General features: G+C 70.1%; 57 protein-coding genes (1 of these 57 cut by a window edge). 26 read left to right on the top strand and 31 right to left on the bottom strand.

Annotated features, from left to right (window positions below):
• Positions 1 to 67, bottom strand: partial view of a type II toxin-antitoxin system HipA family toxin gene (locus tag CR162_RS12120; protein WP_099095814.1) — the start only. It extends 1202 nt beyond the left edge of the window; only the first 67 of its 1269 coding nucleotides appear in the window; it begins with the start codon at positions 65 to 67; the stop codon falls past the left edge of the window.
• The gene (locus tag CR162_RS12115; protein ID WP_099095813.1) at positions 64 to 321 is read right to left on the bottom strand and encodes a helix-turn-helix transcriptional regulator; all 258 of its coding nucleotides are present in this window, start codon (positions 319 to 321) and stop codon (positions 64 to 66) included. Before CR162_RS12115 ends, CR162_RS12120 begins: the two co-directional genes overlap by 4 nt.
• A 302-nt stretch (positions 322 to 623) precedes the next feature.
• Between CR162_RS12115 and trbB the strand changes: the two genes are divergently transcribed.
• The 11 genes from trbB to CR162_RS12060 are packed head-to-tail and all read left to right on the top strand — an operon-like array spanning position 624 to position 10187.
• Positions 624 to 1613, top strand: coding sequence for a P-type conjugative transfer ATPase TrbB (gene trbB, locus CR162_RS12110; RefSeq protein WP_099095812.1), 990 nt, complete (start codon positions 624 to 626; stop codon positions 1611 to 1613).
• Complete coding sequence (locus CR162_RS12105) at positions 1610 to 1942, top strand: TrbC/VirB2 family protein (protein ID WP_035599872.1); 333 nt, start codon at positions 1610 to 1612, stop codon at positions 1940 to 1942. The genes trbB and CR162_RS12105 overlap by 4 nt, the downstream gene beginning before the upstream one ends.
• Positions 1942 to 2223 carry a VirB3 family type IV secretion system protein gene (locus CR162_RS12100; protein WP_099095811.1) on the top strand — a complete coding sequence of 94 codons (282 nt, stop codon included), beginning with the start codon at positions 1942 to 1944 and terminating at the stop codon, positions 2221 to 2223. The genes CR162_RS12105 and CR162_RS12100 overlap by 1 nt, the downstream gene beginning before the upstream one ends.
• A 9-nt stretch (positions 2224 to 2232) precedes the next feature.
• Complete coding sequence (trbE, locus tag CR162_RS12095) at positions 2233 to 4671, top strand: conjugal transfer protein TrbE (RefSeq protein WP_099095810.1); 2439 nt, start codon at positions 2233 to 2235, stop codon at positions 4669 to 4671.
• Complete coding sequence (trbJ, locus tag CR162_RS12090; protein WP_456316213.1) at positions 4671 to 5429, top strand: P-type conjugative transfer protein TrbJ; 759 nt, start codon at positions 4671 to 4673, stop codon at positions 5427 to 5429. Before trbE ends, trbJ begins: the two co-directional genes overlap by 1 nt.
• Before the next feature lie 10 nt (positions 5430 to 5439).
• The gene (gene trbK-alt, locus CR162_RS12085; protein ID WP_099095808.1) at positions 5440 to 5721 is read left to right on the top strand and encodes a putative entry exclusion protein TrbK-alt; all 282 of its coding nucleotides are present in this window, start codon (positions 5440 to 5442) and stop codon (positions 5719 to 5721) included.
• A 3-nt stretch (positions 5722 to 5724) separates the two neighbouring features.
• Complete coding sequence (gene trbL, locus CR162_RS12080; RefSeq protein WP_099095807.1) at positions 5725 to 7074, top strand: P-type conjugative transfer protein TrbL; 1350 nt, start codon at positions 5725 to 5727, stop codon at positions 7072 to 7074.
• The gene (trbF, locus tag CR162_RS12075; RefSeq protein WP_066662412.1) at positions 7071 to 7760 is read left to right on the top strand and encodes a conjugal transfer protein TrbF; all 690 of its coding nucleotides are present in this window, start codon (positions 7071 to 7073) and stop codon (positions 7758 to 7760) included. Before trbL ends, trbF begins: the two co-directional genes overlap by 4 nt.
• On the top strand, positions 7757 to 8737 hold the full coding sequence (trbG, locus tag CR162_RS12070) for a P-type conjugative transfer protein TrbG (RefSeq protein ID WP_099095806.1): 981 nt from the start codon (positions 7757 to 7759) through the stop codon (positions 8735 to 8737). The genes trbF and trbG overlap by 4 nt, the downstream gene beginning before the upstream one ends.
• Complete coding sequence (locus CR162_RS12065) at positions 8734 to 9933, top strand: TrbI/VirB10 family protein (protein WP_099095805.1); 1200 nt, start codon at positions 8734 to 8736, stop codon at positions 9931 to 9933. The genes trbG and CR162_RS12065 overlap by 4 nt, the downstream gene beginning before the upstream one ends.
• Positions 9933 to 10187 carry a DUF2274 domain-containing protein gene (locus CR162_RS12060; protein WP_011579845.1) on the top strand — a complete coding sequence of 85 codons (255 nt, stop codon included), beginning with the start codon at positions 9933 to 9935 and terminating at the stop codon, positions 10185 to 10187. The genes CR162_RS12065 and CR162_RS12060 overlap by 1 nt, the downstream gene beginning before the upstream one ends.
• On the opposite strand, the gene CR162_RS12055 is transcribed toward CR162_RS12060, so the two are convergent.
• A complete protein-coding gene (locus tag CR162_RS12055; RefSeq protein WP_099095804.1) occupies positions 10105 to 11103 on the bottom strand; it encodes a LysR family transcriptional regulator in 999 nt (332 codons plus the stop codon). The genes CR162_RS12060 and CR162_RS12055 overlap by 83 nt on opposite strands.
• Before the next feature lie 412 nt (positions 11104 to 11515).
• On the opposite strand from CR162_RS12055, the gene CR162_RS12050 reads away from it, so the two are divergent.
• Positions 11516 to 11791, top strand: a complete 276-nt coding sequence (locus tag CR162_RS12050) for a helix-turn-helix transcriptional regulator (RefSeq protein ID WP_099095803.1) — start codon at positions 11516 to 11518, stop codon at positions 11789 to 11791.
• A 104-nt stretch (positions 11792 to 11895) separates the two neighbouring features.
• On the opposite strand, the gene CR162_RS12045 is transcribed toward CR162_RS12050, so the two are convergent.
• The 7 genes from CR162_RS12045 to guaA all read right to left on the bottom strand — a co-directional run bounded on the left by CR162_RS12045 (position 11896) and on the right by guaA (position 18952).
• Positions 11896 to 12048, bottom strand: coding sequence for a hypothetical protein (locus CR162_RS12045; RefSeq protein ID WP_218014888.1), 153 nt, complete (start codon positions 12046 to 12048; stop codon positions 11896 to 11898).
• Positions 12045 to 14582: a heavy metal translocating P-type ATPase gene (locus CR162_RS12040; protein ID WP_099095802.1), complete on the bottom strand. Its 2538-nt coding sequence runs from the start codon at positions 14580 to 14582 to the stop codon at positions 12045 to 12047. Before CR162_RS12040 ends, CR162_RS12045 begins: the two co-directional genes overlap by 4 nt.
• A complete protein-coding gene (locus CR162_RS22035; RefSeq protein WP_141563143.1) occupies positions 14582 to 14803 on the bottom strand; it encodes a hypothetical protein in 222 nt (73 codons plus the stop codon). Before CR162_RS22035 ends, CR162_RS12040 begins: the two co-directional genes overlap by 1 nt.
• Positions 14800 to 14946 carry a hypothetical protein gene (locus CR162_RS22830; protein ID WP_245870310.1) on the bottom strand — a complete coding sequence of 49 codons (147 nt, stop codon included), beginning with the start codon at positions 14944 to 14946 and terminating at the stop codon, positions 14800 to 14802. Before CR162_RS22830 ends, CR162_RS22035 begins: the two co-directional genes overlap by 4 nt.
• A complete protein-coding gene (locus CR162_RS12035) occupies positions 14943 to 15482 on the bottom strand; it encodes a ZIP family metal transporter (RefSeq protein WP_245870308.1) in 540 nt (179 codons plus the stop codon). Before CR162_RS12035 ends, CR162_RS22830 begins: the two co-directional genes overlap by 4 nt.
• 356 nt (positions 15483 to 15838) lie before the next feature.
• A complete protein-coding gene (locus CR162_RS12025) occupies positions 15839 to 17095 on the bottom strand; it encodes a tyrosine-type recombinase/integrase (protein ID WP_099095801.1) in 1257 nt (418 codons plus the stop codon).
• A 294-nt stretch (positions 17096 to 17389) separates the two neighbouring features.
• The gene (gene guaA / locus CR162_RS12020) at positions 17390 to 18952 is read right to left on the bottom strand and encodes a glutamine-hydrolyzing GMP synthase (RefSeq protein WP_099095800.1); all 1563 of its coding nucleotides are present in this window, start codon (positions 18950 to 18952) and stop codon (positions 17390 to 17392) included.
• 157 nt (positions 18953 to 19109) lie between these two features.
• On the opposite strand from guaA, the gene CR162_RS12015 reads away from it, so the two are divergent.
• Positions 19110 to 19832: a DUF1028 domain-containing protein gene (locus CR162_RS12015; RefSeq protein WP_099095799.1), complete on the top strand. Its 723-nt coding sequence runs from the start codon at positions 19110 to 19112 to the stop codon at positions 19830 to 19832.
• Between the two features lie 156 nt (positions 19833 to 19988).
• Here the strand turns inward: CR162_RS12015 and infC are convergent, their stop codons facing one another.
• The 11 genes from infC to ccoN form a co-directional block, all read right to left on the bottom strand.
• Positions 19989 to 20501, bottom strand: coding sequence for a translation initiation factor IF-3 (infC, locus tag CR162_RS12010; protein WP_099095798.1), 513 nt, complete (start codon positions 20499 to 20501; stop codon positions 19989 to 19991).
• An 80-nt stretch (positions 20502 to 20581) separates the two neighbouring features.
• Entirely contained in the window at positions 20582 to 22537 is a 1956-nt protein-coding gene (gene thrS / locus CR162_RS12005; RefSeq protein ID WP_099095797.1) for a threonine--tRNA ligase, read from the bottom strand.
• A gap of 143 nt (positions 22538 to 22680) precedes the next feature.
• Positions 22681 to 22866 (bottom strand): hypothetical protein, encoded by a 186-nt coding sequence (locus CR162_RS12000; protein WP_099095796.1) that lies wholly within the window; start codon positions 22864 to 22866, stop codon positions 22681 to 22683.
• Positions 22863 to 23027 (bottom strand): cbb3-type cytochrome oxidase assembly protein CcoS, encoded by a 165-nt coding sequence (gene ccoS / locus CR162_RS11995; RefSeq protein WP_099095795.1) that lies wholly within the window; start codon positions 23025 to 23027, stop codon positions 22863 to 22865. Before ccoS ends, CR162_RS12000 begins: the two co-directional genes overlap by 4 nt.
• Positions 23024 to 25414 (bottom strand): heavy metal translocating P-type ATPase, encoded by a 2391-nt coding sequence (locus tag CR162_RS11990; protein ID WP_099095794.1) that lies wholly within the window; start codon positions 25412 to 25414, stop codon positions 23024 to 23026. Before CR162_RS11990 ends, ccoS begins: the two co-directional genes overlap by 4 nt.
• Entirely contained in the window at positions 25411 to 25953 is a 543-nt protein-coding gene (locus CR162_RS11985; RefSeq protein ID WP_099095793.1) for a FixH family protein, read from the bottom strand. The genes CR162_RS11990 and CR162_RS11985 overlap by 4 nt, the downstream gene beginning before the upstream one ends.
• 13 nt (positions 25954 to 25966) lie before the next feature.
• Positions 25967 to 27448 (bottom strand): cytochrome c oxidase accessory protein CcoG, encoded by a 1482-nt coding sequence (ccoG, locus tag CR162_RS11980; RefSeq protein WP_099095792.1) that lies wholly within the window; start codon positions 27446 to 27448, stop codon positions 25967 to 25969.
• Positions 27449 to 27454: 6 nt separating this feature from the next.
• A complete protein-coding gene (ccoP, locus tag CR162_RS11975; RefSeq protein ID WP_099095791.1) occupies positions 27455 to 28330 on the bottom strand; it encodes a cytochrome-c oxidase, cbb3-type subunit III in 876 nt (291 codons plus the stop codon).
• A 2-nt stretch (positions 28331 to 28332) separates the two neighbouring features.
• Entirely contained in the window at positions 28333 to 28509 is a 177-nt protein-coding gene (locus CR162_RS11970) for a cbb3-type cytochrome c oxidase subunit 3 (RefSeq protein WP_099095790.1), read from the bottom strand.
• A gap of 14 nt (positions 28510 to 28523) precedes the next feature.
• On the bottom strand, positions 28524 to 29255 hold the full coding sequence (gene ccoO / locus CR162_RS11965) for a cytochrome-c oxidase, cbb3-type subunit II (protein ID WP_099095789.1): 732 nt from the start codon (positions 29253 to 29255) through the stop codon (positions 28524 to 28526).
• Positions 29256 to 29268: 13 nt separating this feature from the next.
• Entirely contained in the window at positions 29269 to 30750 is a 1482-nt protein-coding gene (gene ccoN / locus CR162_RS11960) for a cytochrome-c oxidase, cbb3-type subunit I (protein WP_099095788.1), read from the bottom strand.
• Positions 30751 to 31032: 282 nt separating this feature from the next.
• Between ccoN and CR162_RS11955 the strand changes: the two genes are divergently transcribed.
• Both CR162_RS11955 and CR162_RS23110 read left to right on the top strand, forming a co-directional pair.
• Positions 31033 to 31782: a DUF2189 domain-containing protein gene (locus CR162_RS11955; RefSeq protein ID WP_245870306.1), complete on the top strand. Its 750-nt coding sequence runs from the start codon at positions 31033 to 31035 to the stop codon at positions 31780 to 31782.
• Positions 31783 to 31874: 92 nt separating this feature from the next.
• Positions 31875 to 32789 carry a tellurite resistance TerB family protein gene (locus CR162_RS23110; RefSeq protein WP_099095862.1) on the top strand — a complete coding sequence of 305 codons (915 nt, stop codon included), beginning with the start codon at positions 31875 to 31877 and terminating at the stop codon, positions 32787 to 32789.
• A 58-nt stretch (positions 32790 to 32847) separates the two neighbouring features.
• On the opposite strand, the gene CR162_RS11945 is transcribed toward CR162_RS23110, so the two are convergent.
• Complete coding sequence (locus CR162_RS11945) at positions 32848 to 33339, bottom strand: GNAT family N-acetyltransferase (RefSeq protein WP_099095786.1); 492 nt, start codon at positions 33337 to 33339, stop codon at positions 32848 to 32850.
• Positions 33340 to 33496: 157 nt separating this feature from the next.
• On the opposite strand from CR162_RS11945, the gene CR162_RS11940 reads away from it, so the two are divergent.
• The 4 genes from CR162_RS11940 (at position 33497) to CR162_RS11925 (ending at position 38596) form a co-directional block, all read left to right on the top strand.
• Positions 33497 to 34714 carry an amidohydrolase gene (locus CR162_RS11940; protein ID WP_099095785.1) on the top strand — a complete coding sequence of 406 codons (1218 nt, stop codon included), beginning with the start codon at positions 33497 to 33499 and terminating at the stop codon, positions 34712 to 34714.
• Positions 34711 to 36297: an ABC transporter substrate-binding protein gene (locus CR162_RS11935; protein ID WP_099095784.1), complete on the top strand. Its 1587-nt coding sequence runs from the start codon at positions 34711 to 34713 to the stop codon at positions 36295 to 36297. Before CR162_RS11940 ends, CR162_RS11935 begins: the two co-directional genes overlap by 4 nt.
• Before the next feature lie 126 nt (positions 36298 to 36423).
• Positions 36424 to 37440 (top strand): Bug family tripartite tricarboxylate transporter substrate binding protein, encoded by a 1017-nt coding sequence (locus CR162_RS11930; protein WP_099095783.1) that lies wholly within the window; start codon positions 36424 to 36426, stop codon positions 37438 to 37440.
• A 184-nt stretch (positions 37441 to 37624) separates the two neighbouring features.
• Positions 37625 to 38596, top strand: coding sequence for a Bug family tripartite tricarboxylate transporter substrate binding protein (locus CR162_RS11925; RefSeq protein WP_099095782.1), 972 nt, complete (start codon positions 37625 to 37627; stop codon positions 38594 to 38596).
• A 107-nt stretch (positions 38597 to 38703) separates the two neighbouring features.
• On the opposite strand, the gene CR162_RS11920 is transcribed toward CR162_RS11925, so the two are convergent.
• Together CR162_RS11920 and CR162_RS11915 are read right to left on the bottom strand one after the other, a co-directional pair.
• Complete coding sequence (locus tag CR162_RS11920) at positions 38704 to 39480, bottom strand: protein phosphatase CheZ (protein ID WP_245870305.1); 777 nt, start codon at positions 39478 to 39480, stop codon at positions 38704 to 38706.
• Positions 39481 to 39567: 87 nt separating this feature from the next.
• Complete coding sequence (locus CR162_RS11915; protein ID WP_099095781.1) at positions 39568 to 40485, bottom strand: Fe(II)-2OG oxygenase family protein; 918 nt, start codon at positions 40483 to 40485, stop codon at positions 39568 to 39570.
• Between the two features lie 158 nt (positions 40486 to 40643).
• On the opposite strand from CR162_RS11915, the gene CR162_RS11910 reads away from it, so the two are divergent.
• Positions 40644 to 41813 (top strand): M20/M25/M40 family metallo-hydrolase, encoded by a 1170-nt coding sequence (locus CR162_RS11910; protein WP_099095780.1) that lies wholly within the window; start codon positions 40644 to 40646, stop codon positions 41811 to 41813.
• A 108-nt stretch (positions 41814 to 41921) separates the two neighbouring features.
• On the opposite strand, the gene CR162_RS11905 is transcribed toward CR162_RS11910, so the two are convergent.
• From CR162_RS11905 to CR162_RS11895, 3 genes are all read right to left on the bottom strand, one after another.
• Complete coding sequence (locus tag CR162_RS11905) at positions 41922 to 43343, bottom strand: hypothetical protein (protein ID WP_099095779.1); 1422 nt, start codon at positions 43341 to 43343, stop codon at positions 41922 to 41924.
• A gap of 194 nt (positions 43344 to 43537) precedes the next feature.
• Positions 43538 to 44293, bottom strand: a complete 756-nt coding sequence (locus CR162_RS11900; RefSeq protein ID WP_099095778.1) for an SDR family NAD(P)-dependent oxidoreductase — start codon at positions 44291 to 44293, stop codon at positions 43538 to 43540.
• Positions 44290 to 45357: a ketopantoate reductase family protein gene (locus CR162_RS11895; RefSeq protein ID WP_245870303.1), complete on the bottom strand. Its 1068-nt coding sequence runs from the start codon at positions 45355 to 45357 to the stop codon at positions 44290 to 44292. Before CR162_RS11895 ends, CR162_RS11900 begins: the two co-directional genes overlap by 4 nt.
• Before the next feature lie 178 nt (positions 45358 to 45535).
• Between CR162_RS11895 and CR162_RS11890 the strand changes: the two genes are divergently transcribed.
• The 4 genes from CR162_RS11890 to CR162_RS11875 all read left to right on the top strand — a co-directional run bounded on the left by CR162_RS11890 (position 45536) and on the right by CR162_RS11875 (position 48199).
• Positions 45536 to 46408 carry a DMT family transporter gene (locus tag CR162_RS11890; RefSeq protein ID WP_099095777.1) on the top strand — a complete coding sequence of 291 codons (873 nt, stop codon included), beginning with the start codon at positions 45536 to 45538 and terminating at the stop codon, positions 46406 to 46408.
• The gene (locus CR162_RS11885) at positions 46405 to 47277 is read left to right on the top strand and encodes a DMT family transporter (RefSeq protein ID WP_245870301.1); all 873 of its coding nucleotides are present in this window, start codon (positions 46405 to 46407) and stop codon (positions 47275 to 47277) included. Before CR162_RS11890 ends, CR162_RS11885 begins: the two co-directional genes overlap by 4 nt.
• A gap of 107 nt (positions 47278 to 47384) precedes the next feature.
• Positions 47385 to 47918: a glutathione peroxidase gene (locus CR162_RS11880; protein ID WP_099095858.1), complete on the top strand. Its 534-nt coding sequence runs from the start codon at positions 47385 to 47387 to the stop codon at positions 47916 to 47918.
• A 29-nt stretch (positions 47919 to 47947) separates the two neighbouring features.
• Entirely contained in the window at positions 47948 to 48199 is a 252-nt protein-coding gene (locus CR162_RS11875) for a hypothetical protein (protein ID WP_099095776.1), read from the top strand.
• 66 nt (positions 48200 to 48265) lie between these two features.
• Here the strand turns inward: CR162_RS11875 and CR162_RS11870 are convergent, their stop codons facing one another.
• Both CR162_RS11870 and CR162_RS11865 read right to left on the bottom strand, forming a co-directional pair.
• On the bottom strand, positions 48266 to 49075 hold the full coding sequence (locus CR162_RS11870; protein WP_099095775.1) for a class I SAM-dependent methyltransferase: 810 nt from the start codon (positions 49073 to 49075) through the stop codon (positions 48266 to 48268).
• 148 nt (positions 49076 to 49223) lie between these two features.
• Entirely contained in the window at positions 49224 to 50849 is a 1626-nt protein-coding gene (locus CR162_RS11865) for a peptide chain release factor 3 (protein WP_099095774.1), read from the bottom strand.
• A 241-nt stretch (positions 50850 to 51090) separates the two neighbouring features.
• Here CR162_RS11865 and CR162_RS11860 point away from each other — a divergent pair, with 241 nt between their 5' ends.
• Positions 51091 to 51732 carry a PRC-barrel domain-containing protein gene (locus CR162_RS11860; protein ID WP_099095773.1) on the top strand — a complete coding sequence of 214 codons (642 nt, stop codon included), beginning with the start codon at positions 51091 to 51093 and terminating at the stop codon, positions 51730 to 51732.
• Here the strand turns inward: CR162_RS11860 and CR162_RS11855 are convergent, their stop codons facing one another.
• Positions 51733 to 52347 carry a deoxycytidylate deaminase gene (locus CR162_RS11855; RefSeq protein WP_099095772.1) on the bottom strand — a complete coding sequence of 205 codons (615 nt, stop codon included), beginning with the start codon at positions 52345 to 52347 and terminating at the stop codon, positions 51733 to 51735.
• 183 nt (positions 52348 to 52530) lie between these two features.
• Here CR162_RS11855 and CR162_RS11850 point away from each other — a divergent pair, with 183 nt between their 5' ends.
• Complete coding sequence (locus tag CR162_RS11850) at positions 52531 to 54141, top strand: ABC transporter substrate-binding protein (protein ID WP_099095771.1); 1611 nt, start codon at positions 52531 to 52533, stop codon at positions 54139 to 54141.
• A gap of 54 nt (positions 54142 to 54195) precedes the next feature.
• Here CR162_RS11850 and CR162_RS22030 read toward each other — a convergent pair.
• Positions 54196 to 54790: P-loop ATPase, Sll1717 family (locus tag CR162_RS22030; protein WP_218014887.1), on the bottom strand; the 595-nt coding region annotated here is incomplete at its 5' end.

Genomic DNA, 54790 nt, shown 5'->3' with positions numbered 1-54790 from the left:
CATGCTTGTCTTGCGTCAGCTGGCCCACCAGGCGCCCGTCCCACCAGATATCGAGGGTGCGCGTCATGGCTTCTGAGGATCTTTTGGCCGCGCTCCTTTGGTGTCGGGCGGCGGTGTGATATCGAGCGAGCAGCCCAACGCTGCCAGGACCTGAAGTGTCTTGCCTATCTGCGCGGTCGGCTTGCCCGCTTCGAGATCGACGATGAAGCGCAGGCCGACGCCAGCTGCGCCGGCAAGCTCGTCCTGCCGCAGGCCAGCGGCCTTGCGGGTGGTTCGCACGATGTCGCCGATCTCGGCGGTGGTGAGGTTGCGTCTGACCATGATATTTACCGAACGGGAAAGTATCATGGATTTCTGAAGAATGTCTATAAGAATTTCCCGCTCGGGAAATCCTGCGCCTCGGGGTAGCTCCCGGGCCTGAATTATTCCCGCTCGGGAAAACGAGCCGATCGGCAGCCTCAGACGCTGCCGTGGCTCGACGCCGGTCCGCCGATTACCTGTCTTTCTTCGCCACAGTACGACGACCCCCTGAGCGTTGTTGCAACGCCCCAATTCCTGCCTTTCTTACTCATCCCCGATCCAGGGCCGCGCGTCGCGCGGGCCCGCAAGCGAACGGGGACGACGTGGCGGTCAACCATCAGCGATCGGAAGCAGCTTCACGCGGCGCACGCATGCTGCGCACCGCGCTGGGTCCTGCTGTCGCCCGATTCCTGGAAGACCCCGCGATCGTCGAGGTCATGCTCAACCCCGATGGGCGGCTCTGGGTCGACCGGCACTCTGACGGCCTGTCCGATACGGGGGAACGGCTTTCGGCGGCCGATGGCGAACGCATCGTCCGCCTCGTCGCCCATCATGTCGGCGCCGAGGTGCATGACCGTCGCCCGCGCGTCTCGGCCGAGCTTCCCGAAACCGGCGAGCGCTTCGAAGGCCTGCTGCCGCCGGTCGTGACGGCTCCGGTCTTTGCGATTCGCAAGCCTGCCGTCGCCGTCTTCACGCTCGACGACTATGTCGCCGCGGGCATCATGACGGCCGACCAGGCTGCCATCCTCCGGCAGGCGGTCGCAGCGCGCGCCAACATCCTCGTCGCCGGCGGAACCAGCACCGGCAAGACCACGCTGACCAATGCCCTGCTGGCCGAGGTCGCGAAGACAACCGACCGCGTCATCGTCATCGAAGACACCCGCGAGCTGCAATGCCGGGCGCAGAACATCATCGCCATGCGCACCAAGGACGGCGTCGCGACCCTGTCCGACCTGGTGCGTTCCTCGCTGCGGCTGCGGCCGGATCGGATCCCGATCGGCGAGGTGCGTGGGGCTGAGGCGCTCGATCTCCTGAAGGCCTGGGGCACCGGCCATCCCGGCGGGATCGGCACGATCCACGCGGGCAGCGCGCTCGGCGCGCTGCGCCGCCTCGAGCAGCTCATCCAGGAAGCTGTCGTCACCGTCCCGCGGGCGCTGATCGCCGAGACCATCGATCTGGTGGCCGTGCTCTCCGGCCGCGGCGCTGCGCGGCGTCTCGCCGAACTCGCCCGCGTCGAAGGGCTCGGGACGGACACCGACTACCACCTTTCCCCCGCAACCCAGCCTCCCGACCCACAAGGAGAACCCGCATGATCCGACACATTGCGCGCGGCCATCAGCGCCTCGCAACCGCCGCCACGGCGCTGACCCTGAGCTTTCTTCTGGCGCCCGCCGCCCACGCATCCGGCTCCTCGATGCCCTGGGAAGCGCCGCTGCAGTCCATCCTCCAGTCGATCGAGGGGCCGGTCGCCAAGATCATCGCGGTGATCATCATCATCGTCACCGGCCTGACGCTGGCGTTCGGCGACACGAGCGGAGGATTTCGGCGCCTCATCCAGATCGTCTTCGGCCTGTCGATCGCCTTCGCGGCGTCCAGCTTCTTCCTGTCGTTCTTCTCGTTCGGCGGCGGGGCGCTCGTCTGATGACGGGCCTCCTGCATCATCCCGATGAGGTCGCGGGCTTCTCGGTTCCGGTCCACCGCGCGCTGACCGAGCATATTCTGCTGGGCGGCGCACCGCGCAGCATCGCCATCATGAACGGCACACTCGCCGGCGCTGTCGGTCTCGGATTGCGGCTATGGCTGGTCGGTCTCCTCATCTGGGCGATCGGCCATTTCGCCGCCGTTTGGGCAGCAAAGCGCGATCCGCTTTTTGTCGAAGTGGGCCGCCGGCATCTGCGCATTCCGGGCCATCTCTCGGTCTGAGGCGCGGCCATGATGAACCTCGCCGAATATCGCCGAACCGCGACCCGCCTTGCAGATTTCCTGCCCTGGGCGGCGCTGGTCGGCGAAGGGGTCGTGCTCAACAAGGATGGCAGCTTCCAGCGCACCGCGCGCTTTCGTGGTCCCGATCTCGACTCAGCTGTGGCCGCTGAACTGGTGGCCGTCGCCAGTCGCCTCAACAACGCCTTCCGGCGTCTGGGCTCGGGCTGGGCGATCTTCGTCGAAGCGCAGCGCCACGAAGCCGCCTCCTATCCGGCAAGCCGCTTCGCGGACGCCGCCTCCGCCCTCGTTGATGCGGAGCGCAAGGCCGACTTCGAGGAAGCGGACGCGCATTACGAGTCGAGCTACTTCTTGACCTTTCTCTATCTCCCGCCTGCCGAGGACGCCGCGCGGGCGGAAACCTGGCTCTACGAGGGTCGCCAACAGTCCGGCGTTGATCCCCATGAAGCCCTCGCGGCCTTCATTGACCGCACAAACCGCGTCCTCCAGCTCGTCGACGGGTTCATGCCGGAATGCCGGTGGCTCGATGACGGCGAGACCCTGACCTACCTGCACTCGACTGTCTCGACGAAGCGCCACCGCGTCCGCGTGCCCGAAACACCGATCTACCTCGATGCGCTGCTCGCCGATGAGCCGCTGACCGGCGGCCTCGAGCCGCGGCTCGGCGCCGCTCATCTGCGCGTGCTGACGATCAACGGCTTTCCAACCGCGACGACGCCAGGGATTCTCGACGATCTCAACCGGCTCGCCTTTCCCTACCGCTGGTCCACGCGGGCGATCCTCCTCGACAAGACGGACGCCACGAAGTTGCTGACGCGCATCCGGCGGCAGTGGTTCGCCAAGCGCAAGTCGATCGCCGCGATCCTGAAGGAGGTGATGACCAACGAGGCATCCGCGCTCGTCGATACTGACGCTGCGAACAAGGCCGCCGATGCCGATATGGCCCTGCAGGAGCTTGGGGCCGACTATGCCGGTCAGGCCTATGTGACCGCCACGGTCACCGTTTGGGATGCCGATCCGCGCACCGCCGACGAGAAGTTGCGCCTCGTGGAAAAGGTGATCCAGGGCCGCGACTTCACCGCGATGTCCGAGACCATCAATGCCGTCGATGCCTGGCTCGGTTCGCTGCCCGGCCATGTCTACGCCAACGTCCGCCAGCCACCGATCTCCACCCTGAACCTCGCCCACATGATTCCGCTCTCCGCAGTCTGGGCCGGGCCGGAAGGGGACGAGCATTTTGGTGCGCCGCCCCTGCTTTATGGCAAGACGGAGGGCAGCACGCCGTTTCGCTTTTCGCTGCATGTCGGCGACGTCGGCCACACACTGGTCGTCGGACCGACCGGCGCGGGCAAGTCCGTCCTGCTCGCGCTTATCGCGCTTCAGTTCCGGCGCTATCCGGGTGCCCAAGTCTTCGCCTTCGACTTTGGCGGCTCGATCCGCGCAGCCGCGCTCGCCATGGGAGGCGATTGGCACGACCTCGGCGGCAGCCTGACGGAAGGCGCCGCGTCGTCGGTCTCCCTCCAGCCACTCGCACGCGTTCACGAAACCCATGAGCGTGGCTGGGCAGCCGACTGGATTGCCGCCATCCTTGCCCGCGAGGGCGTCACGATCACGCCGGAGGTGAAAGAACATCTCTGGACGGCGCTGACCTCGCTGGCGTCCGCGCCGGTCCCTGAGCGCACGCTGACGGGCCTCGCCGTCCTCCTCCAGTCGAATGATCTCAAACAGGCGCTGCGACCCTTTTGCGTGGGCGGTGCATACGGACGGCTGCTGGACGCCGAAGGCGAGCAGCTAGGGGAAGCTGCGGTCCAGGCCTTTGAAACCGAGGGGCTGATCGGCGGCGGCGCGGCGCCGGCGGTCCTCGCCTATCTCTTCCATCGGATCGGCGACCGTCTGGATGGACGGCCCACGCTCCTGATCGTCGACGAAGGCTGGCTCGCGCTCGACGATGAAGGCTTCTCGGCGCAACTGCGCGAATGGCTGAAGACGCTGCGCAAGAAGAACGCGTCCGTCGTCTTCGCCACGCAATCGCTGGCTGACATCGATGGGAGCGCGATCGCTCCGGCCATCATCGAAAGCTGCCAGACGCGCCTTTTGCTGCCGAACGAACGCGCGATCGAACCGCAGATCACCGCCATCTACCGGCGCTTCGGCTTGAACGACCGCCAGATCGAGATCCTCAGCCGGGCCACACCCAAGCGCGACTATTACTGCCAGTCGCGGCGCGGCAACCGGCTGTTCGAGCTGGGGCTCTCCGAAGTCGCCCTCGCGCTCTGCGCGGCATCCTCGAAAACTGATCAGGCCGCCATCGAGGCGATCCTCGCCGAGCATGGCCGCGACGGCTTCCTGTCCGCCTGGCTGCGCGCCCGCGATGTCGGATGGGCCGCCGACCTCATTCCCGATCTCGCCAACCTGGAGCCCAAGCCATGATGATCCGACGCTCTCGCGCGGCGCTGTTCGCCGCAACCATCCTGTCGCTGCCCGTCGCCTTATCGCCCGTGTTCGTCACCCCGGCAGCGGCGCAGTGGGTCGTTTATGATCCGACCAACTACGTCCAGAATGTCCTATCGGCCGCGCGGGCGCTCGAGCAGATCAACAACCAGATCCAGAGCCTCCAGAACGAAGCGCAGATGCTGATCAACCAGGCCCGCAATCTCGCGAGCCTGCCCTACTCCTCGCTTCAGCAGCTCCAGCAATCGGTGCAGCGCACGCAAGCGCTTCTGGGTCAGGCACAGCGCATCGCCTTCGACGTGCAGCAGATCGACCAAGCCTTTCAGAGCCAGTACAGCAACATCTCGCTGTCCACTTCGGATCAGCGTCTCGTCTCCGATGCACGATCGCGCTGGCAGAACACGGTCGGCGGCCTTCAGGACGCGCTGCGCGTGCAGGCCGGTGTCGTCGGCAACATCGACACCAACCGCGCCGAGATGGCGGCTCTGGTCGGGCAGAGCCAGGGTGCGACCGGCGCGCTTCAGGCAACCCAGGCCGGCAACCAGTTGCTCGCATTGCAGGCGCAGCAACTCGCAGACCTGGTCGCTGTGGTCGCTGCGAACGGCCGAGCGCAGGCGCTTGTCGATGCCGAGCGCGCCGCAGCCGCCGAACAAGGCCGTGAACAGCGCCGCCGGTTCCTGACGCCCGGCTCCGGCTATCAGCCCGGCAACGCCCGGATGTTCCCGAACGGCAACTGAGGACAGCAGGATGGACGGCAAGACGCTGGCCCGCGTGGGCGCAATCATCTTCGTCTCCGTCGCAATCACGGCAACGGCGATCGAGATGACCCGGAAAGAGGAAAGGCCAGCGGCTCGGCCGACGCCCGTGCTTGAGGAGGCGCCGGACCCGCTGCGCGAGGGCCAGCGTCGGTGCCAGCAGATGGGGGAAGCCGCCGCAAGGGACGGCGAGTGTCTGCGCATCTGGGCCGAAACCCGCGACCGTTTCCTTGGCACCCGCACCGCGCCGCGACGCGCCGACGAAGGGCGGTGAGCCATGGGCGGCAGCGGCGTCATCGACAATTTCCTCGGGGTCTTCACCTCCTACATCGACAGCGGATTCGGCCTGCTCGGCGGCGAGGTGGCGTTCATCGCGACGACGCTGATCGTCATCGACGTCACGCTGGCCGCCCTGTTCTGGAGCTGGGGCGCGGACGACGACATCATCGCACGCCTTGTGAAGAAGACGCTGTTTGTGGGCGTCTTTGCCTACATCATCGGCAACTGGAACAACCTCGCGCGGATCGTCTTCGAAAGCTTCGCCGGCCTCGGACTTCAGGCGTCCGGCACCGGGTTTTCCATCCAGGACCTGATGCGCCCGGGCCGGGTCGCGCAGACGGGTCTCGATGCGGCGAGGCCGCTGCTCGAATCCATCTCAAACCTGATGGGCTGGATCGCCTTCTTCGAAAACTTCATCCAGATCGCCTGCCTGCTCTTCGCCTGGGCGCTGGTGCTGCTCGCCTTCTTCATCCTGGCCATCCAGCTCTTCATCACGCTGATCGAATTCAAGCTGACCACCCTGGCCGGCTTTGTCCTGATCCCGTTCGGCCTGTTCGGGAAGACCGCCTTCATGGCCGAGCGCGTGCTGGGAAACGTCATCTCGTCAGGGATCAAGGTACTGGTGCTCGCCGTCATCATCGGCATCGGCTCGACTCTGTTCAGTCAGTTCACGGCAGGATTCGGCGGTCAGCCACCGACCATCGACGACGCGATGGCCGTCGTGTTGGCGGCGCTGTCGCTTCTCGGTCTCGGCATCTTTGGTCCGGGTATCGCCAACGGCATCGTTTCCGGCGGCCCGCAACTCGGCGCAGGCTCCGCCATCGGCACCGGCCTCGTCGCGGGCGGCGCAGCCATGGCTGCCGGCGGCGCGGCCGGGCTCGCCTTGCGCGGTGGCGCGAGCGCCATTTCCGGCGGCGCCGCCGCCGTGCGCGGTGGAGCCACCGCGGCGGGAGCCGCCTCTGCTGCCTACAGTCTCGGTTCCCTCGGCCAGTCGGGCGCCGCCGGCGTCGCGTCGGGCCTCGGCGGCGTCGCACGAGCGGCCGGCGGCGCGGCAGCCTCTCCGCTGCGCCGGGCCGCGCAAAGCGTTCGCTCGAGCTTCGCCGACGGCGTCAAAAGCGGCTTCGGAGCCACCGGCGGTTCCTCGAGCATGGGAACGGTCGCGAATGATGCCGGTTCGGCCGCACCGGCGGCCACAGGCTCTGCCGCCAGCCCGCCGGCTTGGGCGCAGCGCATGCGACGTGGGCAGACCATGAGCCACGGCGTCACGCTCGCGGCACACGCGATCCGATCGGGCGACAGCCACGGCGGCGGCTCTTCCATCAATCTCTCCGGAGGCGACCGCACATGAGCTTCTTCAAGCGACCCGCAACCCACTATGGAAAGACGCCCGAGCCCGAGACGCCATATCAGCGCGCGGCGCAGATCTGGGATGATCGAATCGGCTCAGCGCGTGTCCAGGCCCGAAACTGGCGGCTCATGGCCTTCGGCTGCCTGATCCTCTCCGCCGGCTTCGCTGCCGCGCTGGTCTGGCAGTCGGCGCGCGGGACCATCGTCCCGTGGGTGGTGCAGGTCGACAATCTCGGCCAGGCGCAGGCGGTCGCGCCAGCGCAGGCCGACTACCGCCCCACCGACCCGCAGGTGGCCTGGCATCTGGCGCGGTTCATCGAGCAGGTCCGCTCGATCCCGGCCGACGCCATCGTCGTGCGGCAGAATTGGCTGCGCGCCTACGAGTTCACGACCGATCGCGGCGCGGCGGCCCTCAATGACTTCGCCCGCGCCAACGATCCGTTCACCCGCGTCGGGAAGCAGCAGGTGTCGGTCGAAGTGTCGAGCGTGATCCGCGCGTCGCCTGACAGCTTCCGCGTGGCCTGGACCGAACGCCAGTACGAGAACGGCCAGCTCTCCACGACACAGCGCTGGACAGCCATCTTGACCATCGTGATCCAACCCCCGCGCGACGCAGAGCGGCTGCGGGCCAATCCGCTTGGGATCTACGTCAACGCCATCAACTGGTCGCGGGAAATGGGGCAATGAGAAATCATCTCCGCCGACCCGCGAGCCGTGGCTTCCGCCTATCCGGCTCTGCGCTTTTGCTGATCTCGGGATTGGCGCTGGCCGGCTGCGCGACCAACCGACCGCCACAGATCAGCTATGACGCCGATGTGCCGCCACTTCCCCCTGTGCCGGCTGCCGTCACGGAGGCGCCACCTAGGCCGCTTCACACACCGCCCGCCTGGACACCCGCGCGCGGTGGCGCTGCCGCGGGGACGCCGGCGGGCCGCGTGGAGAATGCCAATGCCGCCGCGCGCGTCGAACCGCGCCGCGAGGGGTATTACAACTCGATACAGATCTATCCCTGGAGCGAGGGCGCGCTCTATCAAGTCTATGCCGCTCCCGGGCAGATCACCAACATCGCGTTGGAACCAGGCGAAAGCCTGACCGGCGCCGGCCCGATCGCTGCGGGCGATACGGCGCGCTGGATCATCGGCGACACAGAGAGCGGCTCGGGCATCACCCGGCGCGTCCATGTCCTCGTGAAGCCGACACGGCCAGACATCACGACCAATCTGGTCATCACCACCGACCGTCGCATCTACATGATCGAGCTGCGCTCGGGCGAACGCCCCTATATGCCGGCCGTCGCCTGGGCCTATCCGCAGCCGCCCGCCTCGCAGAGACAGGCAGTGCCCGCTACACCAGTGATCCCGGCCGTTGCGGCACGGAACTATCGCTACGGTCTTACAGGCAACACGCCGCCGTGGCGGCCAATCTCGGTCTACGACGACGGGCGCCGCGTCTATGTCGAGTTCCCGCGCGGGATCGTTCAGGGCGAGATGCCCCCGCTCTTCGTCATCGGCGCAGATGGCGAACCGCAAATCGCCAACAGCCGGATCCACCAGAACATCCTGATCGTCGACCGTTTGTTCGGCGCCGCCGAGCTCCGTCTCGGCAGTGGCGAGCGCCAGCAGACGGTCCGGATCGTTCGCACCGATGGGAGGCCCGCGTCATGAGCGAGCGCGACACGCCCAACGAAGCCGACGCACAGCTGGTCGGCACACAACCCGGCGACGCCGCTGCGCCAATGCGGCTGCGCGCCGAACCGCCCCGGGTCACCCGACTGTCGCGAAAGGTGCTGGGCGGCATCAGTCTCGTCGCCGCCCTCGGGGTTGGTGGCGCGCTCATCTATGCGCTTCAGACGCGCAGTATCGGCCCTGGCAGTGAGGAGCTTTACTCCACGCAAAATCGGCGAACTGCGGACGGGCTCGCCGGCCTGCCACGCGACTACACCGGTCCGGTGCTTGGGCCTCCGCTGCCCGGGGATCTGGGGCGCCCCATCCTCGATGCGCAGAACCGTGGCCAGCCCGTCACGCCGCCGATGGCAGCAGCGCCCACCGTCGATCCGGTCGAGCAACGCAGGCGCGCGGAAGAAGAAGCTGCCCGAACGAGCCGCGTCTTCTTCCAGACGGAGGCGCGCGTCGCAGCTCCGATTGCGACAGTTGGTGGACCAGGCAGCCCGAGCCTCTCTGGGCTAGGTCTTCCGGGCCAGCCAGGTGCAGCGACGGCGCAGGATCGCCAGCTCGCGTTCCTGAATGCGGGCGTGGACCGCCGCACGGTCTCGCCAGATCGCGTGATGGGTCCGGCATCGCCCTATGTGCTTCAGACCGGCGCCGTCATCGCCGCGGCCCTCATCACCGGCATCCGATCCGACTTGCCCGGCCAGATCACCGCGCAGGTCACGGAGCATGTCTACGACAGCCCGACCGGGCGCATCCTGCTCGTCCCGCAGGGCACGCGGCTGATCGGCGAGTACAGCAACGATGTCGGCTTCGGTCAGCGCCGGGTGCTGCTCGTCTGGAAGCGGCTCATCCTCCCGAATGGCCGTTCGATCGTCTTGGAACGTCAACCCGGAGCCGACGCGCAAGGCTATGCGGGTCTCCAGGATGGCGTCGACTATCACTGGTGGGATCTCGCCAAGGCTGCCGGCCTGTCGACACTGCTGTCGGTCGGCGCCGAACTCGCCGTTGACGATCAGGATCGGCTGCTCCGGGCGATCCGCAACGGCGGGCAGGACACCATCAACGACGCAGGGCAGCAGATCATCCGTCGGCAACTCAATGTCGCGCCGACCCTGACGATCAGACCGGGGTTCCCCGTGCGCGTCATCGTCACCCGCGACCTCGTGCTCGAACCTTATGGAGGGTTGTGATGACCAAGCTGAAGCTCGGCCCGATCATCGACGACAAGCCGGTCAAGGTGACGATTGAACTCCCTGCGCCGCTGCATCGGGACCTCGTCGCCTACGCCGCAGCACTCGGCCGCGAACAAGGCCAGACCATCGGCGACCCGACGAAGCTGATTGTGCCCATGCTCGAGCGCTTCATTGCAACCGATCGGGGGTTCGCCCGCGCGCGCCGCGATGGCAGTCAACGTGCGGCACGCGCCGATGCTCAGGGCGCATGAGCCGTTGCCGGGCGAACCAAGCGTCATCTCGCTCCGAGAAAGACTTTGCCAGCGCCAGCAGGCGCTCGAGGTTCCGATGGAGCGCCCCTCGCGGGTGGACAGCACCATAGCGGAGAACAGCATCCTCGATCAGGCGAAAAGCAATGCCTGGCAGACCGTGACGGACATGCGCGCTGCCTGCGATGGTGACGCCGTCCCCATGCGCGACGATCTGCATCAGAGATTCCCGAGTGACGGACAATTGCTCGATCTGGAGGTCTCCGGGCGAAGTCTGGAGGTTTCGCATCAGGTAACCCTTCGCGAAATCGCCGGTCGGTAAATCAGTCACCACAAAGTGCCGATCACGCAGGTCATCCCACCGGAGCGCCTTCTGATCGGCGAGTGGGTCGCCGTCCGGCAATGCCGCGTACACGGGCTCGGCCCACAAATGCGTCACGTCAAAGCCCTTCCCGGGCGATGCTTCGGCGACGACACCGACATCAAGCTGCCCCCGCCGCACGGCCGCGATAAGTTCGGGACAACTGCCCTCGCTGAACCGCAGCTTGACCCCCGGGCGGTCACCCCGAAAGGCCCCGAAGAGCTCAGACAGAAAGCCCATGGTCAGAGGCCCGAACACGCCGATCCGAAGATGCCGTCCTCTGTTCGCCACCGTTCTTGCGCCGTCGAGCGCCGATCCGATCTGGCGAGCCCCAGGGGCGGCCTGATTCAGGAATTGTTTGCCGATGTCCGTCAGGTCGACGCCGGCAGGATGACGGCGGAACAGCTGTGCGCCGATCTCATCCTCGACATCGCGGATGCGGCGGCTGATCGCCGACTGCTCGACGCCGAGATCTTGCGCCGCGCGCCGGAAGCTGCCGCTTTCCGCGGCAGCGATGATGTAGCGCACATGGCGCAGCTCGATCTTCGATCTCGGCACGATGGTTCCCCATGATGCAAAGGTCTTTGCAAACGTAGCCCCGTCAGCCCCCGAGAACTGTTCCGATCAGATTATGGGTCTTCTCCGTCTCCTCGCTACCGCCGCCCACGAAATCCTTAAGTGTCACACATTCGACTGTTGCTACGTCGCTAGCGGACTTCCGGATCGCATCTCGCCGGTGCAAGCAGTAAATGGTGCGTGATCTGAACAGCGCAATTACGGCGCGGAACGCGTGCGGCGAGTCGTGCAGATTCTGTGGGCTGACGGATGTCCGGCCGCGCTGTCAGGACTGAAAATGACCCGCCGATTTCTACGCCAGAGCCCGAAATTGCCGCACGCCACTCGGGAGGGACTTCCGGCATCGGCACCTATCGTTCTCAATCGCCAGCGACAGCCGCTAAGGAGATTGGGTATGGGTCAGAGCGAGCCTTTGGAGATCAGGAAGACCATCCGGCGGCACCAACTGCGCGAGATGGTGCCCCTGGCCGACAGCACAATCTACGAGATGGAGCAGCGCGGCGAATTTCCACGCCGCTTCGCGCTGTCACCGCGCTGCATCGTCTGGGATCTCGCCGAGGTCCACGCCTGGTTGCTGGCGCGGCGCGCGAAGCCGATCCATCGCGCGCAGCATCCCGACGTCACCAAGCGCAAGTCCCGCCCGGTCAAAGGGCAGGATCGAGCGCGATAGACGGCATGACTGTCGGCAGCAGCGTTGGAACATACTTCCGCCCCTCGACCCAGGCATCGACGGTGTCGGCCCATTCCTGCATCATATGACGACTCCGAAACGACTTAGCGGGCGAACTGCGGCCAGTTGCCACCCGAGATCACCGCGACATCGATCTCGGCCAGCAGGGATGCGAGCGTCGCCGCCATCTCGGCCGACACGGGCTGCTCGCTCTCACCCAGCGTCCCGTCGAGGTCAAATACGGTCAGCCATTTCACGCCGCGCCGGTCCGATCCTTGAAAGCGAGCAGGCGAAGCGCGTTGAAGACAACGAGCAGCGTCGAACCTTCGTGCATCGCCACCGCCGGGCCGATGCCGAGTCCGAGAATGGTGGCCGGCACGAGGAACGCCACGACGCCAAGGCTGACGAACACATTCTGCCGGATGATGCCGCGGGTGTGGCGGCTCAAGCCCACAGCGAACGGCAGATGCGCGAGATCGTCGGCCATCAACGCGACGTCTGCTGTCTCCAGGGCCACATCCGAGCCAGCGGCACCCATTGCAATACCGACCGTTGCCGACGCCATCGCAGGGGCGTCGTTGACGCCGTCGCCGACCATCGCGACCTTGTCCTCGCCGGCGAGTTTCTTGATCGCGGCGACCTTGTCTTCCGGCATCAGATCGCCCCATGCCTCGTCGAGACCGACCTCGCGGGCGATGGCGTCGGCGACCTTCTGGTTATCGCCGGAGATCATGATCATGCGAGTTATGCCCATGTCGCGCAGGCGCCTGAGGGCGACCTTGGCTGCCTCGCGGGGCGTGTCCATCAGGCCGATCGCGCCGATGTCGCGGTCGCCCTTGCGGACAACCATTGTCGTGCGGCCGCCTTCGCGAAGCTGGGCGATGGCATCGGTTGCGGCGGCGTTCAGCGACGGGATGCCCTCCACGCCGAACATCTCTGCCTTGCCGATCCACACCGTTTCGCCGTCGACAGTCGCGGTGACGCCGCGTCCGGTAAGGCTCTTGACGTCGATTGCGACAGGCAGTTCTCGTCCACCCAGGCGTTCGCGACCGTCCTTGACGATGGCCTGCGCCAGCGGGTGATCGCTCAGGGCTTCGACGGCGACGGCGAGCGTCAACAAATCCGCCTCGCTCGCGCCGTCGACCGGGACGACATCAGTGATGCGTGGACGCCCTTCCGTCAGCGTACCGGTCTTGTCGAACGCGATCGCCTTCAGAGAGCCAAGATTCTCGAGCGGCGCGCCGCCTTTGACCAGTACCCCGCCGCGTGCGGCCCGCGCGACCCCTGATAGAACCGCGCTGGGGGTGGCGATGGCCAGTGCACAAGGGCTGGCGGCAACCAGCACCGCCATCGCCCGGTAGAAGCTGTCGCGGAACGGCTCGTCGACGACGACCCAGGCAAACAGCAGGATAAACGACAGCGCCAGCACCACCGGCACGAAGATGCGCTCGAACCGATCGGTGAACCGCTGGGTCGGGGATTTCTGCGTCTCCGCTTCGCTCACCATCTTCACGACCTTGGCGAGCGCGCTTTCGTTGGAGCGCCGTGTCACTTCGATTTCAATCGCGCCGCCGCCGTTGATCGTCCCAGCAAAAATCCGTGACGCGGCGTCAACGGCATCGGGCTTCGCGCGCGCCGTCTCGACATCTGCGACGGGTTCCTTGTCGACCGGGATGCTCTCGCCGGTGACTGGGGCCTGGTTGATCGCGCTCGACCCCTTGATGAGGAAGCCGTCAGCGGGCAGGCGCTCGTTCGGTCGCACGATCACGACGTCGCCGACCACCAGCTCTTCGACGGGGATTTCCGAGGTCTGCCCTCCACGGCGCACCGTCGCCTTGTCGGGCGCGAGCTCGGCCAGCGCCTCGATCGCGCGCTTGGCGCGACCCATCGCATAATGCTCGAGCGCATGGCCGAGGCTGAACAGAAACAGCAGTAGCGCGCCTTCCGCAAAGGCGCCGAGCGCCGCGGCACCGGCGGCCGCGACGAGCATCAGCGTGTCGATCTCGAATTTCTTGAGCTTCAGATTGTCGATCGCCTCGCGCAGCGTGAAGAAGCCACCGAACACATAGGCACCCACATAGAAGGCGGTCGGCAGCCAGTCGGGGGCACCCGCAACCAGCTTTTCGATCGCGAAGCCGATCGCCAGCAGCGCGCCGCAGGCGAGCGCGAAGATCAGCTCCGTATTGGGGCCAAGGAAATTGGCATGGGCGTGATCGTGGCCATCGCCCAGTCCGTGCTTTTCCGCGCCTTCGGCATGGCCGCCAGGCCCGTGATCGTGGCCGGCATGGTCGCCGGCGCCGTGATCGTGTCCAGCATGACCACCGGCCTGATTGGAGCCCGTCCGCTTGCCCGGTTTGACCTTGAGCTTGCCCAGCGCCGCGACGATCGCTGCCTCGTCGACTAGTTCCTTGTCATATTCGACGCGAACGCTGCCCGAGGCGCTGGCATCGGCCTGCAGCACGCCGGGCATCTGGCACAGGGTCTCGCCGACGGTGCGGGCGCGGCGTTCGTGGCCGATTCCTTCGACCTGCCATGTCGCATGACCGTATCGCCCGCTAATCTCGGCGCCTGCCGCCCGCACCATGTCGCGCACGCGTGACAGCGGCAGCGCTTCGCCGTCGAAATGGATGCACAGCTTTGCCGGCGTATCGCCATCGGCGGCCAGAACGTGCGCGCGCTCAACGCCGGGCTTGGCGCTCAATGTCGAAACGAGGCGGCCGACACAGGCGTCGGCCGCGTCGGGAACCTCGGGCAGCAAGACGGGAATATCCAGTTCGAACTTGTCGGTCATCACGCTGTCTCCGCCCTAGAGGGCGTCGCGTTCTGATTGCACCAGAACGGACGCTCTATGTACTTGTCTTTCCGCATAGTTTTCGAGTCTGGTGGTTCCACCAGGTCGAAACATGCTCCGATCTTGGTTTCAGCCCGCGCATCGACCAAGACGCTGTTGCTGCCCGCGATCCGGAGCGTACGCCGCTCGGCGGCAACCTTTGCCTCCGGCTGAGCCGTCATGCCATGATTTCCTCAAGCAGGAGAATCGCCAGGAAGCCGACGAAGAACATCGCGGAGATAAGCGGCGAGTCCGGCTTCTCGTGCGCCTCGACCAGCAGTTCTTCGGTGACAAGGTAGAGCAACGCCATCAGGCCGAAGCTCAAGAACCCGGTGATCCATATGGCGGCAGTAATGCCACCGGCTGCGCGATCAGCGCACCCATCGGCACCAGCAGCGCCAACGCGCAAGTCAGGCCGATCGCCTTCGCCTTGGGATACCGGCCCGCCAGATCGATGGTAAGGGTCAGGGCCAGGAACAACACTTCCAAGGTCAGCGCGACGGCCAACAATATTCCCGCCCTCTCGCCGGCGATGAAGGCAAGGCCGAGGACCAGGCCGTCAATCGCCAGATCGAGACCGATCGCAGCAAGCAGCGCCACCGGACCCTGCCATCGGCTTTCCGCCGCCTTCAGGCCGAGCATCACTGCAACGCCCAGCGCCCCGCCGATCACCGTCGCCATCGGAGAACCGCCGTGCATCACTTGGGGCAGGATCTCCGTCGCAGCGGCAGCGAACACCACGCCCGCCGCCAGATGCTGCACGACCGCGACCTGTTTCTCGCCGGGCGTGCGCCACGCCGCGAGAAGCGCACCAATCATGATCGCAAACATGGGGATCAAGGAGAACTTGAGCGCGGCCACCGTCAGAGCCCTTTCATTCCGAGGCATTCGATCATCATTTCGCTTCCTTCCGGTACAGGAGCGGCGCCTTGACCGCCTCCCCGATTTTGATTTCGTCGATAGTGAAAGTCGCGCTCATCGCGTCGCCGACAAGTTACAGCCCAAGTGCGGGCGCCGCTTGGACAATCGGCACCGCCCTTCATAGCAGAGTCATCTATCAAATAGAGCAGCGCGGCGAATTCCACGCCGCTTCGCGCTGTCACCGCGCTGCATCGTCTGGGATCTCGCCGAAGTCCACGCCTGGTTGCTGGCGCGGCGCGCGAAGCCGATCCATCGCGCACAGCATCCCGACGTCACCAAGCGCAAGCCCCACCCGGTCAAAGGGCAGGATCGAGCGCGATAGACGGCATGACTGTCGGCAGCAGCGTCGGAACATACTTCCGCCCCTCGACCCAGGCATCGACGGTGTCGGCCCATTCCTGCATCATGTGGCGACGCTGAACCTCGTATTCGGCCTTGTTGTAGACGCCGCGTGATGAACGCCCGTCCTCGTGCGCCAGGCACTTTTCGATCCAGTCGCGGTTGAAGCCCAACTCATTGAGCAGCGTCGAACCAGTGCGACGCAGGTCATGCACGGTGAACGGCTCCAGCGGCAGCCCCTCCTTCTTGGCCTGTTCGACGACCGCGTAGGTGACCCGGTTGAAGGTCGCCCGCGACATCGGCGCATCCGCATCGTAGCGGGACGGCAGCAGATACCGGGAATTACCGGCGCAGGTCTTGAGCGCGATCATGATGTCGAGGGTCTGCCGGCACAGGTAGACATTGTGCGGCTTCGATCGCTTCATGCGCTCCTTCGGGATCGTCCAGACGGCGTTTTCGAAATCGACCTCATCCCAGACCGCGTCCTGCAGTTCGCTCTTCCGGACCATGGTGAGGAGGTAGAGCTTCATGCCGAGGCGAATCGTCGGCAGCGTCGCGACATGCTCGAGCTGCTTGAGCATGATGCGGATCTCAGTCGGCGAAAGCGCCCGGTCCTTGGGCGTGAATGTGGCGATCGACGCCGGGCCGACGTCATCGGCCGGGTTTGCGACCTTCTCGCCGTGGAGAATGGCGAAGCCGTAGATCTGCTTCAGGATGTCCCGCACATGGATGGCCGTCGCGGGCGCGCCCCGTTCCACGATCTTGGCGCAGTGGGCGCGCAGGTCATCAGGCGTGATCTCGGTCAGCAAACGGTTCCGCCAGACGGGCATGAGTTCACGCTCGAATATGGCGCGGCGCATAGCGCGCGTGCTGTCCGCCATGGGCGCGCGCGTCAGCCACTTCTCGCCGAACTCGCCGAAGCTCTTGGCCTCCTTGATCCGGCGCTTCTCCCGCTGCTTCTCGATGGCGGGGGACCGCCCCTCGGCAATCATGCGTTTCGCGTCCAGGCACAATTCGCGAGCTCGGGCGAGCGAGATCCCATCTCGGGCGTACTTGCCAAGATGGACGGTCTCCCGCCTGCCGTTCAGCCGGTAGTCGAGCCTGAACGAGATGCCGCCTGTCGGCGCGACACGCACATACATGCCGTCACGATCGGTCACCTTGTACATTTTGGCTTTTGGTTTCAGGCACTTGAGTGCCGCATCCGTCAACATTCTGGGCCTCCTCGCGGAAAAGTACCGTCACGCGGTATTTGGAGGCTTTTGACGGGAATATCTGTTTATGGTCAGCGTGTTAGGCTGAAAAAAGTACCGTCATTAGCCTCAATCGCTATGACGGTACTTTCGATTTTCCCGATGATCAACGGGGGCAGGGTCCGTCAGCGGGCACGACAGACGCGTTTGATGCCCACCGATAGCTCTCGATAGGTCTCGGATGAAATATTTTTGTTTTTCAGGTGGTTACGTCGTATTCTGGCGTAGTTTCGGATAGCCTCGGATGGGCAAAAATTATTCCCACTCGATCGTGCCGGGGGGCTTGGAGGTGATGTCGTAGGTCACGCGGTTGATGCCGCGCACCTCGTTGACGATGCGCCCCGCCACCCGCGTCAGGAATTCCATGGTGAAGGGATACACATCGGCCGTCATGCCGTCGGTCGAGGTCACGGCGCGCAGCGCGCAGACGCTGTCATAGGTGCGGCCGTCGCCCATCACGCCCACGGTCTTGACCGGCAGCAGCACGGCGAAGGCCTGCCAGATGGCGTCGTAGAGGCCCGCCGCGCGGATCTCCTCCAGATAGATCGTGTCCGCCTTCTGCAGGATCTGCACGCGCTCGCGCGTCACCTCGCCGGGGATGCGGATGGCCAGCCCCGGGCCGGGGAAGGGGTGGCGGCCGACGATCTCCTCCGGCAGGCCCAGCTCGCGGCCCAGCGCCCGCACCTCGTCCTTGAACAGGTCGCGCAGCGGCTCGACGAGCTTCATGCGCATGTCCTCGGGCAGGCCGCCGACATTGTGGTGCGACTTGATGGTGACCGACGGCCCGCCGGTGGCCGAGACGCTCTCGATCACGTCCGGGTAGAGCGTGCCCTGGGCCAGGAAGTCGGCACCGCCGATCTTCTCCTGCTCCTCCTCGAACACCTCGATGAACAGCCGGCCGATGGTCTTGCGCTTCACCTCCGGGTCGGTGACGCCTTCCAGGGCGCCGAGGAACAGGTCGGAGGCGTCGCGGTGGACCAGCTTGATGTTGAAGCGGTCGCGGAAGGTCTGCACCACCTGCTCGGTCTCGCCCGCCCGCATCACGCCGTGATCGACATAGATGCAGGTGAGCTGGTCGCCGATCGCCTCGTGGATCAGCACCGCCGCCACGGAGGAATCGACGCCGCCCGAAAGGCCGCAGATCACGCGGCCGCCGCCCACCTGCTCGCGGATGCGGGCGATGGCCTCGGCGCGGAAGGCGGCCATGGTCCAGTCGCCCTGGCAGCCGCAGACCTCGTGGGTGAAGTTGCGCAGCAGCTGCGCGCCATGCGGCGTGTGCACCACCTCGGGGTGGAACTGGATGCCGTAGAAGTGGCGGCTGTCATCGGCCACCATGGCGAAGGGGGCGCCGGGGCTGGTGGCGACGACGCGGAAGCCCTCCGGCAGCCGCGCCACGCGGTCGCCATGGCTCATCCACACCTGCTCGCGCGCGCCGGGGGACCAGAGGCCCTTGGTCAGCGCGCAATCCTCCTGCACCTCGACATAGGCGCGGCCGTATTCCTGGTGGTCGCTCTTCTCCACCAGCCCGCCGAGCTGCATGCACATGGTCTGCTGGCCGTAGCAGATGCCGAGCACGGGGATGTCCATCTCGAACACCACCTGGGCGGCGCGCGGGCTGCCCTCGTCCACGGTGCTGGCGGGGCCGCCGGAGAGGATGATCCCCTTTGGCGCGAAGCCCTGGATGCGCGCGGGCTCGGCCGTGAACGGCCAGATCTCGCAATAGACGCCCGATTCCCGCAGGCGCCGCGCAATCAGCTGCGTCACCTGGCTGCCGAAATCGAGGATGAGGATGCGGTCGTGGGAGGACAGGTCGGCCATGGGGGCTTCCACCACAACCGCAAGGCCGAGGCAAGGCTCTTGCGCGGCGCGGCGGGGTTGCGGCACCGGCATGCGCGGCGGGGCGGACGCCCCCCTTGATCGCCACCGGACCAGCCGGCACGCTGGGCGCGAACTTCGCAACGGGACGACAACTCCGATGACATGGTCGATCGTGGCGCACGATCCCGCAACCGGCGCCTTCGCGGTGGCCGTCGCCACCTGCGCCTTCGCGGTCGGCGCCTCCTGTCCCTTTGTCCGGGCGGGCGTGGGCGCGGTCTCGACCCAGTCCTTCACCAACCGCTATCTCGGCCCCGCCGTGCTGGACGGGCTGGCGCGCGGCCTGTCCCCCGCCGCCGCCATCGAGGGGGCGCTGGCCGGCGACGAGGGCCGCGCGCTGCGGCAGATCCACGCCGTGGACCGCCATGGCCGCAGCGCCGCCTGGACGGGCGAGAGCTGCGTGGAATGGGCCGGCTCGCAATCCGGCCCTGGCTTCAGCGTGGCCGGCAACATGCTGGCCAACCCCGCCGTGGTGGGGGAGACCACCGCCACCTTCCGCGCCGGCACCGGCCTGCCCCTGGCGGAGCGGCTGGTGCTGGCGCTCGACGCGGGGGAGGCGGCGGGGGGCGACCGGCGCGGCCGCCAGTCCGCCGCCATGAAGCTGGTGACCACGGAGGACTTCCCCGACCTCGACCTGCGGGTGGACGACCACCCGACGCCGCTGGTGGAGCTGCGCCGGCTGCTCGGCATCTGGCGGCGCGAGCGCGCCCCCTCCCTCGCCACGGCGCCGCGCAAGGCGGACCCCTCGGGGCTGATCGACAAGGCGATGATCGAGGCCGGCTGGCGCGCCCGGGGCCTCGACCTGCGCTTCCCGCGTCGCTGATTCCAGGGCGCTGATCCCACGGCGCTGATTCCGCCGCGCTGATTCCACGGCACCGAGAAACGCGAAAAGGCCCAGGGGCGGCAGCCCCCGGGCCTTTCAGGCCGGCACGGTGCCGGAACGGCCGGCCCGGAGGCCGCCCTTCCCGGCGGAAGCCGCTCAACGCGGCGCCAGCACCATGATCATCTGGCGGTTCTCGAGGCGCGGCATCTGCTCCACCTTGGCCATCTCGGCCAGCTCGGTGCGGATGCGCTCCAGAACCTTCACGCCGAGGTCCTGGTGGGCCATCTCGCGGCCGCGGAAGCGGAGCGTGACCTTCACCTTGTCGCCTTCCTCGATGAAGGACTTGGCCGCCCGCATCTTCACTTCGTAATCATGGTCGTCAATGTTCGGGCGAACCTTGATTTCCTTGATCTCGACGATCTTCTGCTTCTTGCGGGCCTCGTTGGCCTTCTTCTGCTGCTCGTACTTGTACTTGCCGTAGTCGAGGATCTTGCAGACCGGCGGCACGGCGTTGGGGCTGATCTCCAGGAGATCCATGCCAACCTCATAGGCGCGCAGCAGGGCTTCGCGCGCGCTCATCACGCCGAGCATCTCGCCGTCCTGGTCGATCAGGCGAACCTGAGGGACGCGGATATCCTCGTTCACACGCGGTCCGTCGCGGGCGGGCAATTGGTTCGGAATAGGGCCTCGGGCCAGAGTCGGCTCCTGTCGCTGTTGAAACGTCTCGAATGAGTCTTATGGTGCAGCGGTCACGCCGCCGCAACCGTTGCCTGCGGTTTCAGATCGGGAGGCGTCGCCTCCGCCGCAAGGGTGGCCACCGCTTCCGCCAGGGTCACGGTCACCTGCTCGCGGCCGGGCAGGCGGCGCAGCACCACCTTGCCCTCCTCCGCCTCGCGCCGGCCGATCACGGCCAGCACGGGCACGCGCTGGTCGATATGGTCCACCACCTTGCGGTTGATCTTCTCGTTGCGCAGGTCGAGCTCGACCGACAGCCCGGCCTTCTGCAGCGCGGCTGCCACCTCGCGGGCAAACGGCGCCGCCTCGTCCACGATGGTGGCGACCGCCACCTGGACCGGGGCCAGCCAGAGCGGGAAGCGCCCCGCATGCTCCTCGATCAGGATGCCGAGGAAGCGCTCGAAGGAGCCCAGGATGGCGCGGTGCAGCATGACGGGGCGGTGGCGGTTGCCGTCCTCGCCCACATATTGCGCGTCGAGCCGCTCGGGCAGCACGAAGTCCACCTGCAGCGTGCCGCACTGCCAGTCGCGGCCGATGGCGTCGCGCAGCACGAACTCCAGCTTCGGGCCGTAGAAGGCGCCCTCGCCCGGGTTCAGCTCGTATTCCACGCCGGCGATGCGGCAGGCCTCCTTCAGCGCGCCCTCCGAGCGGTCCCAGGTCTCGTCCGTGCCCGCGCGCTTGGCCGGCCGGTCGGAGAACTTCACGCGGAAGCTCTCGAAGCCGAAGTCGCGGTAGACGGAGGAGAGCAGCGCCACGAACTCCACCGTCTCGGCGGCGATCTGGTCCTCCAAGCAGAAGATGTGCGCGTCGTCCTGCGTGAAGGCGCGCACGCGCATGATGCCGTGCAGCGCGCCGGAGGGCTCGTAGCGGTGGCAGGCGCCGAACTCGGCCATGCGCAGCGGCAGCTCGCGGTAGGAGCGGAGGCCCTGGTTGAAGATCTGCACGTGGCAGGGGCAGTTCATCGGCTTCAGGGCCAGCACGCGGTCCTTCTCGGACTCGTCGTCCACCGAGGCCAGGAACATGTTCTCGCGGAACTTCTCCCAGTGGCCCGAGGCCTCCCACAGCCTGCGGTCCACGAGCTGCGGGGTCTTGACCTCCTGGTAGAGGGCGGCGTCCAGCCGGCGGCGCATGTAGTCCTGCACGCGGCTGTAGAGGCGCCAGCCCTTGGGGTGCCAGAAGATGGAGCCCACCGCCTCCTCCTGGAGGTGGAACAGGCCCATCTCGCGGCCGATCTTGCGGTGGTCGCGGCGCTCGGCCTCCTCCAGCTGGTGGAGATGGGCGTCCAGCTCCTTCTGGTCCCGCCAGGCGGTGGCGTAGATGCGGGAGAGCATGGCGTTGCGGTGGTCGCCCCGCCAATAGGCGCCGGCCACCTTCATCAGCTTGAAGGCGGAGCCGATGTCGCCGGTGGAGCGCATGTGCGGGCCGCGGCAAAGGTCGAGCCACTCGCCCTGGCGGTAGATGCTGATCGGCACGTCGGCCGGCAGGTCGCGGATCAGCTCGGCCTTGTAGCGCTCGCCCTTGCCCTCGAAGAAGGCGATGGCCTCCTCGGGCGGCCATTCCTCGCGCACGAAGGCGGCGTTGCGGGCGATGATCTCCCGCATCTTGGCCTCGATCGCCGGGAAGTCCTCGGGCGTGAAGGGCTCGTTGCGGGCGAAGTCGTAGTAGAAGCCGCCCTCGATGGCCGGCCCGATGGTCACCTGGGTGCCGGGGAACAGCTCCTGCACGGCTTCCGCCAGCACATGCGCCGCGTCGTGCCGGATCATCTCCAGCGCCTCGGGGTCGCGGCGCGTGATGAAGCGCACGGCGGCGTCCGCCTCGATCCGGTGGGACAGGTCGCGGAGCACCCCATCGACCTGCATGGCCAGCGCCGCCTTGGCGAGGCCCGGTCCGATGGCGGCGGCCACGGTGGTGCCCGTCACCGCCTCGTCGAAGACGCGGACGGACTGGTCGGGCAGCGTGATCGCAGGCATCGGAAGTACATTCCCAAGGTTTGGCGGAAAAACGGCGCCGGACCATGAGCGCGCGGGCGCAGCGCGTCAACGGCTAATGGGTTGACAGGCGGTGAAAGGGCGCGGGCGTGGCCCCGGCCCCTGGGGCCACCGCCCTCTGGCGCTCAGGCCTCTCCGTCCGCCTCGTCATAGGTGCGCTTGACCAGGAACAGCGCGAAGAACACGCCGAACAGGAACAGGCCGAGGCCGAACAGCGTCAGCGGCCCGTCCACCGAGGCGCCGGCGGCCAGCAGGCCGGCCAGCGCGATCAGGGCGGAGAACAGCAGGAAGAAGATGCGCGTCGGGCTCATGCGGGGTCTCGCGGCTGGGAGGGGAGGTCGTCGTAGAGGATGCGCGCGGCGGCGCCGTCCAGGTCGTCATACTGGCGGCTCCGCAGCGTCCAGAGGAACAGCAGCAGGGCCAGCCCGCCCAGGAACAGCGCCAGCGGCACCAGAAGCAGCAGGGCACTCATGTCTTCACCTGTGTCTTCACCTGGCCGGCCCGCAGCGCGTTGAGGATGACGATGATGGAGGAGGAGGCCATCACCAGCGCCGCGATCAGCGGCGTGGCGTATCCCAGCACCGCGCAGGGCACCGCGACCATGTTGTAGATCAAGGCGAAGGCGATATTTTGCCGCGCCAGCCGCTGCGCCCGCCGCGCCACGCGGATGGCATAGGGCAGCGCCCCCAGCCCCTCGCCGCGCAGCACCAGGTCGGCCGCCGTCTGCGCCAGGTCGGTGGCGCCCTCGGGCGTGGCCGAGACATGCGCCAGCGCCAGGGCGGCGGCGTCGTTGATGCCGTCCCCCACCATCAGCGGCCGGTGCCCGTCCACGCTGAGCGCGGCGATCCGCTCCGCCTTGCCCTCCGGCGTTGCGCGCGCCTGCCAGGGCCCGATGCCGGCGGCCCGCGCGGCCGCCTCCACCGCCGGCGGCGCGTCGCCCGAAAGCAGCTCCGCCTCCAGCCCCAGCCCCCGCAGCGCCGCCACGGTGGGCGCGGCATCCCCGCGCAGCCGGTCGGCGAAGCGGAAGGGCACGGGCGAAAGGCCGGGGCGGGCCAGCCACATCGTCAGCCCCTCATCCTCCTGCGCCAGCCCGATGAAGGGGGCGCTGCCCAGGCGGATCTCGCCTTCGGCGGCGGCCAGGCGCAGCCCCTGCCCCGGCACCTCCACCACGCCCTCCGGCGCCGGCGGCGCGTCGGGGCAGGCGGCCACCAGGGCGCGCGCCAGCGGGTGGCGCGAGGCCCGCGCCAGGGAGGCCGCCCGCCGCAGCGCGGAGGCCGGGCGGCCCGGCTCCTCCAGCAGCGCGGGCCGGCCTTCCGTCAGCGTGCCGGTCTTGTCCAGCACCACATGGCCGGCGCTGGCCAGCCGCTCCAGCGCGGTGGCCGAGGCCACCAGCACGCCGCGGCGGAACAGCGCGCCGCTGGCCGCCACCTGCACCGCCGGCACGGCGATGGCGAGGCCGCAGGGGCAGGTGATGATCAGCGCCGCCACCGCCGGCACCAGCGCCGCCTGCCAGGACACGCCCACCCACAGCCACCAGCCGAGGAAGGTGGCCAGCGCCACCGCATGCGCGGCCGGCACATAGAAGCGCGCCGCCTTGTCGGCGATCGAGACGAAGCGGCCGCGCGCCTGCTCCGCCCGCTCCAGCAGCCGCGCCATGGCGGCGAGCGAGCCGTCGGCCGCGGCGGCGGTGACGCGCAGGGTGAAGGGGTCGCCGAGATTCACCGCGCCGGCGGCCAGCGCCTCCCCCTGATGGACCAGGCGCGGCAGGCTCTCGCCGGAGGTGGCGGCGGTGTCCACCAGCGCCTCGGCGCTTTCCAGCACGCCGTCCAGCCGCAGCCGCTCGCCATGCGCCAGCAGGATGCGGTCGCCGGCGCGGATGGCGGCGGCGGGGCAGGCTTCCGCCCCGCCCTCCGGGCGCAGGCGCTGCACCGTGCCCTCCTGCAGCGCCAGCAGCTCGGCCACCGCCTGGCGGGCGCGGCGGCGCGCGGCGCGGTCCAGCACGCGGCCGGCCAGCAGCAGCGCCAGCAGGGCGGTGGCGCCGTCGAACCAGGTGTATTCGCCGTTGCGCAGCGTCTCGGACAGGCTCATCGCCGTGGTGGCGACGATGCCGAGCGAGACGGCGAGGTCCATGTTGGGCCGCCCCGCCCGCACCGAGCGCCAGGCGGAGCGGTAGAAGGGCATGCCCGCCACCAGCACCACGGGCAGGCCGATCAGCGCCGCCAGCCAGTGCATCAGGTGGCGCGTGGCCTCGCCCATGTCGCCGCCCGCCCACACCGCCACCGAGACCAGCATGACGTTCATCATGCCGAAGGCGGCGATGCCGAGCGCGCGCAGCAGCGCCCGCCCCTCGGCGTCCTCCGTGGCGCGCAGGCAGGCGGGGGACCAGGGCGCGGCGCGGAAGCCGAGCCGCGCGACCAGCGCCGCCAGGGCGTTGGCCCGCGCCGCCTCGCCCCGCCATTCCACGGTGAGCCGGCGGGCGGACAGGCTCGCCCGCGCCCGCAGCACGTCCGGCTCCCGCGCCAGCGCCTGCTCCAGCAGCCACACGCAGGCGCCGCAGGTGAGGCCCGAGACCATCAGCTCCAGCCGGTGGGTGCCGCCCTTGCCGGGTGCCGCCAGGGCGGCGAAGTCGGTCTCCGGCGCCCCCTCGGCCGGGCGCAGCGTGCCGGCGGCGGTTTCCTGCCGGCGGTAGAAGGCATCGAGCCCGAGGCCGGCCACCAGCGCGTGCGCGCCCGCGCAGCCGGTGCAGCAGAAGCGCGCCTCGCCCCGCGGCAGCGGCGCCCCGCAATGGGCGCAGCCGGCCGGCGCCGCGTGGGGGGATTCGGCGGCGGGGGCGGCGGCCTCGGCCAGCAGCGCGCTCATCTCGCGCTCCCCCCCGCCACCAGCCGCTGGCGGATGTCGAGCGCCCGCCCGCCCGGGCCGGTCAGCACCAGCCGCGCCTCCCACTGGCCCGGATGCGGCGGATTGGCCTCGGCGATGAAGCGGCCCGGCGCGGTGGCGACGAAGCGCAGCGCCACCGTCTCGCCCGTCAGCGGGCGCATCAGCACGCCCTGCACGCCGCCAGGCAGGGGGCGGCCTTCGGCGTCCTCGGCGGACAGGGCGAGCACCCCCTCCTCCAGCCGCAACGTGGCGCGCCAGCCGAGCGCCCGCTGCCGCGCGCTCTCGGCCAGGACGTCGTTGTAGGCGAGGCCGCGGTCATAGGCGCGGCCCACGGTGACGCCGGTGAAGCTGGACAGCGCGGCCCAGATCAGCACGCCGTTCACCGCGATCACCAGCGCCATGCCGCCCACGAACACCCAGGGGATCCAGCCGCTGCGGCGGGGCCGGGGGCCGGCGTTGGGAAGCGGGGCGTTGGGAAGCGGGGCGGCGGGAAGCGGGGCGGCGGCGGTCATGCCATCCATGGCGGGAACTCCCTTACTTCGGGCCGAGAAAGACGCTGCGCTCGGACAGCACCGTGCGGCCGGCGGCGTCCAGCAGGCGGAAGCGCACGGGCGTGCTCTCCTGCAGCCGCAGGCCGGGCGGCGCGGTGACCAGGGCGCGCCACTGCGTCACGGCATCGGGCCGCAGCGTCAGCAGCGGGCGCCCATCGGCATCGGCGTCGCTGTCCTGCACCACGAGGCGGAAGCCCTGCGGCGCGTCCAGCGCGAGCGCCAGGGCCGGCTCGCCGCGCAGGCGGTTCTCCAGCTTCAGCGTGTAGGCGTTGCGGGTGCCGCCGTCGGACAGGCGGACATAGAGCGGCGCGCGGTCGCGCAGCACGGTGAGCGTCGCCGTGTCGCGCAGCAGGAAGGCGCCCAGCATGAGCAGCGCCACCGCCCCCAGCACGCCGGCATAGAGCCAGATGCGCGGGCGCGAGAAGCGCACCGGCTGGCGGGCCTTCATGCCGCAGACCTGCCGCACGGGGCCGGGCGCCAGATGCGCCGCGGCGGCCTCGCTGGCGGCGAGGTTGGCCAGCGTCTCGAAGGCGACCAGGCCCTTGGGGCGGCCGATCCGGCCCATCACATCGTCGCAGGCGTCGATGCACAGGCCGCAGCCGATGCATTCGAGCTGCTGGCCGTCGCGGATGTCGATGCCGGTGGGGCAGACATGCACGCAGGCGCGGCAGTCGATGCAGTCGCCGATGCCCTCGGCCTTGGCCTTGCCGCGCGGCTCGCCGCGCCAGGCGCGGTAGGTGACGACGAGCGAGTTCTCGTCGAGCATCGCCGCCTGGAAGCGCGGCCAGGGGCACATGTAGGTGCAGACCTGCTCGCGCGCCCAGCCGGCGAGGCCGTAGGTGGTGAGGGTGAACAGGCCGAAGAAGAAGTAGGTCTCCAGGCTGGCGCGGCCGGTGAACAGCTCGCCCAGCAGCGTCGGCGCGTCCTGGAAGTACATGATCCAGGCACCGCCCGTGGCGGCGGCGATGAGCAGCCACGCCGCGTGCTTGGCCGCCTTGCGCAGCAGCTTGCCGCGGCTCCAGGGCAGGGCGTCGAGCCTCATGCGGGCGTTGCGGTCGCCCTCGATGCGGCGCTCCACCCACATGAACAGGTCGGTCCACACCGTCTGCGGGCAGGCGAAGCCGCACCAGACGCGGCCGAACAGCGAGGTGGCGGCGAACAGCCCGATCGCGCCCAGCACCAGCAGGCCGGTGATGAAGTAGATCTCCTGCGGCCAGATCTCGATGCCGAACAGGAAGATGCGGGCATTGGCCACATCCACCAGCACCGCCTGGCCGGGCATCCCCGGCCCGCGGTCCCAGCGCAGCCAGGGCACCAGGTAGTAGAGGGCGAGGCACAGCGCCAGGATCGCCCACTTGGCCTGCCGCACCCGCCCACGCACGGCGCGCGGATAGACCTTCTGCCGGGTGGCATAGAGCGAGGCCTGGGGCTGCGGGGCGGCGCCCGGCGGGTCGATCCGGCTCATGGCGCGCTACTCCGCCTCGCCGCCGCCGAGGGCATGGACATAGACGGTGAGCATGTTCACCACCGCCGGGTCCAGCCGGGTGTTCCAGGAGGGCATCACGCCGGCGCGGGAATAGGCGATGCTGTGCACCACCGCCGCCTTGTCGCCGCCATAGAGCCAGACCTGGTCGCCGAGGTCGGGCGCGCCCATCTCGCGGTTGCCGCGGCCCGCCTCGCCATGGCAGCTCGCGCAGTTCTCGGCGAAGACCGCGGCGCCGCGCGCGGCGGCCGCCTGGTCGGCGGCGCGGCCGGAGAGCGAGAGCACGTGCTCGGCCACGTCGTTCACCTGCGCCGGCTTCAGCAGCCCGTCGGCCAGGAAGCGCGGCATCATGGTGGCGCGCGCCGCCTCGTCCTCGGTGTTGCGGATGCCGTGGCGGATGGTGTGGCGGATCTCCTCCAGCTTGCCGCCCCACACCCAGTCGTCGTCGGCCAGGCTGGGGAAGCCGCCCGGCGCGCCCTGCCCGCCCGCGCCATGGCAGCCGGCGCAGTTGTTGGCGAAGGCCATGCGCCCGCCGGCGAGGGCGAAGCCGCGCAGGTTGGCGTCGGCCAGGATCTGCTGCGGCGTCGCGGCGCGCAGCGCGTCCAGCATCGGCGCCTGCTGGTTGGCGCGCTCGGCCATCTCGCCCACGATCGCGCCGCGCGCCGTCCAGCCCGTCAGGCCGGTGGCGCCGCGGATGGGCAGCGCGGGGTAGAGCACCACCCAGACCAGCGCGAAGACGATGGTGGCGTAGAAGGTGTAGAGCCACCACCGCGGCAGCGGCGTGTTGAGTTCCTTGATGCCGTCCCATTCATGGCCGGTGGTGTCCCGGCCGCTGACGGCATCCTTCTCGATCTTGGTCGGCATCGTCAGATGCTCCGGTTCGCGCGCGGCGCGCGCGGAAGCTCGTCACGCAGGGGAATGTCGGCCAGCGCCTCGTAGGACCGGCGCCGGCCCGGCCGCAGCACCCAGGCGATGATGAAGCCGAACATCAGGAAGAACCACACCACCCAGGCGGCCTTCAGCATCGGGTAGATCGCGAGCATCGCCCCCTCCCCGCTCACTGCTGCCGCACGCGGTCGGGGGTGACGTCGCTGAACGTCACCAGCGTGCCGAGCATCTGCAGATAGGCCACCACGGCGTCCATCTCGGTGATGTCGCGGCCATTGCCGTCGAAGGCGCCCTGGCGCGCGCGGGCATAGCGGCCCTGGAAGCCGGAGGGGTCCTCGTCGGGCCGGGCCTGCGCCTCGAGGTCGGCGCGGGCGTTGGCGATCATCGCGTCGGTGTAGGGCACGCCCACCGCGCGCTGGCCGCGCAGGTGGTCGGCGATGTCGCGGTAGTCGAGCCTGCGGTCGAGGAAGGCGTAGGGCGGCATCACGCTCTCCGGCACCACCTCGCGCGGGCTGCGCAGATGGGCTGCGTGCCAGTCATCCGAGTAGCGGCCGCCGACGCGGGCGAGATCGGGGCCCGTGCGCTTGCTGCCCCACTGGAAGGGATGGTCGTAGAGGCTCTCGGCGGCGAGGCTGTAGTGGCCATAACGCTCCAGCTCGTCGCGGAACGGGCGGATCATCTGGCTGTGGCAGGTGTAGCAGCCCTCGCGCACATAGATGTCGCGCCCCATCAGCTCGAGCGGCGTGTAGGGGCGGATGCCGTCCACGCGCTCGATCGTGGTCTCGACCGCGAAGAGCGGGATGATCTGCACCAGGCCGCCGATCGAGACCGTGATGAGGGTGAGCACCCCCATCAGGATCAGGTTCTTCTCGACCAGCGCGTGGCTGAGACGACGGAACATTTCTCTCAGTTCCTTATTCGGCGGGCGCGGACAGGGGAAGGATGGCGGGGCGCGCCTCCGGCACGTCGCGCACGGTGCGCCAGAGGTTGTAGGCCATCAGGATGGCGCCGGTGAGGTAGAGCACGCCGCCCAGCATGCGGATGACGTAGTAGGGGTGCATCGCCGCCACCGTCTCCACGAAGGAGTACTGGAGGAAGCCGAGCTCGTCATAGGAGCGCCACATCAGCCCCTGCATGATGCCCGACACCCACATGGCGGTGATGTAGAGGACGATGCCCAGCGTCGCGATCCAGAAGTGCCACTCGGCCAGCTTCTTGGAGTACAGCTCGGTCTTGCCCCACAGGCGCGGCACCAGCCAGTAGAGCGCGCCGAAGGTGATGAAGCCGTTCCAGCCCAGCGCGCCGGAATGCACATGGCCGATGGTCCAGTCGGTGTAGTGCGACAGCGCGTTCACCGCCTTGATCGACATCACCGGCCCCTCGAAGGTGGCCATGGCGTAGAAGCCCACGGCGGCGACGGAGAAGCGCAGGCCCGGATCGGTGCGCAGCTTGTCCCAGGCGCCGGAGAGCGTCATCAGCCCGTTGATCATGCCGCCCCAGGAGGGCATCCACAGCATGATCGAGAACACCATGCCGAGCGTCTGCGCCCAGTCCGGCAGCGCGGTGTAGTGCAGGTGGTGCGGGCCTGCCCAGATGTAGAGGAAGATCAGCGACCAGAAGTGGATGATCGACAGCCGGTAGGAATAGACCGGACGCTCGGCCTGCTTCGGGATGAAGTAGTACATGATGCCGAGGAAGCCCGCGGTCAGGAAGAAGCCCACCGCGTTGTGGCCGTACCACCACTGGATCATCGCGTCCTGCACGCCGGAGGCGGCGCCATAGGACTTGGCGTGGCCGAGGGTCAGCGGCAGCGCGATGTTGTTGCCGATGTGCAGCATCGCCACCGTGATGATGAAGGCGAGGAAGAACCAGTTGGCGACATAGATGTGCGGCTCCTCGCGCTTCACGATGGTGCCGCCGAAGGCGACCAGGTAGGCCACCCACACCACCGTCAGCCACAGGTCCACATACCATTCGGGCTCGGCGTATTCCTTGCCCTGGGTCACGCCCAGCACATAGCCCAGCGCCGCCATGACGATGAAGAACTGGTAGCCGGCGAACAGGAACCAGCCCATCTCCTCGCCGCCGAAGAGGCGCGCGCGGCAGGTGCGCTGCACGACGTAGAGGCTGGTGCAGAGCAGCGCGTTGCCGCCGAAGGCGAAGATGACGGCGCTGGTGTGCACCGGCCGCAGCCGGCCGAAGGTGGTCCACTCCAGATCGAGGTTCAGCAGCGGGAAGGCGAGCTGGGCCGCGATGACCACGCCGGCCAGGAAGCCCACGATGCCCCAGAACAGCGTGGCCACCGCCATGGCCCGGATGGGGCCGTCCACATAGCTCTCCTGCCGCCACGTGCCGCTGAGTGCGGCGAGGCGCGCGGCGTGGCCTCCTTCGGGCATGGTCGAGATCTCCGGTCGTCTGCGGGGGAGGCCGCCCCCGGTGCGGCCGCGCCGGCCTGCCAGGGCCCGCGCGGGTTCGGAGTGCAGGTAGCGCCCGCCCCCTCGCGAGTCCTTGATCCGCATCAACTCCGCACGCGCCCCCCGCCGCTATGGTGCGCCGGCAACACAGGGAGCACGCCGATGCCGCGGCCGCACGCCATCGACCCCCAACACGGCCCCCAGCATAGCCCCAGGCAGGACCCCCAGCCGGCCGCGCAGCCCGCCATCCCGGCGCCGTGCGCCGTGCCGCATGACCGCCCCTGGGCCTGGCTGGCGGCGGGCTGGAACGATCTCTGGGCCTCGCCGGTGCTGGGGCTCTCCTATGGCGCGGCGCTCGCGCTGGGCGGCTGGGTGCTGGCCCTGCTGGCGCAGCGGACGCAGACGCTCTGGGCCATCCTGCCCGCCACGGCCGGCTTCTTCCTGGTGGCGCCGCTGCTGGCGGCCGGGCTCTACGAGGTCTCGCGCCGCCGCGCCGTCGGGCTCGGCAGCTCCTGGCCGCAGGCGCTGGACGGCTTCCGCCGCAATGGCGGGCAGCTGGCGATGATGGGCGGCGTGCTGCTGCTGCTGCACCTGTTCTGGGTGCGGCTGGCCGGGCTGCTCTTCGCCCTCTGCTTCGGCGCCGGCGCCACCCCCTCGCTGGAGCGGCTGCCGCTGGACATGCTGGCCTCCGAGCGGCTGCTGCCCTTCCTCATCGCCGGCACGGGGGCGGGCTTCCTGCTGGCGGCGCTGGCCTTCGGCATCTCCGCCCTGTCCATCCCGATGCTGGTGGCGCGCGACGTCTCCGCCATCGAGGCGGTGATCGCCTCCTGGCGCGGGGTGATGGAGAACTGGCGCGCCATGACGCTGTGGGCCGGGCTGATCGTGCTGTTCACCGGGCTCGCGCTGGTGCCGTTCTTCCTGGGCCTGGTCGTGGCGCTGCCGCTGATCGGCCATGCCACCTGGCACGCCTATCGCGACATCTATCCCGACCAGCCCTGGGGGCCGGCGCCATAGGGCGCCAGGCCCCGCGCGCCGCGTCCCGCACACCGTTTCATGAACGCCGCGTCACCTTGCGCGCCACCCCGCGCCTTCCGACATGCACCGGCATGATCGACGCCAAAGCCCTCCTCGACCGCTTCCTCGGTGCCGGCGGAGCGGGCCTGCCCGGCCAGCCTGGCGCCCCTCCCTCCTCCAGCCCGGCCTCCCCCCCGGCCTCTCCCCCGGCCTCTCCCCCGGCCTCTCCCTGGGGCGTGCCGCAGCAACCCGGCGGCGCCTTTCCGGGCGGCAGCCCGACGGGCGGGAATCCGCTGGGAGGCAACCTGCTGGGCGGCGGCTCGCTGGCCGGCGGCCTGGCCCAGGCCGCGCAGCAGGTGCTCGGCCGTGGCGGCAGCGGCGGCCTGGGCGGCCTCGGCGGGCTGGCGGGCATCACCGCCGCCGGCGGCCTGCTCGGCACCATGATGGGCAAGAAGGCGGGCAAGCGCGGCGGCGGCGGGCTGATGAGCCATGGCGGCGCGGCGCTGCTCGGCGCCCTGGCCCACCGGGCGTGGCAGAACTGGCAGGCCGGGCAGGCGCCCCAGGCCGCGCCCGTCGCCACGGCGCGCGACGTGGAGGCGGTGGAGCCCCGCTTCCTGCCCGGTGCCACGCCGGCGGCGGGGGGCGAGGCCTTCGAGCTGTCCCTGATCCGCGCCATGATCGGCGCCGCCCGGGCCGACGGGCATATCGACGCGGAAGAGCGGGCGCGCATCTTCGGGCAGGTGGAGAAGGCGGGGCTGGACGCCGAGGCCAAGGCCTTCGTCTTCGACACGCTGGACGCGCCGATCGGGGTCAGCGAGGTCGCCGCCGCGGCGCGGACGCCGGAGCAGGCGGCCGAGATCTACCTCGTCTCCTGCCTCGCGGCGGACCCGGACGAGCCGGCCGAGCGCGCCTATCTCGAGGCGCTGGCGCACCGGCTGAAGCTGCCCGAGGGGCTGGCCGCGCATCTGGAGCGGCAGGCCGGCGCCGCCGCCGCGCCGCAGGGCTGAACGCCGCCCCGGGCCGGGTGCCCCCCGGCCTGGGCGTCCTGCCGCAGGGCGCGCCGCCCTACAGCCGGCGCGTCATGAACAGCAGGTCCAGCCAGCGGTCGAACTTGCGGCCCACCTCGCGCAGCAGCCCCGCCTCCTCGAACCCGGCCTTGCGGTGCAGGGCCACGGAGGCGGCGTTGCCCGCCTCGATGGCGCCCACCATCACATGCAGCCCGGCCGCCCGGCCACGGGCCACCAGCGCCTCCAGCAGCGCCAGCCCCACGCCCCGCCCCTGCGCCGCCGGGTCCACATAGACCGAATGCTCCGCCGTCGCCGCGAAGCCGGCGAAGGGGCGGAAGTCGCCATAGCTGGCGAAGCCGCGCACCACCCCGCCATCCACCGCCACCAGCACCGGCAGCCCGCGCCCCTGCCGCTCGCGCAGCCAGGCCTGCCGCGCCTCCAGCGTCGCCTCGGCGGTGTGCCAGATGGCGGTGGTCTCGCGGATGGCCTGGTTCAGGATGGCCAGGAGGGCGGGCAGGTCGGCCTCGGTGGCGTCGCGGATCTCGGGCATGGTCGGGTGGGTCCTGCTGCGGAAGCGGGGGCATTCTTCCACCATGCTGGACAATCGTCCACGGAAGGCGCCTCTATCCGCGCAGCCCCGGTTGACCGCGCGGGGGGCTCGGCCCAGTTTGCCGGCCTTTCGAGCGCAGCCAGGGAAGGCAGGCACCATGCGGCAGGACATCCTCGACGAGATCAAGGCCTATGAGCCGGAGCTGACGGAGATCCGCCGCGACATCCACCGCCACCCCGAGACCCGCTTCGAGGAGCACCGCACCGCCGCCCTGGTGGCCGCCAAGCTGCGCGAATGGGGGCTGGAGGTGGCGGAGGGCATCGGCGGCACCGGTGTCGTCGGCACGCTGCGCGGCACGGCGGGGGCGGGCAGCAACCAGCCCCGCGCCATCGGCCTGCGCGCCGACATGGACGCGCTGTTCATCCAGGAGGAGAACAGCTTCGCCCACGCCTCCACCGTACCCGGCAAGATGCATGCCTGCGGCCATGACGGCCACACCGCCATGCTGCTCGGCGCCGCCAAGTACCTCGCCCGCAAGCCGGACTTCGCCGGCACCGTCCACTTCATCTTCCAGCCCGCCGAGGAGGCCGGCACCGGCGCCCCGGCGATGATCCGGGACGGGCTGTTCGAGCGCTTCCCCGTCGATGCCGTCTATGGCATGCACAACACGCCGGGCATGGCCGTGGGCGAGTTCGCCACCCGCCCCGGCCCGATCCTGGCCGGCGCCGATTTCTGGGGCGTCAGCTTCCACGGCACGGGCGGGCATGGCGGTGCCGCCCCCCACCTCGCCACCGACGTGACGGTGGTGCTGGGCCACTTCCTGCTGGCCGTCCACACCATCCTGCCGCGCAACCTCAAGCCCACCGAGAGCGCCGCGCTCTCCGTCGGCCACGTCAATGGCGGCACCTTCGGCTCGCCCAACGTGATGCCGGCCAAGGTGACGGTGCGCGGCACGGCGCGCTACTTCCGCCCCGAGGCGCAGGCGGTGATCCAGCGGCGCCTGAAGGAGCTGGCCGAGACGCTGGCCGCGGCGCATGGCTGCACGGCCGAGTTCACCTACGAGGCGCTCTGCCCGCCCACCGTCAACGCGCCGGAGAAGGTGCCGGTGGCCAATGCCGCAGCCGCCGCGCTGGTGGGCGAGGCCAATGTGGGCGAGTTCCCGATGAGCACGGGCGGCGAGGACTTCGCCTTCATGCTGCAGGAGAAGCCCGGCGTGTTCATGCGCATCGGCAACGGCGTGAACGCCGATGGCAGCTTCCACAACGTCCACACGCCGCAATATGACTTCAATGACGGGATCCTGGCCCTCGGCGCCGCCTACTGGGCGAGCCTGGTGCGGCAGGAGCTCGGCGCCAACGCGGAGGACCGCGCATGACCACCCTTCCTTCCCGCTTCCGGGCCGCGCTGCTGGGCGCGGCGGCGCTGCTCGGCCTCGGCGCCGCGCCGCTCGGCGCGCAGACGCTGAGCATGGGCGTCTCGGCGCCCCCCGCCAGCATCGACCCGCAATACTACACGCTGACGCCGAGCATCATGCTCTCGGCGCACATGTTCGAGGGGCTGACCCGGCGCGACGAGAATGCGCGCATCCGCCCCGCCCTGGCCGAATCCTGGCGGCTGGTGGACGACACGACCTGGGAGTTCACGCTCCGCCAGGGGGTGCGGTTCCACAATGGCGAGGCGCTCACCGCGGAGGACGTGGCCTATTCCATCCGCCGCGTGCCCACGGTGCAGAGCCCGAGCTCCTTCGCCGTCTACACCCGCGCCATCACCGGCATGGAGGTGGTGGACGACCGCACCATCCGCCTCAAGACCGCCAGCCCCTACCCGCTGCTGCCCAACGACCTGTCGCAGATCTTCATCATCCCGCGCAGCCTGGGCGAGAACGTCGCCTCGGCCGCCTTCAACAGCGACCAGGTGGCGATCGGCACGGGCCCGTTCCGCTTCGTCCGCTACGCGCCGAACGACCGGGTGGAGATGGTGCGCAACGACGCCTACTGGGGCGACAAGCCCGAATGGGAGAAGGTCGACTACCGCATCATCACCAACAACGGCCCCCGCGTCGCCGCCCTGCTGTCGGGGGACGTCGCGATGATCGACAACGTGCCCACCCCCGACATCGCCAAGCTGCGCTCGGACAACCGCGTGACGCTGGTGGAGGGCACCAGCCTGCGGCTGATCTTCCTCGGCCTCGACGTGTTCCGCGACGGCGCCACCCCCGACATCACCGGCCCCGACGGCGAGGCGCTGGCCAGGAACCCGCTGCAGGACCGGCGGGTGCGCGAGGCGCTCTCCATCGCCATCAACCGCCCCGCCATCGCGCAGCGGGTGATGGAGGGGGCCGCCGTGCCGGCCGGGCAGTTCATGCCCGAGGGCGCCTTCGGCTACGAGCCCGCCATCCCCGTGCCCGCCTATGACGTGAACCGCGCCCGCGCCCTGCTGGCCGAGGCCGGCTACCCGAAGGGCTTCACCGTCACCCTGCGCGGCCCGAACGACCGCTACGTCAACGACGCGCAGATCCTGCAGGTGGTGGCGCAGATGTGGACCCGCATCGGCGTGCGCACGCAGGTGGACGCGCAGCCGCTGGCCACGCTGATCGGCCGGCTGAGCCGCAACGAAGCCTCCGCCTACCTGCTCGGCTGGAGCAACAGCCTGGGCGAGCCCTCCACCTCGCTGCGCGCCATCCTCGGCACCCGCGCGCCGGAGAAGGGCCTCGGCCTTTCCAACTATGGCCGCTACTCCAACCCGGAGATGGACCGGCTGACGGCGCAGGGCCTCGCCACGCTCGACGAGGGCGAGCGCGAGCGGCTGCACCGCCAGGCGATGAAGCTGGCCATGGAGGACGTGGCGATCGTCCCGCTGCACACCCAGAAGAGCGTGTGGGGCCTGCGCCGCGGCCTGACCTACACCCCGCGCGTGGACGAGCAGACCGTGGCCACCGAGGTGCGCAGCGCGCGCTGAGCCGCGCGCCGGGACAATCCGGCCGGGGCGTGGCCTTAAGGGCTTGCCCCGGCCGATCGGAATGCGACATGAACCGAGGCGGACAAGGCCGGCGCACGGGATGCCGGCCACCGCGAGGAGACGATCATGCCGCACCTGCACCGCCGCGCCCTGATGGGCGCCGCCGCCAGCCTGCCCATCGCCGCCCCCCTTCTGGGCCGCGCCGCCCGCGCGCAGGATGCCGGCGACTGGCCGAACCGCTCCGTGCGGCTGGTCGTGCCCTTCGTGCCCGCCGGCACCACCGACATCGCCGCGCGCATCCTGGCCGCCCGCCTCCAGCAGCGCCTGGGCCAGCCCTTTCCCGTGGAGAACCGCGCGGGCGCCGGCGGCAACATCGGCTCGGACGTCGTCGCCAAGGCGGATCCGGACGGCTACACCCTGCTGATGCAGACGGTCTCCTCCGGCGCCATCAACTACGCGCTGTATGAGGGGCAGATCCCCTACAAGCCGTCCGACCTCGCCAATGTCGGGCTGCTGATCCGCGTGCCCAACGTCATCTTCGTCACCAACTCGCTGCCGGTGAAGACGCTGGCGGAGCTGGTGGCGCTCGCCAAGTCGAAGCCCGGCGAGCTCAACCACGGCTCCTCCGGCGCCGGCACCTCGCTGCACATGACGGGCGAGCTGCTGAAGCTGGAGGCCGGCATCCAGATGACGCACGTCCCCTTCCGCGGCGCGGGGCCCATGCTGGCCGAGATCATGGCCGGCCGCATCGAGGTGGGCGTGGACAACCTCCCCTCCGCCATCGGCCACATCCGCGAGGGGCGGCTGCGGGCGCTGGCCGTCACCACCGCCACCCGCTCCGAGGCCCTGCCCGACGTGCCGACCACCGCCGAGGCGGGCTATCCCGGCGTGGAGGCCACCGGCTGGTTCGGCGTGCAGGCGCCGGCCCGCACGCCCAGGCCCATCGTCCAGAAGCTCGGCGCCGAGATCAACGCCATCGTGGGCGAGCCGGAAACCTGGGCCAAGCTTGCCGATCTCGGTGGAATGAAGCCCAACCTGATCCCCGGCGGCGGCACCAGCCCCGAGGCCTACGAGGCCTTCGTGGCGGCCGAGGTGAAGAAATGGGCCGAGGTGGTGCGCCGCTCCGGCGCCAAGGTGGACTGAGGGCGGCCGGCGGCGGGAACGGGGCGGCGGGAACGGGGCGGCGGGAACGGGGCGGCGCCCCCGAGGGACGGGAGGCGAGGGGAGAGGCGGGGCGCATCTTCCCGCCGCCTTTCTCCCAGCCCCAGCTTGCCACTGCGCCTCCGCTGGTCTAGCTGGCCCCGGAAACGTTCTCGGAGGAAGCGCCATGACGCTGTCTCGCCGCCTCGTGCTGGCTGGTGCCGGGCTGATCGCCGCGCCCGCGCTGCTGCGCGCCCAGCCCGCCTTTCCCAACCGCCCCGTGCGCCTCGTGGTGCCCTTCCCCGGCGGCGGCGCCACCGACGTGACGGCCCGGCTGGTGGCCGAGCGCCTCTCGGCCATGCTGGGCCAGCCGGTGGTGGTGGACAACCGCCCCGGCGCCGGCGGCATGCTGGGCTCCGACATGGTGGCCAAGGCCGAGCCGGACGGCCACACGCTGCTGATGTGCACCATCGGCACCGCCAGCATCAACCAGTACCTCTACTCCAACATGCCCTACCAGGTCTCGGCGCTGACCGAGCTGGCGCTGGTGAACTCGCTCGCCAACGTCATCGCCGTGCCGGCCAGCAGCCCGCTCAAGACCTTCAAGGACCTGCTGGAGAAGGCGAAGGCCGAGAAGGGCACCCTCACCTACGGCACGCCGGGCAACGGCACCTCCGGCCACATGTGCGGCGAGCTGATCAAGCACCGCACCGGCACCGACATCATCCACGTGCCCTATCGCGGCAGCGCGGCGGTGATCCCCGACCTGCTGGCCGGCCGCCTCGACATGGCGATCGACAACCTCCCCCCCTACCTGCCGCACATCAACGAGGGCCGGCTGCGGGCGCTGGCGGTGACCAGCAAGGCGCGCTGGTTCGCCCTGCCGGACGTGCCGACCGTGGCGGAGCTGGGCGTGGAGGGCTTCGAGGCCGAGGCCTGGTTCGGCCTGCAGGCCCCGGCCCGCACGCCGCGCCCGGTCCTGGAGCGGGTTTCCGGCCATGTGGCCGAGATCCTCAAGGAGCCCGAGGTGCTGGCCAAGCTGCGCGACCTGGGCAGCGAGCCGCGCCCGATGGGCCCGCAGGAATTCTCCGCCTTCATCCAGGCGGAGAACGTCAAGTGGAAGGAAGTGGTCCGCGTCTCCGGCGCGCGGCTGGACTGAGGCGAAGCGGCGCCGGCCTCCAGGCCGCGCGCCGCACCCCCGCCGCCACAGGGCGGCGGGATGGCGCCCCTGCCTCCCTCCCCTTGCCACGGCGCGCTGCGCCGGGCTCAGCCGTTCAGCAGCGCGTCGATCTCCGCCTGCGACATCGGCGCGGCGGCCGGCGCGGGCGCGGCGCCTGCCAGCAGCGCGTCGATGGCCTCCTGGGACAGGTCCGGCCCCGCCTGGGCGGCAGCGCTGGTGGTGCAGATCCGCGTCGGCACCGCGACCTGCTCCACCGCCGCGCCGGCGGCGCCCACCCCCGGCACGATCTGCTCCAGCATCGTCTCCACCTGCTGCAGGTGCTGGATGGCGCGGCGGATGCGCTGGCCGGTGATGTCCTGGAAGCTGCAGGCCTCGAAGATCGAGTTCACCCTGGCCGACAGCGCCTCGATCGAGGCCTGGTCCTTCTGCCCGCCGCTGATCCAGGCCTGGATCGCCTCGGTGGCCTCCATGATGGTGTTGGCCGCCGCCTCGGTCGCCTGCACCACCGCCTCCAGCTCCAGCCCGCTGTTGCGGGTGCTGGCGGCGGGAATGGCGACGAGCTTGGCGATCTGCTCGTGCACCAGGGCGAGCCTGCGCGAGATCTTCTCCTCCGCCATGTCGGCCATGTCGGAGGTGGCGGCGAGCTCGGCGCTCAGCTCGGCGATGCGGCGGTCGACAAAGGCGCGCAGCTCCCGGAGCGGCGCTCCCATCTCCTCGCGCAGGGCCGCGCGCAACGCCGCGCGCAGGTCAGGGTCCGAACCGCCGGCGGGAATTTCCGGCATGGGGCCTTCCGGCACGGGGCTTTCCGGCGCGGCTCTGCCGGAGGCGGGATGGGCCTGGGCGTTCATCAGGGGCTCCGGCACGACGGTGGTGCGTTCCTTGTGCCGTGGCGGCGGTGAACAAAGCCCTAAGGCGGCCCACCGCCCGCCACGCCGCGCCGCGCGGGCGCCTCACGCCTCCGCGTCGCGCAGCGCCATGAAGGGGCCGTCCGACAGGCGCGAGCTCGGCATCACCAGGGGCAGCGCCGAAAGGCCGGGCATGCGGGACGCCCAGACCAGGAAGGGGTTGACGCAAAGCAGGTCGCCCGGCCGCAGCGGCAGCCGCAGCGCCAGGCCGGGCGTCGCCGCCGCATCGTCGAGCGCCGCGAGCGCGCCGCCACAGGCCCGCTCGTCCAGCGCCGCGCGGTCGCAGCGGGCGGCGAACACGCCGCCCGTCACGGCAAAGACCGGCAGGCTCCCCTCCGCGACCCCGGGCGACAGGTCGGCCTCCTCCGGCGCTTCCTCCCCGCGGTCTTCCCGCTCCCCTCCCTGCTCTCCCGGGGGCACCGCACCCTGCGCCCCGCCAGGCTCCGGCCCCGCGGGCGGCGCGCCAGGCCGCGCGGAGGGCAGCGCGTGAGGAAGGGGGCGGTAGAGCACCTCCAGCGCGGCGCGGTCGTTCTTCAGCAGCGCGTTGTGCAGGGCGGCGGCGGAAAGCAGCGTCACCTCCACCGCCTCGCGGCACAGCAGCAGCAGCGCGTCGCAGGGCTCGGTGTGCCAAGGGCCGGCGGCGGGGCCGGCGGGCAGCGGGGCGTGCACGGCGCGGCCCATGCGGCTGCCCAGCAGGCCAAGCAGCGCCGCCGGCCCGGCCGGCAGCGGCAGCCCGCGCAGCAGCGCGAAGCCCAGCCCATGCGCCAGCCGCTCGGCCAGCTGCGCCAGCAGCGGGTCCAGCCGCGTCAGGGGCGTGCCCGGAATGGCGAGCGCCGCCTCGATCTCGGCCGCGATGCCGCCGCCGAGCGGCAGCATCCAGTCGGCCGGGCTCAGGCTGCTGCCGAGCCACAGATGCGGGCCGGTCTGCGGGGCGATCCGGCGGGGGGGAGAAGGTTCGGTCATCGGCGGCCATGTTTAGCAGGGACGGCGCGGGATGCATCATGGCGCGGTGGAGGCGGCGGGGGCGCCGCGCCCGGCCGTCTCCCCCCTTGCCACCTTTCCCACCCCACCGCACCCTGCCCGGCCCTTCATGCCCCACGCAGCCGGGAGAGATCCGCCCCATGGACGCCACCGAGACCCACGCCGACCAGCCCGAGGCGCAGCGCGCCCTGGCGCTGCCCTTCGAGGCCGCGTCCCTGCTGGAGGGGCTGCGCCCCTGGGTGGAGTGCGAAAGCCCGACCTTCGACGCCGCTGCCGTCAACCGCATGATGTCGCTGGCGGCGCGCGACCTCGCCGTGCTCGGCGCGCGGGTCGAGCGCATTCCCGGCCGGATGGGCCTCGGCGACTGCGTGCGCGCCCGCTTCCCGCACCCCGATGGCGAGATGGAGGGCGGCATCCTGGTGCTGGCGCATCTCGACACCGTCCACCCCGTCGGCACGCTGGGCGCCCTGCCCTTCCGCGTCGAGGGCGACCGCGCCTTCGGCCCCGGCATCTGCGACATGAAGGGCGGCACCTTCATCGCCCTGCAGGCCGTGGCGGCGATGATGCAGGCCGGCATCGCGACGCGCCGGCCCGTCACCTTCCTGCTGACCAGCGACGAGGAGATCGGCAGCCCCTCGACGCGCGACCTGATCGAGGCCGAGGCGGCACGGCACGAGGTGGTGCTGGTGCCCGAGCCCGCCCGCCCCGATGGCGGGGTGGTGACGGGGCGCTACGCCATCGCCCGCTTCAACCTCCGCACCACGGGCCGCCCGAGCCACGCGGGCTCCGCCCTGTCCGACGGGCGCAGCGCGATCCGCGAGATGTGCCGCCAGGTGCTGGCCATCGAGGCGATGACCACCGAGGCCTGCACCTTCTCGGTGGGCGTGCTGCATGGCGGGCAATGGGTCAACTGCGTCGCCACCCATTGCGACGCCGAGGCGCTGACCATGGCCAAGCGGCAGGAGGACCTCGACCATGCGGTGGAGCGGATGCTGGCCCTGTCCGCCAGCGCCGACGACGTGCGGCTCGAGGTGCGCCGCGGCGTCACCCGGCCGGTCTGGGAGCCGGATGCCAGCACCATGGGCCTCTATCGCACCGCCCAGGGGCTGGCGGCGAAGCTCGGCTTCGCGATCAGCCACCAGAGCGCCGGCGGCGGCTCGGACGGCAACTTCACCGGCGCCATGGGCATCCCCACGCTGGACGGGCTCGGCGTTCGGGGGGCGGGCATCCACACCCTGCAGGAGCACCTGCTGATCGACAGCCTGGTGCCGCGCGCGCGGCTCTTCGCCGGGCTGCTGGCCAGCGTCTGAGGCAGCCCCTTCCCCGGAGGGCGGGCTTCCGGGGGAGCCCTTCGGGGAGATCCGGAAGCGCCGCGCGGCTCTGGAGCCCCGATCCGGAGCCCGGATCAGGAGCGCCGATCAGGAGCCCTGGCGGGCCACCAGCAGCGACCCTTCCGGCCGGCGGCGGGCCCGCGCCGCCAGGATCGGTGCCTTGCCCAGCCGCAGCAGCAGCCAGGCCGTGATCATGCCGAGCTGGAACCCGCCGCCCAGACCGGCAAGGGGGGCGCTGCTGAGCAGCAGCACGACGCCGATGCCGAACAGCACCAGCCGCAGGCTTTCCTTGCGGATCTTGGTGTGGTCGCCGCCATGGCGGTAGGTGATGTAGACAGCCCACATCGTCATCACCTGGCTGAGGGCCAGCACCACGCCCAGCTTGGTGGGCGGCATCAGCACGAAGACCGGCGCGAACTTCAGCATGTTGAGCACCGGATAGAGCAGCATCCGGGATTTCGGCGTGCGGCGGTTGTAGAGGTAGAAGACCGCGCGCTGCGCCAGCAGCATGGCGGCCCAGCACGCCCCGCCGAGGCCGAGGCCGAGCGGCCCGAGCAGCCCCATCCCATGCGCCATGGCCAGCCCCGCCGCGCCGCTCGCCGCCGCCCAGATCCAGGCATTGGGCTCGATCGGGAAGTCGCGGAAGTTCGCCGCCTCGCACCGCAGCGTCGGCGACTTCTCCTTTCGCGCGGCCACCATGTCGTTCTCGTAGTAGCCGATCTCGTAGACGCACATCAGCGACAGGGTCAGGAAGGGCACGCAGCACAGCGCCGCCAGCAGCGCATCCGGGCTGGTGCCGAGGCTGAGCGCCAGCAGCAGGATGTCCACCAGCAGGATCTGGTCGAGCACATAGGAGCGCGTGTACTTGGCCGCGGCGGTGTAGCGCAGCGGCAGGTAGAGCCGCTCCGAGGCGCGGAAGGGCTCGCCCTGGGGGGTGATCAGCTCCCCCTCCCCCACCGCCGCCAGCAGGTCGCCGTCATCGCGGGAATCGGTGATGAACCAGGCGCGGGCGATCTCGGCCGCGCTGAAATGCGGCGCCACCAGGTGCAGCTTGCCGCTGCGGAAGTGGCGCCACCCCGGCAGCCATGGCGTGGCGATCAGCCGGCAATCCTGCCAGGGGCTGCCGCGCAGCAGGTGGCGGATCACGAAGGTCATGCCGAAGGAGACGATGACGACGTCGCGCGGGTCGGCCCGGCGCAGCCGCTCCGCCACCGCGGCGCTTTCCAGCCGCGCATACAGCCCGGGCGCGGCGCGCCGCCAGATCAGCAGGTTCCAGGGCATCAGCAGCAGGATGCAGAAGCAGCAGGCGAAGTCCCGCAGCCGGAACCACTGCTGGAGCCCGACCAGCTGCCAGGGCACGCAGCGGCGGATGAGCAGGTCCAGCACGGCCACCAGCAGGACCGGCTTGCAGGAGGCGATGAACAGCTCGGTGCTGTTGCAGGCAAACAGGGTATGGTCGAAATCCGCGAAGCGGATCCCCCTGGCCGCGCCGTTCCTCGCCGATCTCATCAGGTTCGCCGCTCCTTTCCATGATGCTTGCCGGGCGCCTTTCGCCGCCCGGAACCAGGGGACAGGCCAGGAGGAGAGATGCCCCTGGCGCCGGCCGCCGGGCAGCATCAGCTTCTATATCGGTCATTAACGCGGCTTAATGCCAAGTTTTCGTGACAGGCCTCATTAAATGCGAGGCGCGGCGGCGCTCCGGCCTATTTTCCGCCATCCACGCTGAGGATCTGGCCGCTGATCCACTTGGCGCGGTCGCTGGCCAGGAAGGTCACGGCGTCGGCGATGTCCTGCGCCTCGCCGAGCCGGCGCAGCGCGATGCCCTCCACCAGCCGCCGCTGCCCCTCGGCGCCATAGCTCTCGAACTGGGCGATGGAGGCGGGGTTGGAGGGGATGAAGCCCGGCGCCACCGAGTTGACCCGGATGCCGTGCGGCCCGAGCTCATGCGCCAGCTGCCGCGTCAGCCCCACCAGCCCGTGCTTGGCGGCGCAATAGGCCTGGATGCCGGTCAGGCTGCGCTGCAGCCCGGCGCCCGAGGAGATGGTGACGATGGCGCCCCGCCCGGCCTGCTTCATCCCCGGCGCGGCGGCGGCGCAGAGGTTGAAGCAGGCATGCAGGTTGATGTCGAAGATGGCGTGCCAGTCGGCTTCCGGCACCTCGTCCACAGGGCGCATCACCTGGCCGCGCACGCCGCCCGCATTGGCCACCAGCACGCCCACGGGGGCACCCGCCGCCGCCGAGACGCGGCCGATCCAGTCGCGCGCGGCGCCGGGGGCGGTGAGGTCGAAGGCCTCGGTCGCGATGCCGCGCGCGCCGGCGGTCTCGGCCAGCTCCCCGGCCGAGAGGTCGCAGGCGAAGACGCGCGCGCCCATCGCCGCGAAGTCCCGCGCGATGACGCGGCCGAAGCCGTGGCCGGCGCCGGTGACGGCGACCACCACATTGTCGAAGCGGATGTTCATGCGGGCAGCATCTCCAGCAGGTTGGCGTCGCTCATGGCGCGGGTGCCGCGCTCGCATTCGTGGACCTGGCCGATCAGCCGGTCCAGCGCGGGGGTGGGGATGCCGTGGCGGCGCCCCGCCTCGGCCACGGGGGCGAGCTGCGCGTCCACCTCGGTGGTGCGGCGGCGCACCCACAGGTCGCGCCAGATGCCGGAATGGGTCTTGGCGTTGGGGCGGTTGAAGGCGACCATCGCCGCCACGCTGGCCCGCGCCGCCGCCTCCGTCCCGCCGGGGGCGAAGGCCGCGGGGTCGAAGCCGTTGAAGCCGCGCGGCACCACGCCCTCGGCCGCCGCCACGCGCATCACCTCGCCGCCGAGCGCCCGCCACAGCGGCAGCAGCTCCGCGCGCTCCAGGCAGTCGGCGATGCCCTTCTCCCCCACCGCCTGGGCGAAGAGCAGCGCGCCATAGCCGAGCTTGCCCCAGAGATAGCCCGCGAGGTTGGGGGTGGTGATGGCGTCGGGCTCGAACACCCGCAGCAGCCGGTGCAGCGCCTCCAGCCGCGGCGTTTCCGTGCCGTCCAGCTCGCCCAGCACCACGGCGCCGCGCCCGCCATACAGCACCCGCCCCGGCCCCAGCCAGTCCGCGCTGAAGTTGACGAAGGCGCCGACGGTGCGCGCCTCCCCCACCACGTGGGCGATGATCGGCTCGCACAGCCCGTTCTGCAGGGACACCACGAAGCCGTCCTCGGCCAGGTGCGGCAGCAGGGCGCGCGCCGCGGCCTCGGTGTGCTGCGCCTTGACGCAGAGCAGCACGCGGCGGAAGCGGCCGCGCAGCGCCTCGGGCGTGAAGGCGGGCGCGTGGACCGTGTAGTTCTCCAGCGGCCCCTCGATCGCCAGGCCGCGCGCCGGGTCGCGGATGGCGGCCACATGTTCCGCCTCGATGTCCACGAACACCACGGCATGGCCGGCGCGCACCAGCGCCGCCCCCACCGTGCCGCCGATGGCGCCCGCCCCCCACACCAGGACCGGCCCCGCCATCCCGTCCGCCGCCGCGCTGTCCTGCTTGAGGGCCTGCTTGAGGGCCATGACCGATTCCCCTTCTTCCGCCCGCCGGGCTGCCAGCCGGGCAAGCTGGGCGCGGCGCCGGGAGGCGTCAACCCGCCCCCCGCCCCCGCTTCCCGGCGCGCGGCAGGCGCCGCCCTGGCGGATTCCCGCGCCCCGCCCCTTTTGGCGCCCGCCACTTGCGGCCATTGTGGCCCGCGTCATGACCCTGCCCGGCAATTTGCGCGGCGCCGCCCTGATGGCCGGCGCGGCGCTGCTCTTCGCCTATGAGGCATTGATGATCCGCTGGCTCACCGCCCGCGGCATCCCCCTCTCCACGCAATTGCTGTTCCGCTGCCTGGGGCAGGTCGTCTGGGTGGCGCCGGCGCTGCTGGCCGCCGGCCCCGGCGTGCTGCGCACGGCGCGGCCCGCGCTGCACGCGCTGCGCGGCGTCTGCTCGCTGCTCACCTGGGGCCTCTACTATGTCTCGCTGACGCTGCTCGACCTCGCCACCGCCACGGTGCTGTCCTTCACCAACGTCATGTTCACCACCCTGCTGGCCGGCCCCGTGCTGCGCGAGCGGGTGGGCGCCGCGCGCTGGGCGGGCACGCTGGTGGGGCTGGCCGGCATCGCGGCGATGCTGCGGCCGTGGGAAGGGACGGGGGCGGGAACCTCCCTCCCCGGTGTCGCGGTGGCGCTGGGGGCGGCGGCCACCTGGTGCGGCATCACCCTCTCCTCGCGCGTGCTGACGCGCTCCGAGGGCACGCTCACCATCATCGGCTGGGTCGGCATCATCACCTCGATCGGCACCCTGCCGCTGGCGCTGTGGCAGTGGCGGCCGCTCGGCGGCGTGGACCTGGCGGGGCTGGCGCTGCTGGGGCTGGTGACGCCCGGCATCCTGTGGCTGACCACCGAGGCCTTCCGCGCCGGCGAGGCCTCGGCCGTCGCGCCCTTCCAGTACCTGCGGCTGCCGGTGCTGGCGGGCGCCGGCTGGCTGCTCTACGCCGAGGCGCCGGACGGCATGGCCTGGGCGGGCGCCGCCGTGGTGCTGGCCGGCGCCGTGCTGGTGAGCGTGGCCGAGGCGCGCCGCCGGTGAGCCCGCCGCCCCTGGCCGCGGCACCGCCCTCCCCGCTGCTGCGCGCCGCGCTGCTCGCCACCATCGCCGCCTTCGTCTTCAACCTGGAGACGGTGCTGGTGAAGCTCATGACGGAGGTGCCCGTCGCCACCATCCTGCTGGCGCGCACGCTGGGGCAGGTCGCCTGGGTGCTGCCCGCCTGGAGCCGCGAGGGGATGGGGCTGCTGCGCACCCGCCAGCCGCTGATGCAGGGGCTGCGCGGCGTGCTCAGCTTCGTCAGCTGGGGGCTCTACTATGTGGGCTTCGCGCGGCTGCCGCTGGCCACCGCCACGGTGCTGTCCTTCACCTCCGTGCTGTTCGTCACCGCCCTGGCCGGCCCGCTGCTGCGCGAGCGCGTGGGCCGCCGGCGCTGGATGGCCACGCTGGCGGGCTTCCTCGGCGTGCTGCTGGTGGTGCGGCCGGGCGTGCTGCCCATCGGCTGGCCGCTGGCCGCCTCGCTCGGCTCGGCGCTGTTCGGCGCCGGCATCGTGCTGACCACCAAGGCCCTGGCCCGCACCGAGCGCACCGAGACGATCATGCTCTATATCGGCCTGATCGCCACGGCCGGCACGCTGCCCCTGGCGCTGCCGGGCCTCGCCTGGCCGGGCTGGACCAACTTCCTCCTCCTGGTGGGGGCGGGGCTGCTCGGCCCGGCGGGGATGCACCTCTGGATCAACGCGCTGCGCCTGGCCGATGCCTCGGCGGTGGCGCCCATCTCCTATGTGCGGCTGATCTTCGCCGCCGCGGCCGGCGCGCTGCTCTTCGCCGAGGCGGTCGATGGCTGGCTGCTGGCGGGGGCCGCGCTGATCGTGGGCAGCGCCATCTACATCACCCGGCAGGGAGGGAAGTAGGCCACGGGGAAGCAGAAGGCCTGGGGAAGCGGAAGGCCGGGATGCGCGCCGGCGCCGGCGCCATATATGAGCGCCCGACGATCATCCCGCTCCAGGAGACACCGCGCATGGCCGCACCGCCCCTTTCCGCCTTTTCCGCGCGCCGGGCCGATGGGCGCGAAACGCCGCTCGCCGAGTTCGCGGGCCAGGTGCTGCTGGTGGTCAACACCGCCAGCGCCTGCGGCTTCACGCCGCAATATGCGGGGCTGGAGGCGCTGCAGCGCGACTACGGGCCGCGCGGCTTCAGCGTGCTGGCCTTCCCCTGCAACCAGTTCGGCGGCCAGGAGCCGGGCGACGAGGCCAGCATCGCGCAGTTCTGCGAGACGCGCTTCAACGCCACCTTCCCCCTTTTCGCCAAGGTGGAGGTGAATGGCGAGGGCGCGCACCCGCTGTTCCGCCACCTCAAGGCGCAGAAGCCGGGGGTGCTGGGCACCGAGGCCATCAAGTGGAACTTCACCAAGTTCCTGATCGACCGCCAGGGCCGGGTGGCGGGCCGCTTCGCCCCCGCCACGGCGCCGGAGAAGCTGCGGAGCGAGATCGAGAGGCTGCTCGCGGCCGATGCTCGCCAAGATCTGAACGGCCCCGCCGCCGCGCCTGGCTAGGCTGTCCGCCGCAACAAAGGGAGGCGGCCATGGGCGACCATGTGGAGGACTACCCCACGGCGGAAACCGACTACCTGCCCCACATCATCAACCGCTGCGTGGAAAAGGCGAACCGCCACAACGTGCCCTACCGCTTCCGCCTGAACGGCGCGGTGGTCGTCGTTTCCCCGGGCCAGACGGCGGGGGCGGTGAACGAGGAGGTGCAGCGGCAATGGCGGATGAACCGCCTCCCGCGGGACGCCGCGCCGCCCGCCACGGCCGGCGCCGCCGCCACTGGCTGAGAGCGGGCGCCAGCGGGGAAGCGGCCCGGCGGGGCCGCCCATCCCGGCCCGGGAGGGGGCGGCCGCTCAGGCGGTCCCCCGCACCATCCAGGCGCGGGCCGAGAGGCGGATGCTGCCATCGGGCGCCACGGGCAGGGAAGCGCGCAGCCGCTCCCGCAGCGCCGCCCGGCGCCCCTCGCCGAGCGACAGGCAATAGGCCGGCGCGGGCGCGCCCCCGCCGAGAAACGGCGTCCAGTAGTCCTCGAAGTCGCGGAACACGGTCGGCACCTCGATGGCCGCCACCGACACGCCATGGAACCCGCCCCCCTCGAACAGCGTCCGCAGCGGCTCCGGGCGGCAGAGCGCGAAGCGCAGCGCCTCGTCCCGCTCGCTGGCGCCCGCCGGGTCCAGCGCGGCGGCGGCGTCCCAGAACCGGCGCATCATCTGCATGCCCTCGGCATAGTCCCAGACATAGGCGGCGCCGCGCCCGCCCGGCGGCAGGACGCGGCGCATCTCCGCCACCGCCCGCGGCTGGTCCGGCACGAAGTTCAGCGCCAGCCCGCTCACCACCGCGTCGCAGCCCGCATCGGGGACCGGCAGCGCCTGGGCATCGCCCTGGCGGAAGGTGAGGCGCGGATCGGGCAGCCGGTGCCGGGCATAGGCCAGGAAGGCCTCCGACCGGTCGATCCCCACCACCGAGAGCGGGTCGCAGCGGCCGAGGATGGCGCCGGTGAGCGCCCCGGTGCCGCAGCCGACATCCACCCAGCGGGCACCCGGCGCGACGCCGAGCTGGTCGAGAAACACCGCCGCGACCCGCCGGCTCCAGCGTCCGACATAGGGCTCATAGGCCTCGGCCACCGCCCACAGCCTGTCGGTCCCGCCCTCCCGCGCCACCATGCCGCCCGCCCTCCCGTCAGCGCGCCTCCACCGGGTGGGACATAGCATGTCTCGTTCCGGATTCGAAACATGAAGCTGCGCCTCGGCCGCTCCTCTGGCGGGCCGGGCGCGGGAGAGCGGCCGGAAAGGCCGGCGCGCCGGCGCCGGCTCAGGCGGCGGGGGCGGCCTGCTCCACCCCGTGCTGCTCGCGCAGCGCCAGGAACCTCAGCTGCGGCCACTCCTCCTCGGCGCGCTTGCGGCCCCATTCCGAGCTGAAGAAGGCCACGGGCTCATTGTCGTGGTCCTCGGCCATCTGGCTCGGCGCGGTGCGCAGGAAGCGGTCCAGCGCCGCGCGGTCCTGCGGCCCGTCCTCCTTCGGCGCCACCCAGCGCATGGTGGACCAGGAGGTGCTCTCGAAGGTGATGTGCACCCCGTATTCCGCCTGGATGCGGCTGCTCAGCACGTCGAGCTGGAGCTGGCCGACCACGCCCACCACCGGCTGGCTGCCGTCCAGCGGGCGGAACACCTGCACCACGCCCTCATCGGCGAGCTGGTCGAGCGCCTTGCGCAGCTTCTTGGCCAGCATCGGGTCGTCGAGCCGCACGCGGCGCAGGATCTCGGGCGCGAAGGAGGGCACGCCGCGGAAGTTCAGCGCCTCGCCATCGGTCAGCGTGTCGCCGATGCGCAGCACGCCGTGGTTGGCGATGCCCACCACGTCGCCCGGCCAGGCCTCCTCCGCCACCTGCCGCTCCTTGGCGAAGAAGAACAGCGGCGCGTTGACGGGGATGCTCTTGCCGGTGCGCACCTGCCTCAGCCGGGCGCCCTTGCGCAGCTTGCCCGAGCAGATGCGCAGGAAGGCCACGCGGTCGCGGTGGTTGAGGTCGGTGTTGGCCTGGATCTTGAAGACGAAGCCGGTGAGCTTCTCCTCCTCCGGCGCCACCACCCGCGTGTCGGCGCGGCGGGCGGAGGGGGGGGGCGCGAACTGGGCGAGGCCGTCCAGCAGGTGGCGCACCCCGAAGCCGCGCAGTGCCGAGCCGAAATAGACCGGCGTCAGGTGCCCCTCGCGGAAGCTTTCCAGCGCGAACTCGGGATAGACGGAGGCCAGCTCCATGCCTTCCCGCAGCACGTCGCCCTGGCCGTGCGGCAGCAGCGCGTCGATGCGCGCATCCTCCGGCCCCTCCAGCGCCTCGCGCCGCTCGCCGCCCTCGGCGATCAGGCGCAGGCTGTTGTCGTGCCGGTCATAGACGCCCGCGAAGGTGCCGCCCGAGCCCACCGGCCAGGTGGCCGGCGTCACGTCGAGCGCGAGCGTCTTCTCGATCTCGTCGAGCAGCTCCAGCGGCTCTCTGGCCTCGCGGTCCATCTTGTTGATGAAGGTGACGATGGGGATGTCGCGCATCCGGCAGACCTCGAACAGCTTGCGGGTCTGCGCCTCGATGCCCTTGGCGGCGTCGATCACCATCACCGCCGCGTCCACCGCCGAGAGGGTGCGGTAGGTGTCCTCGGAGAAGTCCTCGTGGCCCGGCGTGTCCAGCAGGTTGAACACCTGGCCGGCATATTCGAAGGTCATCACCGAGGTCGCGACCGAGATGCCGCGGTCCTGCTCGATCTTCATCCAGTCCGAGCGGGTCCGCCGCCGCTCGCCCTTGGCGCGCACGGCGCCCGCGATCTGGATGGCGCCGCCCAGCAGCAGGAGCTGCTCGGTCAGGGTGGTCTTGCCGGCATCGGGGTGGGCGATGATGGCAAAGGTGCGCCGGCGCCCGGCCTCGGTGGCGGTCTCGCTGGCCACGGTTTCCATCTGCTCCGACGCGCTCACTCGATCAACCCCTGGCGAAAAAAGCGCATATAGCGCGCGCCTGCGACAAAACCTACCCGGCGCAGCCCTGCCACGCGCCGCCCGCGGGGAGCGCGCCGGCCCGAAACCCGGGGCCGCCCCGCCGGGTTGTGGAGCCATCCCCCGCCCGGACACCCGCGACCCCCGAACTCCGCGACCCCCGAATTCCGCGACCCCCGAATTCCGCGACACAGAGGCTAGAGGCATGACCCCCCGCTCTCCGCTTCCGCTGCTGGCCACCCTCGCGCTGCTGGGCGCCGCCCCCGCTTTCGCCCAGGCTCCGGCCCCCGCTCCAACGCCCTCCCCGGCTCCGGCTCCCGCTCCGGCTCCGGCCGCCGCGCCGGAACAGCCTGGCCAGCCCCCGGCCGGCCAGGGCAACCAAAGCCCCCAGGCCCCCAGCGGCCAGAGCGGGACCGGCGAGCCGCAGGGCGGCCAGCCCCAGGGCCCCCACACGCGGGACAGCCGCACCCAGGGCCCGGAAACGGAAGGCCCCGGCGGCCGCGTCAACCCCGCCGCCAGCGTGGCGCCCGGCGACATGACGCCGGAGCGGAGCGTGCCCCTGCCGGGCAACGCCACCCGCTCCCTCGATGGCGGGCGCTGGCGCGCCAGCCGCCTCCTGGGCGCCGACATCGCCAGCTCGGAGAACAACGTCCTCGGCAAGGTGGAGGACCTGATCTTCACCCCCGAAGGCGGCATCACCGTCGTCATCGGGACGGGCGGCTTCCTCGGCATGGGGGAGCGGCTGGTGGCCGTGCCCTTCAGCCGCCTGCAGCACAGCGAGCGCTGGGTGCTGCCGGGGGCGACGGAGGAGACGCTGCGGCAGATGCCCGAGTTCCGCCACGACTGATCAGCCGCCGCCCTCCCCGCCGCCCGGCCGCGGGAAGGCCACCCCCGCGCCGAAATCGAACTCCGCCTGGAGGGTGGCAAGCGGGTCCTCCGCCGCGCGCGCCTCCTCCCGGTTGAGGCCCAGCGCGTCGAGCTGGTCGCCGCTGATGGGGGTGAACTCCACCCCCGCCTCCCGCAGCATGGCGATGGAAAGCAGCCCCACCCGGTCCCAGTAGGAGGCGGTGCCCTCGCGCGGGGCGGCGGCCACCACGCGCCTCACCCCCGCCTGGATCAGCAGCGTGGCGCAGGTGTTGCACACCGGCTTGCCCACCACATAGGCATCGCAGCCGCGCGCGTCGTGGCCGGCGTGGAGCAGCGCGTTCTGCTCGGCATGCACCATCATGCGCAGCTTGGTGGCCTTGTCCTGCAGCCGCTCGGCGCTGTCCTCCACATTGGAGGGGAAGCCGTTGAAGCCGGTGGCGACGATGCGCGCCCGCGGCTGGTTCACCAGCACCGCCCCCACCTTGGCGCGCGGGTCCTTCGACCACTGCGCGATGTGGTGCGCCAGGCCGATATAGCGCGTGTCCCAGCGGGCCAGCTTCTCCGGCCGGCCCTCGAAGGCGTTGACGTTGCTCATCCTCTCCCCGTCCGGCGGCGGCCGCGCGGAATGTCGGCATCCTGGCCAGGAAGGCGTTGACGCATCCCTTCCCGGCATGCGGCAATCATGGCCGATCGCCGGCCACAAGGCGACGCACAGGGACTGCCCGCCACCACGTCACCACCTCCCATGGCCACCGCTTCCTCTGGAGAGACGCCTGACATGCAAAGCACAGCCAACCGCGCCTTCCTGCGCCGCCGGGCCCTGCTGGCCGGCACGGCCCTGGCCCTGGCCGGCGGCGCCCTGCCCGGCGCCACCCCCGCCGCCGCCCAAGGGGCGGACACGCTGAGCCTGGCCGTCGCCGCCCCGCCCAGCTCGCTGGACCCGCACTACCACACGCTCTCCCCCAACAACATGGTGGCCGAGCACTTCTTCGATAAGCTCGTCTCCCGCAACGCCAAGGCGCAGCTGGAGCCGGGCCTTGCCGAATCCTGGTCGATGCTCGACGACACGACCTGGGAGTTCAAGCTGCGGAAGGGCGTGAAGTTCAGCGACGGGCACGAGTTCACCGCCGAGGACGTGGTGGCCACCCTCAAGCGCATCCCCGCCGTGGTGAACAGCCCGGGCTCCTTCTCCATCTACACCCGCGCCATCATCGGGCACGAGGTGGTGGACCCGCACACCATCCGCTTCAAGACCGCCTCGGTCTATCCGCTGCTGCCGCAGGACCTGAACAACGTCTTCATCATCTCCAAGACGATGGAGACCGCCGGCACGGGCGACTTCAACAACGGCCGCGCGATCGTCGGCACCGGCCCGTTCCGGCTGCAGAGCTTCACCCCCGACGACCGCGTGGTGATGACCCGCAACGAGGAGTACTGGGGCGAGAAGCCGGACTGGCGCCAGGTGACCTACCGCTTCATCAGCAATGACGGCGTGCGCGTGGCGGCGCTGCTCTCGGGCGACGTGCAGCTGATCGACGTGGTGCCGCCGGCCGACACGCCGCGCCTGCGCGCCACCCAGGGCATCGCCTTCTCCGAGATCCCGAGCCTGCGCGCCATCTACCTCAAGATCGACACGGCGCACGACGTCTCGCCCTACCTGACCGGGCCGAACGGCGAGAAGCTGGACCGCAACCCGCTGCGCGACGTGCGGGTGCGCCGGGCGCTCTCGCTCGGCATCAACCGCCAGGCCATCGTGGACCGCATCATGCAGGGGGCCGGCACGCCCTCCGGCCAGATGATGCCGCCCGGCGCCAATGGCTGGGCCGAGGACATCAAGGCGCCGCCCTACGAGCCCGACCGCGCCCGCGCCCTGCTGGCCGAGGCGGGCTTCCCCAACGGCTTCAGCATCACGCTGATCGGGCCGAACAACCGCTACGTGAACGACGCGCAGATCATCCAGGCCATCGGCCAGATGTGGCAGCGCATCGGGGTGAAGACCACGGTGGACGCCATGCCCTTCTCCGTGCTGGCGCAGCGCCAGGCGCGGAACGACATGTCGGCGATGCTGATCGGCTGGGCGACCTCAGGCGAGCCCTCCTCGGCGCTGCGCGGCAACCTGACGACGCGCATCCCCGAGAAGGGGTTCGGCACCGTCAACTTCAGCGGCTACTCCAACAAGGAGGTGGACCGGCTGGTGGAGGAGGGCCTGCGCACGGCGGATGACGAGAAGCGCGAGGACATCTTCAAGCAGGCGATGCGCGTGGCCATGGAGGATGTGGGGCTGATCACGCTGCACATGCAGAAGAACATCTGGGCGATGCGCGGCGGGCTAACCTACGAGGCGCGGGCGGATGAATATACGGTGGCGATGAATGTGAAAAATAAATAGAACTTGTTGCAGCGCAAGTATTTATTGTTATTTGCGCTGCATAATATTTTAATTCTACTGCCTTACCTCCCGCAACTTAGCATATTCTTTGAGTCCCAAATGCACCTTAAATCTTGCTGCTCCATTATCCCAACCCGCTTCTGGGTCTGTGTATTGGAAAGCCCACGAAGAGCCTCCATATCCACTACGTCTCTCATATCCGATCACTGAAAATCTATAGAGCAAGGCAAGTGCTTCAGCTGAGTTTATCTCATTTTTTTTCGTTTTTCTTCTGTCGTATTCTTTGACAAAATCTGATCTATCAAAAGTAAGCGTCGAAATCGCCGAGCAAGCTTGCAGAGCTTCTTCCCAGAGAGGCCAATGAGGAACTATTTCGTCATCTAATTCTCTTTTCAGATAAAGAGAGTATTCGTTTCTTGAATTAACAATATCTTTATTCGTAAGGGCATTGTCATTTTGATTTCTTTTTTTAAATTCATCAAGACTAGAGTTTAAAAAACTAATGACGTCGCGCGGTCTTAAAAAAGTTCTAGCCAAAATATGATCCCATTTCTTCTGAGAACCTCGCATAAGACTATTATCTTCTATTCGATCCCAGTCGGAATCCTCAGACAATTTAACTTTTAACCGTGTATCGATAAGGCTTCTT

Source organism: Teichococcus rhizosphaerae, from assembly GCF_002631185.1.
GTDB classification, from domain to species: Bacteria; Pseudomonadota; Alphaproteobacteria; order Acetobacterales; family Acetobacteraceae; genus Pseudoroseomonas; species Pseudoroseomonas rhizosphaerae.
Note: the sequence above shows the minus strand (reverse complement) of the source record. Positions and strands in the feature narration are given on the sequence as shown.

Bases quoted from the DNA above. Each gene is read 5' to 3' on its own strand.
- CR162_RS12115 (WP_099095813.1), bottom strand. From the start codon at position 321: ATGGTCAGACGCAACCTCACCACCGCCGAGATCGGCGACATCGTGCGA.
- CR162_RS12105 (WP_035599872.1), top strand. From the start codon at position 1,610: ATGATCCGACACATTGCGCGCGGCCATCAGCGCCTCGCAACCGCCGCC.
- CR162_RS12100 (WP_099095811.1), top strand. From the start codon at position 1,942: ATGACGGGCCTCCTGCATCATCCCGATGAGGTCGCGGGCTTCTCGGTT.
- trbE (WP_099095810.1), top strand. From the start codon at position 2,233: ATGATGAACCTCGCCGAATATCGCCGAACCGCGACCCGCCTTGCAGAT.
- trbJ (WP_456316213.1), top strand. From the start codon at position 4,671: ATGATCCGACGCTCTCGCGCGGCGCTGTTCGCCGCAACCATCCTGTCG.
- trbK-alt (WP_099095808.1), top strand. From the start codon at position 5,440: ATGGACGGCAAGACGCTGGCCCGCGTGGGCGCAATCATCTTCGTCTCC.
- trbL (WP_099095807.1), top strand. From the start codon at position 5,725: ATGGGCGGCAGCGGCGTCATCGACAATTTCCTCGGGGTCTTCACCTCC.
- trbF (WP_066662412.1), top strand. From the start codon at position 7,071: ATGAGCTTCTTCAAGCGACCCGCAACCCACTATGGAAAGACGCCCGAG.
- trbG (WP_099095806.1), top strand. From the start codon at position 7,757: ATGAGAAATCATCTCCGCCGACCCGCGAGCCGTGGCTTCCGCCTATCC.
- CR162_RS12065 (WP_099095805.1), top strand. From the start codon at position 8,734: ATGAGCGAGCGCGACACGCCCAACGAAGCCGACGCACAGCTGGTCGGC.
- CR162_RS12060 (WP_011579845.1), top strand. From the start codon at position 9,933: ATGACCAAGCTGAAGCTCGGCCCGATCATCGACGACAAGCCGGTCAAG.
- CR162_RS12050 (WP_099095803.1), top strand. From the start codon at position 11,516: ATGGGTCAGAGCGAGCCTTTGGAGATCAGGAAGACCATCCGGCGGCAC.
- CR162_RS12040 (WP_099095802.1), bottom strand. From the start codon at position 14,582: ATGACCGACAAGTTCGAACTGGATATTCCCGTCTTGCTGCCCGAGGTT.
- CR162_RS22035 (WP_141563143.1), bottom strand. From the start codon at position 14,803: ATGACGGCTCAGCCGGAGGCAAAGGTTGCCGCCGAGCGGCGTACGCTC.
- CR162_RS12025 (WP_099095801.1), bottom strand. From the start codon at position 17,095: ATGTTGACGGATGCGGCACTCAAGTGCCTGAAACCAAAAGCCAAAATG.
- guaA (WP_099095800.1), bottom strand. From the start codon at position 18,952: ATGGCCGACCTGTCCTCCCACGACCGCATCCTCATCCTCGATTTCGGC.
- CR162_RS12015 (WP_099095799.1), top strand. From the start codon at position 19,110: ATGACATGGTCGATCGTGGCGCACGATCCCGCAACCGGCGCCTTCGCG.
- thrS (WP_099095797.1), bottom strand. From the start codon at position 22,537: ATGCCTGCGATCACGCTGCCCGACCAGTCCGTCCGCGTCTTCGACGAG.
- CR162_RS12000 (WP_099095796.1), bottom strand. From the start codon at position 22,866: ATGAGCCCGACGCGCATCTTCTTCCTGCTGTTCTCCGCCCTGATCGCG.
- ccoS (WP_099095795.1), bottom strand. From the start codon at position 23,027: ATGAGTGCCCTGCTGCTTCTGGTGCCGCTGGCGCTGTTCCTGGGCGGG.
- CR162_RS11990 (WP_099095794.1), bottom strand. From the start codon at position 25,414: ATGAGCGCGCTGCTGGCCGAGGCCGCCGCCCCCGCCGCCGAATCCCCC.
- CR162_RS11985 (WP_099095793.1), bottom strand. From the start codon at position 25,953: ATGGATGGCATGACCGCCGCCGCCCCGCTTCCCGCCGCCCCGCTTCCC.
- ccoG (WP_099095792.1), bottom strand. From the start codon at position 27,448: ATGAGCCGGATCGACCCGCCGGGCGCCGCCCCGCAGCCCCAGGCCTCG.
- ccoP (WP_099095791.1), bottom strand. From the start codon at position 28,330: ATGCCGACCAAGATCGAGAAGGATGCCGTCAGCGGCCGGGACACCACC.
- CR162_RS11970 (WP_099095790.1), bottom strand. From the start codon at position 28,509: ATGCTCGCGATCTACCCGATGCTGAAGGCCGCCTGGGTGGTGTGGTTC.
- ccoO (WP_099095789.1), bottom strand. From the start codon at position 29,255: ATGTTCCGTCGTCTCAGCCACGCGCTGGTCGAGAAGAACCTGATCCTG.
- ccoN (WP_099095788.1), bottom strand. From the start codon at position 30,750: ATGCCCGAAGGAGGCCACGCCGCGCGCCTCGCCGCACTCAGCGGCACG.
- CR162_RS23110 (WP_099095862.1), top strand. From the start codon at position 31,875: ATGATCGACGCCAAAGCCCTCCTCGACCGCTTCCTCGGTGCCGGCGGA.
- CR162_RS11945 (WP_099095786.1), bottom strand. From the start codon at position 33,339: ATGCCCGAGATCCGCGACGCCACCGAGGCCGACCTGCCCGCCCTCCTG.
- CR162_RS11940 (WP_099095785.1), top strand. From the start codon at position 33,497: ATGCGGCAGGACATCCTCGACGAGATCAAGGCCTATGAGCCGGAGCTG.
- CR162_RS11935 (WP_099095784.1), top strand. From the start codon at position 34,711: ATGACCACCCTTCCTTCCCGCTTCCGGGCCGCGCTGCTGGGCGCGGCG.
- CR162_RS11930 (WP_099095783.1), top strand. From the start codon at position 36,424: ATGCCGCACCTGCACCGCCGCGCCCTGATGGGCGCCGCCGCCAGCCTG.
- CR162_RS11925 (WP_099095782.1), top strand. From the start codon at position 37,625: ATGACGCTGTCTCGCCGCCTCGTGCTGGCTGGTGCCGGGCTGATCGCC.
- CR162_RS11915 (WP_099095781.1), bottom strand. From the start codon at position 40,485: ATGACCGAACCTTCTCCCCCCCGCCGGATCGCCCCGCAGACCGGCCCG.
- CR162_RS11910 (WP_099095780.1), top strand. From the start codon at position 40,644: ATGGACGCCACCGAGACCCACGCCGACCAGCCCGAGGCGCAGCGCGCC.
- CR162_RS11905 (WP_099095779.1), bottom strand. From the start codon at position 43,343: ATGAGATCGGCGAGGAACGGCGCGGCCAGGGGGATCCGCTTCGCGGAT.
- CR162_RS11900 (WP_099095778.1), bottom strand. From the start codon at position 44,293: ATGAACATCCGCTTCGACAATGTGGTGGTCGCCGTCACCGGCGCCGGC.
- CR162_RS11895 (WP_245870303.1), bottom strand. From the start codon at position 45,357: ATGGCCCTCAAGCAGGCCCTCAAGCAGGACAGCGCGGCGGCGGACGGG.
- CR162_RS11890 (WP_099095777.1), top strand. From the start codon at position 45,536: ATGACCCTGCCCGGCAATTTGCGCGGCGCCGCCCTGATGGCCGGCGCG.
- CR162_RS11880 (WP_099095858.1), top strand. From the start codon at position 47,385: ATGGCCGCACCGCCCCTTTCCGCCTTTTCCGCGCGCCGGGCCGATGGG.
- CR162_RS11875 (WP_099095776.1), top strand. From the start codon at position 47,948: ATGGGCGACCATGTGGAGGACTACCCCACGGCGGAAACCGACTACCTG.
- CR162_RS11870 (WP_099095775.1), bottom strand. From the start codon at position 49,075: ATGGTGGCGCGGGAGGGCGGGACCGACAGGCTGTGGGCGGTGGCCGAG.
- CR162_RS11865 (WP_099095774.1), bottom strand. From the start codon at position 50,849: ATGGAAACCGTGGCCAGCGAGACCGCCACCGAGGCCGGGCGCCGGCGC.
- CR162_RS11860 (WP_099095773.1), top strand. From the start codon at position 51,091: ATGACCCCCCGCTCTCCGCTTCCGCTGCTGGCCACCCTCGCGCTGCTG.
- CR162_RS11855 (WP_099095772.1), bottom strand. From the start codon at position 52,347: ATGAGCAACGTCAACGCCTTCGAGGGCCGGCCGGAGAAGCTGGCCCGC.
- CR162_RS11850 (WP_099095771.1), top strand. From the start codon at position 52,531: ATGCAAAGCACAGCCAACCGCGCCTTCCTGCGCCGCCGGGCCCTGCTG.